General features: G+C 60.9%; 61 protein-coding genes and 1 pseudogene (2 of these 62 cut by a window edge). 23 read left to right on the forward strand and 39 right to left on the reverse strand.

The features are described from left to right. From AC1DTN_RS03830 to AC1DTN_RS03840, 3 genes are all read left to right on the forward strand, one after another. Positions 1-41: the end of an urease accessory protein UreF gene (locus AC1DTN_RS03830; protein WP_442206884.1), read on the forward strand. Its footprint begins 631 nt before the window's first position; 41 of the gene's 672 nt are visible here — the last part of the coding sequence; the start codon falls outside the window, past its left edge; the stop codon is at positions 39-41. 87 nt (positions 42-128) lie between these two features. Beyond that, a complete protein-coding gene (ureG, locus tag AC1DTN_RS03835) occupies positions 129-740 on the forward strand; it encodes an urease accessory protein UreG (protein WP_113299755.1) in 612 nt (203 codons plus the stop codon). A 75-nt stretch (positions 741-815) separates the two neighbouring features. Next, positions 816-2,249 (forward strand): DUF6880 family protein, encoded by a 1,434-nt coding sequence (locus AC1DTN_RS03840; protein ID WP_113321652.1) that lies wholly within the window; start codon positions 816-818, stop codon positions 2,247-2,249. Between the two features lie 2 nt (positions 2,250-2,251). Here AC1DTN_RS03840 and AC1DTN_RS03845 read toward each other — a convergent pair whose 3' ends face one another. Next, entirely contained in the window at positions 2,252-2,938 is a 687-nt protein-coding gene (locus AC1DTN_RS03845) for a Crp/Fnr family transcriptional regulator (RefSeq protein WP_113321653.1), read from the reverse strand. Between the two features lie 111 nt (positions 2,939-3,049). Beyond that, a complete protein-coding gene (locus tag AC1DTN_RS03850; protein ID WP_113321654.1) occupies positions 3,050-3,247 on the reverse strand; it encodes a hypothetical protein in 198 nt (65 codons plus the stop codon). 159 nt (positions 3,248-3,406) lie between these two features. Between AC1DTN_RS03850 and AC1DTN_RS03855 the strand changes: the two genes are divergently transcribed. Further along, complete coding sequence (locus tag AC1DTN_RS03855) at positions 3,407-4,468, forward strand: LacI family DNA-binding transcriptional regulator (RefSeq protein WP_113321655.1); 1,062 nt, start codon at positions 3,407-3,409, stop codon at positions 4,466-4,468. A 57-nt stretch (positions 4,469-4,525) separates the two neighbouring features. Here AC1DTN_RS03855 and AC1DTN_RS03860 read toward each other — a convergent pair whose 3' ends face one another. The 6 genes from AC1DTN_RS03860 to AC1DTN_RS03885 form a co-directional block, all read right to left on the reverse strand. Beyond that, positions 4,526-7,846: an efflux RND transporter permease subunit gene (locus AC1DTN_RS03860; protein WP_113321656.1), complete on the reverse strand. Its 3,321-nt coding sequence runs from the start codon at positions 7,844-7,846 to the stop codon at positions 4,526-4,528. Between the two features lie 12 nt (positions 7,847-7,858). Then, entirely contained in the window at positions 7,859-9,061 is a 1,203-nt protein-coding gene (locus AC1DTN_RS03865; protein WP_113321657.1) for an efflux RND transporter periplasmic adaptor subunit, read from the reverse strand. Between the two features lie 411 nt (positions 9,062-9,472). After that, positions 9,473-10,444: an ABC transporter substrate-binding protein gene (locus tag AC1DTN_RS03870; protein ID WP_113321658.1), complete on the reverse strand. Its 972-nt coding sequence runs from the start codon at positions 10,442-10,444 to the stop codon at positions 9,473-9,475. 54 nt (positions 10,445-10,498) lie between these two features. Further along, positions 10,499-11,626: an ABC transporter permease gene (locus tag AC1DTN_RS03875; RefSeq protein WP_113321659.1), complete on the reverse strand. Its 1,128-nt coding sequence runs from the start codon at positions 11,624-11,626 to the stop codon at positions 10,499-10,501. Beyond that, positions 11,623-12,507 carry an ABC transporter permease gene (locus tag AC1DTN_RS03880; RefSeq protein WP_113321660.1) on the reverse strand — a complete coding sequence of 295 codons (885 nt, stop codon included), beginning with the start codon at positions 12,505-12,507 and terminating at the stop codon, positions 11,623-11,625. Before AC1DTN_RS03880 ends, AC1DTN_RS03875 begins: the two co-directional genes overlap by 4 nt. Positions 12,508-12,537: 30 nt before the next feature. Then, positions 12,538-13,320, reverse strand: a complete 783-nt coding sequence (locus tag AC1DTN_RS03885; RefSeq protein ID WP_113321661.1) for an ABC transporter ATP-binding protein — start codon at positions 13,318-13,320, stop codon at positions 12,538-12,540. Positions 13,321-13,414: 94 nt separating this feature from the next. Here AC1DTN_RS03885 and AC1DTN_RS03890 point away from each other — a divergent pair, with 94 nt between their 5' ends. Then, a complete protein-coding gene (locus AC1DTN_RS03890) occupies positions 13,415-13,828 on the forward strand; it encodes a cupin domain-containing protein (RefSeq protein ID WP_442206883.1) in 414 nt (137 codons plus the stop codon). 2 nt (positions 13,829-13,830) lie between these two features. Here the strand turns inward: AC1DTN_RS03890 and AC1DTN_RS03895 are convergent, their stop codons facing one another. The 4 genes from AC1DTN_RS03895 to AC1DTN_RS03910 are packed head-to-tail and all read right to left on the reverse strand — an operon-like array spanning position 13,831 to position 17,196. Next, complete coding sequence (locus tag AC1DTN_RS03895; RefSeq protein WP_310386177.1) at positions 13,831-14,208, reverse strand: hypothetical protein; 378 nt, start codon at positions 14,206-14,208, stop codon at positions 13,831-13,833. A 5-nt stretch (positions 14,209-14,213) separates the two neighbouring features. Next, positions 14,214-15,668 carry a dihydropyrimidinase gene (gene hydA, locus AC1DTN_RS03900; protein ID WP_310385622.1) on the reverse strand — a complete coding sequence of 485 codons (1,455 nt, stop codon included), beginning with the start codon at positions 15,666-15,668 and terminating at the stop codon, positions 14,214-14,216. Further along, on the reverse strand, positions 15,665-15,946 hold the full coding sequence (locus tag AC1DTN_RS03905; RefSeq protein WP_442206882.1) for a hypothetical protein: 282 nt from the start codon (positions 15,944-15,946) through the stop codon (positions 15,665-15,667). Before AC1DTN_RS03905 ends, hydA begins: the two co-directional genes overlap by 4 nt. Continuing rightward, positions 15,943-17,196: a Zn-dependent hydrolase gene (locus tag AC1DTN_RS03910; protein ID WP_442206881.1), complete on the reverse strand. Its 1,254-nt coding sequence runs from the start codon at positions 17,194-17,196 to the stop codon at positions 15,943-15,945. Before AC1DTN_RS03910 ends, AC1DTN_RS03905 begins: the two co-directional genes overlap by 4 nt. A gap of 299 nt (positions 17,197-17,495) precedes the next feature. Here AC1DTN_RS03910 and AC1DTN_RS03915 point away from each other — a divergent pair, with 299 nt between their 5' ends. After that, positions 17,496-18,146 carry a TetR family transcriptional regulator C-terminal domain-containing protein gene (locus AC1DTN_RS03915; protein WP_439016199.1) on the forward strand — a complete coding sequence of 217 codons (651 nt, stop codon included), beginning with the start codon at positions 17,496-17,498 and terminating at the stop codon, positions 18,144-18,146. Between the two features lie 106 nt (positions 18,147-18,252). Here the strand turns inward: AC1DTN_RS03915 and AC1DTN_RS03920 are convergent, their stop codons facing one another. Beyond that, the gene (locus AC1DTN_RS03920) at positions 18,253-19,152 is read right to left on the reverse strand and encodes a LysR family transcriptional regulator (RefSeq protein WP_442206880.1); all 900 of its coding nucleotides are present in this window, start codon (positions 19,150-19,152) and stop codon (positions 18,253-18,255) included. Between the two features lie 102 nt (positions 19,153-19,254). Here AC1DTN_RS03920 and AC1DTN_RS03925 point away from each other — a divergent pair, with 102 nt between their 5' ends. Further along, positions 19,255-20,277, forward strand: coding sequence for a zinc-dependent alcohol dehydrogenase family protein (locus tag AC1DTN_RS03925; protein WP_442206879.1), 1,023 nt, complete (start codon positions 19,255-19,257; stop codon positions 20,275-20,277). Positions 20,278-20,320: 43 nt separating this feature from the next. Here the strand turns inward: AC1DTN_RS03925 and AC1DTN_RS03930 are convergent, their stop codons facing one another. Beyond that, complete coding sequence (locus AC1DTN_RS03930) at positions 20,321-20,731, reverse strand: rhodanese-like domain-containing protein (RefSeq protein ID WP_442206878.1); 411 nt, start codon at positions 20,729-20,731, stop codon at positions 20,321-20,323. Positions 20,732-20,802: 71 nt separating this feature from the next. On the opposite strand from AC1DTN_RS03930, the gene ftrA reads away from it, so the two are divergent. Next, entirely contained in the window at positions 20,803-21,804 is a 1,002-nt protein-coding gene (gene ftrA, locus AC1DTN_RS03935; RefSeq protein ID WP_442206877.1) for a transcriptional regulator FtrA, read from the forward strand. Positions 21,805-21,865: 61 nt separating this feature from the next. Here the strand turns inward: ftrA and preA are convergent, their stop codons facing one another. The 4 genes from preA to AC1DTN_RS03955 all read right to left on the reverse strand — a co-directional run bounded on the left by preA (position 21,866) and on the right by AC1DTN_RS03955 (position 26,995). Continuing rightward, positions 21,866-23,179 carry an NAD-dependent dihydropyrimidine dehydrogenase subunit PreA gene (gene preA, locus AC1DTN_RS03940; RefSeq protein ID WP_310385609.1) on the reverse strand — a complete coding sequence of 438 codons (1,314 nt, stop codon included), beginning with the start codon at positions 23,177-23,179 and terminating at the stop codon, positions 21,866-21,868. A 15-nt stretch (positions 23,180-23,194) separates the two neighbouring features. Next, positions 23,195-24,556, reverse strand: coding sequence for an NAD(P)-dependent oxidoreductase (locus AC1DTN_RS03945; RefSeq protein WP_310385606.1), 1,362 nt, complete (start codon positions 24,554-24,556; stop codon positions 23,195-23,197). 455 nt (positions 24,557-25,011) lie between these two features. Then, positions 25,012-26,007 (reverse strand): sensor histidine kinase, encoded by a 996-nt coding sequence (locus tag AC1DTN_RS03950; protein WP_439017265.1) that lies wholly within the window; start codon positions 26,005-26,007, stop codon positions 25,012-25,014. Between the two features lie 193 nt (positions 26,008-26,200). After that, positions 26,201-26,995: a response regulator gene (locus AC1DTN_RS03955; RefSeq protein WP_113185377.1), complete on the reverse strand. Its 795-nt coding sequence runs from the start codon at positions 26,993-26,995 to the stop codon at positions 26,201-26,203. 274 nt (positions 26,996-27,269) lie between these two features. Here AC1DTN_RS03955 and AC1DTN_RS03960 point away from each other — a divergent pair, with 274 nt between their 5' ends. After that, on the forward strand, positions 27,270-27,476 hold the full coding sequence (locus tag AC1DTN_RS03960) for a NepR family anti-sigma factor (protein WP_007815242.1): 207 nt from the start codon (positions 27,270-27,272) through the stop codon (positions 27,474-27,476). A gap of 10 nt (positions 27,477-27,486) precedes the next feature. Then, on the forward strand, positions 27,487-28,041 hold the full coding sequence (locus AC1DTN_RS03965) for an RNA polymerase sigma factor (protein ID WP_113321671.1): 555 nt from the start codon (positions 27,487-27,489) through the stop codon (positions 28,039-28,041). Positions 28,042-28,267: 226 nt separating this feature from the next. Here AC1DTN_RS03965 and AC1DTN_RS03970 read toward each other — a convergent pair whose 3' ends face one another. From AC1DTN_RS03970 to hemP, 7 genes are all read right to left on the reverse strand, one after another. Further along, positions 28,268-28,669, reverse strand: a complete 402-nt coding sequence (locus tag AC1DTN_RS03970; RefSeq protein WP_442206876.1) for a hypothetical protein — start codon at positions 28,667-28,669, stop codon at positions 28,268-28,270. Positions 28,670-28,677: 8 nt separating this feature from the next. Further along, positions 28,678-29,022, reverse strand: coding sequence for an ElaB/YgaM/YqjD family protein (locus AC1DTN_RS03975; protein WP_439016191.1), 345 nt, complete (start codon positions 29,020-29,022; stop codon positions 28,678-28,680). A gap of 134 nt (positions 29,023-29,156) precedes the next feature. Further along, the gene (locus AC1DTN_RS03980; RefSeq protein WP_442206875.1) at positions 29,157-29,951 is read right to left on the reverse strand and encodes a heme ABC transporter ATP-binding protein; all 795 of its coding nucleotides are present in this window, start codon (positions 29,949-29,951) and stop codon (positions 29,157-29,159) included. Positions 29,952-29,961: 10 nt separating this feature from the next. Continuing rightward, positions 29,962-31,071 carry a FecCD family ABC transporter permease gene (locus AC1DTN_RS03985; protein WP_442206874.1) on the reverse strand — a complete coding sequence of 370 codons (1,110 nt, stop codon included), beginning with the start codon at positions 31,069-31,071 and terminating at the stop codon, positions 29,962-29,964. 2 nt (positions 31,072-31,073) lie between these two features. Further along, positions 31,074-32,003 carry a heme/hemin ABC transporter substrate-binding protein gene (locus AC1DTN_RS03990; protein ID WP_442206873.1) on the reverse strand — a complete coding sequence of 310 codons (930 nt, stop codon included), beginning with the start codon at positions 32,001-32,003 and terminating at the stop codon, positions 31,074-31,076. An 11-nt stretch (positions 32,004-32,014) separates the two neighbouring features. After that, entirely contained in the window at positions 32,015-33,064 is a 1,050-nt protein-coding gene (locus tag AC1DTN_RS03995) for a hemin-degrading factor (protein ID WP_442206872.1), read from the reverse strand. Between the two features lie 20 nt (positions 33,065-33,084). Beyond that, positions 33,085-33,270, reverse strand: coding sequence for a hemin uptake protein HemP (hemP, locus tag AC1DTN_RS04000; RefSeq protein WP_007815260.1), 186 nt, complete (start codon positions 33,268-33,270; stop codon positions 33,085-33,087). Positions 33,271-33,450: 180 nt separating this feature from the next. Here hemP and AC1DTN_RS04005 point away from each other — a divergent pair. From AC1DTN_RS04005 to AC1DTN_RS04030, 6 genes and pseudogenes are all read left to right on the forward strand, one after another. Then, positions 33,451-33,883: pseudogene (locus AC1DTN_RS04005) on the forward strand (hypothetical protein). Between the two features lie 55 nt (positions 33,884-33,938). After that, on the forward strand, positions 33,939-35,315 hold the full coding sequence (locus AC1DTN_RS04010) for an energy transducer TonB (protein ID WP_442206871.1): 1,377 nt from the start codon (positions 33,939-33,941) through the stop codon (positions 35,313-35,315). Between the two features lie 108 nt (positions 35,316-35,423). Continuing rightward, positions 35,424-35,831 (forward strand): DUF2325 domain-containing protein, encoded by a 408-nt coding sequence (locus AC1DTN_RS04015; RefSeq protein WP_007815267.1) that lies wholly within the window; start codon positions 35,424-35,426, stop codon positions 35,829-35,831. After that, on the forward strand, positions 35,828-36,100 hold the full coding sequence (locus AC1DTN_RS04020; protein WP_113321675.1) for a hypothetical protein: 273 nt from the start codon (positions 35,828-35,830) through the stop codon (positions 36,098-36,100). The genes AC1DTN_RS04015 and AC1DTN_RS04020 overlap by 4 nt, the downstream gene beginning before the upstream one ends. A gap of 10 nt (positions 36,101-36,110) precedes the next feature. After that, a complete protein-coding gene (hmuQ, locus tag AC1DTN_RS04025; RefSeq protein ID WP_442206870.1) occupies positions 36,111-36,425 on the forward strand; it encodes a heme-degrading protein HmuQ in 315 nt (104 codons plus the stop codon). Further along, positions 36,422-36,787, forward strand: coding sequence for a bleomycin resistance protein (locus tag AC1DTN_RS04030; RefSeq protein ID WP_442206869.1), 366 nt, complete (start codon positions 36,422-36,424; stop codon positions 36,785-36,787). Before hmuQ ends, AC1DTN_RS04030 begins: the two co-directional genes overlap by 4 nt. Positions 36,788-36,790: 3 nt before the next feature. On the opposite strand, the gene AC1DTN_RS04035 is transcribed toward AC1DTN_RS04030, so the two are convergent. Both AC1DTN_RS04035 and AC1DTN_RS04040 read right to left on the reverse strand, forming a co-directional pair. After that, complete coding sequence (locus tag AC1DTN_RS04035; RefSeq protein ID WP_439016180.1) at positions 36,791-37,162, reverse strand: DUF423 domain-containing protein; 372 nt, start codon at positions 37,160-37,162, stop codon at positions 36,791-36,793. A 2-nt stretch (positions 37,163-37,164) separates the two neighbouring features. Next, positions 37,165-37,566 (reverse strand): group II truncated hemoglobin, encoded by a 402-nt coding sequence (locus AC1DTN_RS04040; RefSeq protein WP_442206868.1) that lies wholly within the window; start codon positions 37,564-37,566, stop codon positions 37,165-37,167. 246 nt (positions 37,567-37,812) lie between these two features. Between AC1DTN_RS04040 and AC1DTN_RS04045 the strand changes: the two genes are divergently transcribed. From AC1DTN_RS04045 to olsC, 5 genes are all read left to right on the forward strand, one after another. Continuing rightward, on the forward strand, positions 37,813-38,376 hold the full coding sequence (locus AC1DTN_RS04045; RefSeq protein ID WP_007815280.1) for a TetR/AcrR family transcriptional regulator: 564 nt from the start codon (positions 37,813-37,815) through the stop codon (positions 38,374-38,376). Between the two features lie 19 nt (positions 38,377-38,395). Continuing rightward, a complete protein-coding gene (locus AC1DTN_RS04050; protein WP_007815282.1) occupies positions 38,396-38,737 on the forward strand; it encodes a DMT family transporter in 342 nt (113 codons plus the stop codon). 183 nt (positions 38,738-38,920) lie between these two features. Then, entirely contained in the window at positions 38,921-39,706 is a 786-nt protein-coding gene (locus AC1DTN_RS04055) for a ThuA domain-containing protein (RefSeq protein ID WP_442206867.1), read from the forward strand. Between the two features lie 9 nt (positions 39,707-39,715). Next, the gene (locus AC1DTN_RS04060) at positions 39,716-40,759 is read left to right on the forward strand and encodes a Gfo/Idh/MocA family protein (protein WP_439016177.1); all 1,044 of its coding nucleotides are present in this window, start codon (positions 39,716-39,718) and stop codon (positions 40,757-40,759) included. Positions 40,760-40,939: 180 nt separating this feature from the next. Further along, positions 40,940-41,779 (forward strand): ornithine lipid ester-linked acyl 2-hydroxylase OlsC, encoded by an 840-nt coding sequence (olsC, locus tag AC1DTN_RS04065; RefSeq protein ID WP_113322542.1) that lies wholly within the window; start codon positions 40,940-40,942, stop codon positions 41,777-41,779. Positions 41,780-41,952: 173 nt separating this feature from the next. Here olsC and AC1DTN_RS04070 read toward each other — a convergent pair whose 3' ends face one another. The 6 genes from AC1DTN_RS04070 to AC1DTN_RS04095 form a co-directional block, all read right to left on the reverse strand. Next, positions 41,953-42,348: a DUF1236 domain-containing protein gene (locus tag AC1DTN_RS04070; protein ID WP_113322509.1), complete on the reverse strand. Its 396-nt coding sequence runs from the start codon at positions 42,346-42,348 to the stop codon at positions 41,953-41,955. 239 nt (positions 42,349-42,587) lie between these two features. After that, positions 42,588-43,700 carry an ABC transporter permease gene (locus tag AC1DTN_RS04075; protein WP_477920014.1) on the reverse strand — a complete coding sequence of 371 codons (1,113 nt, stop codon included), beginning with the start codon at positions 43,698-43,700 and terminating at the stop codon, positions 42,588-42,590. A gap of 1 nt (position 43,701) precedes the next feature. Then, on the reverse strand, positions 43,702-44,826 hold the full coding sequence (locus AC1DTN_RS04080) for an ABC transporter permease (protein ID WP_007815294.1): 1,125 nt from the start codon (positions 44,824-44,826) through the stop codon (positions 43,702-43,704). Then, positions 44,823-46,568, reverse strand: a complete 1,746-nt coding sequence (locus AC1DTN_RS04085; protein WP_007815295.1) for an ATP-binding cassette domain-containing protein — start codon at positions 46,566-46,568, stop codon at positions 44,823-44,825. Before AC1DTN_RS04085 ends, AC1DTN_RS04080 begins: the two co-directional genes overlap by 4 nt. Further along, the gene (gene hlyD, locus AC1DTN_RS04090; protein ID WP_442206866.1) at positions 46,565-47,572 is read right to left on the reverse strand and encodes a secretion protein HlyD; all 1,008 of its coding nucleotides are present in this window, start codon (positions 47,570-47,572) and stop codon (positions 46,565-46,567) included. The genes AC1DTN_RS04085 and hlyD overlap by 4 nt, the downstream gene beginning before the upstream one ends. Further along, complete coding sequence (locus AC1DTN_RS04095; protein WP_442206865.1) at positions 47,569-48,258, reverse strand: CerR family C-terminal domain-containing protein; 690 nt, start codon at positions 48,256-48,258, stop codon at positions 47,569-47,571. The genes hlyD and AC1DTN_RS04095 overlap by 4 nt, the downstream gene beginning before the upstream one ends. A gap of 177 nt (positions 48,259-48,435) precedes the next feature. Between AC1DTN_RS04095 and AC1DTN_RS04100 the strand changes: the two genes are divergently transcribed. Next, positions 48,436-48,723 carry a hypothetical protein gene (locus tag AC1DTN_RS04100; RefSeq protein WP_442206864.1) on the forward strand — a complete coding sequence of 96 codons (288 nt, stop codon included), beginning with the start codon at positions 48,436-48,438 and terminating at the stop codon, positions 48,721-48,723. Between the two features lie 64 nt (positions 48,724-48,787). Here AC1DTN_RS04100 and AC1DTN_RS04105 read toward each other — a convergent pair whose 3' ends face one another. The 6 genes from AC1DTN_RS04105 to AC1DTN_RS04130 all read right to left on the reverse strand — a co-directional run bounded on the left by AC1DTN_RS04105 (position 48,788) and on the right by AC1DTN_RS04130 (position 52,939). Beyond that, the gene (locus tag AC1DTN_RS04105; protein ID WP_442206863.1) at positions 48,788-49,666 is read right to left on the reverse strand and encodes an SDR family NAD(P)-dependent oxidoreductase; all 879 of its coding nucleotides are present in this window, start codon (positions 49,664-49,666) and stop codon (positions 48,788-48,790) included. Further along, positions 49,663-50,448, reverse strand: a complete 786-nt coding sequence (locus AC1DTN_RS04110) for a hypothetical protein (RefSeq protein ID WP_442206862.1) — start codon at positions 50,446-50,448, stop codon at positions 49,663-49,665. Before AC1DTN_RS04110 ends, AC1DTN_RS04105 begins: the two co-directional genes overlap by 4 nt. 113 nt (positions 50,449-50,561) lie before the next feature. Continuing rightward, positions 50,562-51,149 carry a protein-S-isoprenylcysteine O-methyltransferase gene (locus AC1DTN_RS04115; RefSeq protein WP_439016167.1) on the reverse strand — a complete coding sequence of 196 codons (588 nt, stop codon included), beginning with the start codon at positions 51,147-51,149 and terminating at the stop codon, positions 50,562-50,564. A 60-nt stretch (positions 51,150-51,209) separates the two neighbouring features. Continuing rightward, positions 51,210-51,794 carry a hypothetical protein gene (locus AC1DTN_RS04120; protein WP_442206861.1) on the reverse strand — a complete coding sequence of 195 codons (585 nt, stop codon included), beginning with the start codon at positions 51,792-51,794 and terminating at the stop codon, positions 51,210-51,212. Between the two features lie 159 nt (positions 51,795-51,953). Beyond that, positions 51,954-52,076 (reverse strand): hypothetical protein, encoded by a 123-nt coding sequence (locus AC1DTN_RS04125; protein ID WP_007815309.1) that lies wholly within the window; start codon positions 52,074-52,076, stop codon positions 51,954-51,956. A gap of 266 nt (positions 52,077-52,342) precedes the next feature. Then, entirely contained in the window at positions 52,343-52,939 is a 597-nt protein-coding gene (locus AC1DTN_RS04130; RefSeq protein ID WP_113322500.1) for a L,D-transpeptidase, read from the reverse strand. Between the two features lie 201 nt (positions 52,940-53,140). On the opposite strand from AC1DTN_RS04130, the gene AC1DTN_RS04135 reads away from it, so the two are divergent. Continuing rightward, on the forward strand, positions 53,141-53,851 hold the 5' portion of the coding sequence (locus tag AC1DTN_RS04135) for an SDR family NAD(P)-dependent oxidoreductase (RefSeq protein ID WP_477920018.1). Its footprint extends 45 nt past the window's final position; only the first 711 of its 756 coding nucleotides appear in the window; it begins with the start codon at positions 53,141-53,143; its stop codon lies off the right edge, out of view.

The raw sequence follows: 53,851 nt of genomic DNA on the forward strand, positions 1-53,851 counted from the left end.
TTCGTCACGAGACACAGCAGACGCGGTTGTTCCGCTCATGAACGAGACTTATCCTGATACCTGCGTCATTTGACGGTGGCGGGAAAGCAGCGCTTCGTTATCATCTGACTTCGATAGGAGTAAGAGACATGAAATCAAGAAACGGACCATTGCGCGTCGGYATCGGCGGGCCGGTCGGCTCGGGCAAGACGGCGCTGACCGAAAAGCTCTGCAAGGCGATGCGCGACGACTATTCCGTCGCCGTCGTGACCAACGACATCTACACGACTGAGGATGCCGAGGCGCTGGTGCGCATGCAGGCACTGCCGTCCGAGCGCATCGTCGGCGTTGAGACCGGCGGCTGCCCGCATACGGCCATCCGCGAGGATGCGACGATCAACCTGCAGGCTATCGCAGGTCTCAACGAGCGCATCCCCGATCTCGACGTTGTTTTCATCGAATCCGGTGGTGACAATCTGGCGGCGACGTTCTCGCCTGATCTCGCCGACATAACCATCTATGTGATCTCCGTCTGCCAGGGTGAGGAAATTCCGCGCAAAGGTGGGCCGGGCATTACAAGGTCAGATCTTCTCGTCATCAACAAGAAGGATCTGGCGCCTTATGTCGGGGCTGACCTTGATGTGATGGACCGGGATGCGACACGCATGCGCGCAACGCGCCCCTTCGTCTTCTCCGACATGAAGCGTGGCGACGGCATCAGTTCGATCGTCGACTTCCTGCGGGTGCAGGGTGGTCTCTAGATTATTTCGTCGTCCCGATCTTGGACCGGAATGCTCTGCACGGTAACGTTGACGCAAATCAGCTAGCGAAGAGCAATGGCGGCGAAGACGACTCTCAATGCGAAGAACCTGGAAGCGCTCGGCACGCAACGGCTTGCCGAGCTGCTGATCGAAATCAGCACCGGCAGCGCCGCTCACAAGCAACGGCTTCGCATGGAGCTCGCCGGCAACGAGAGCAGCGCCGAGATGGCGCGTCAAATACGCAAACGGCTCGTCAGTATCGCTCGCGCTCGCACCTACATAGACTGGCACAAGGTAAGGAAGCTCAAGGCCGATCTTGAAACGCAACGCAAGGCGATCGTCGATATCGTTGCCGCAGACGATCCGAAAGAAGGCTTCGAACTGATCTGGCAATTTCTGGCGCTTGGCGATTCGATCTTCGAGCGATCCGACGATGGCAGCGGTTCGCTCATGGAGAGTTTTCACCAAGCTCGCACGGATGCCGGTGTTATCGCCAAGATGGCAGGTATCGATACCAAGACCCTTGCCGACAAGATCTTCGCAGCCGCCCAAGGGAATGCTTATGGCCAGTACGACGAATTGATCACGGCAATGGTCGCGGCGCTCGGCAACGATGGTCTCGAACATCTGAAAGCCTTGTTCGTGGAGTGGTCGAACGAGCCTCTCGCAAAGCCCGCAGCCGCTGACCGTCGGCTCATCGGCTTGGGTTCCCATGGCCCGATCTATGAGGACGAAGTCTACAGGCAGCGCCGCGAACTAACCGTGCATATCGCTCTGCAAGAGATCGCCGACGCTCAGGGCGATGTCGATGCGTATATCGCCCAGCAGCCTGAAAAGACCCGCAGGTTCCCTCAGGTGGCTGCAGACATTGCCGACCGTCTGCTTTTGGCAGGACGTGCTGACGAGGCACTCGAGACGCTGGACCGAGCAGATATCGGAGGCCGGGCTGAAAATCCCGTCGAGTGGCAATTGGCCCGTATCGCGACGCTCGAAGCTTTGGGGCGCGCTGACGAGGCTCAGGCCGATCGATGGACGTGGTTCGAGCAATCGCTGAACGACGTGCACCTACGCGCGTTCCTGAAGCGATTGCCAGATTTCGATGACATCGAGGCCGAGGAAAAGGCGTTCGCCTATGCCCAGGCTTTCCCTGACGTCCACACGTCGCTCGTTTTTTTCCTGGGCTGGCCGGCACTTGCCGAGGCCGCAAAACTTATCGTCAGGCGGAAGGCGGAGCTCGACGGTGACCTCTATGAATTGATGACGCCGGCTGCTGAAGCACTGGCCGACAAACATCCGATCGCGGCCACGATCGTCTTGCGTTCAATGATCGATTTTACGCTCGATAGCGGGCGATCCAGTCGCTACAAGCATGCGGCACGGCATCTGGCGGAATGCGCGTCTCTCGCCCCCCATATCGTCGATTTCAGCAGCGCTGGCTCCCACGATGCCTATGTCGCGCAGTTGAAGCGACAACATGGCAAGAGACATGGCTTCTGGGGTCTGACCTAGCTTCATATCCTTCTCAGTGAATTGATGTCGTTGATGGCGATGAAACGTCCGCGCACGGTCACGCCTGCGGATTTGAGCGTCGAGAAGGCGCGGGACAGCGCCTCCGGCGCCAGGCCGAGCTTGCGGGCAAGCAGGTTCTTCGGGAAGGGCAGTCGCAGCGATGCCGTTGTCGGGCCTTCCTCGACGCAATGCGAGAGCAGGTAGTGCGCCACGCGCTGCGGCGCCGTCTGCATGCGGTCGTTGGCGAGGCATTCCATCGTCGACAGCAGATGCAGCGACAGGCTGCGCATGATCGCGGTGCCGATCCGCGGGTGTTCAGCCAGCAGGGCGCGCACCTTGCCGATATGGAAGCGGGCAAGAACCGTATTGTCCATCGACTGGGCGCCGTAGCGATAGGTGCCACCCGCCTGGATCAGGCATTCGGCGAAACTGTCGCCGGGTTCGCAGATGCGGATGTCAGCTTCTCGGCCTTCACCATTCAGACGAAAGAGCCGGACGTAGCCCTCTAGCACGCTGTAGAAATGAGCGGCAGGTTCGCCTTCCTGAAAGAGAATATCGTGCGGACCGGAAGCGACTATGGTGGAGCAGGCGCGTAGTGCCTCGGTTTCTGCGCTGTCCAGCTCTGCAAATATTCCGGCTCTGGAAAGCAGCGCCCGCTCGCGGCTGCTCAGCATCAGCATCCTGTTCATGTTCCGGCCTCCGGCAGCGGTCGATGCTGCCAATGTTCCCTTGATGATGCGAGAATAAGGGAAGGGAAGCGCGCGGGAATTGATTTTGGTCAAACGCCGCTGTTGAGATGCCTATCGAAGCCGGCGATCGACCGGGATGGTGAAGGACCAGGCGTCCGGGCGTTTGCGATTGCTGATGAACCGACGCGTGAAAGGCAGCAGGACAAACAGGCGCTTGCCGCGTTCGGCCTCCTCGGCAGGCTGGCTGTTGCGCGGGTTACCCCAGCGGTCTTCATAAAGATCCTTGAATAGCGAACTGATCGGGATCATCACTCCGTTCTCCATAATAATATTGAATCGATTCAAAATCTCGATGGATTTATTGAACCGATTCAATCTTCCTCTCATCTTAGTCGGATGTCAAGTTTATTTTGAACCGATACAATTTTTTGCTAGAGTGAACCAAATTCGGACCTGCAAGGAGTAGCTTTGGGCAAAGGGCATGTGAGACTGGCTGATGTCGCCAAGGCGGCAGGCGTATCGCAGGGCACGGCATCGAACGTATTCAGCCGTCCAGACGTGGTTCGGGAGGAGGTTCGCGAGCGGGTGCTCAATGTCGCACGCGAGCTCGGTTATGGTGGGCCTGATGTCAAGGGCAGGCTGCTCAGGGCAGGGCGGGTGAACGCGATCGGCGTCGCCGCCGTCGAACCGCTTACCTATTTCTTCGACGATCCCTGGGCGCGTTCGCTGATGACCGCGATCGGTGAAGTTTGCGATGCCAGCGGCACAGGCATTGCCGTCGTATCGGCGATGAACGAGGAGCGGCTTGCCTGGAACATCAACAGCGCGCTCGTCGACGGCTTCATCCTGCTGTGCGTGGAAGGCGGAGAGAGGCTCGTGGAACTCACCCGTCAGCGCCAGCTGCCGTTCATCGCGCTGGCGCTCGGTATCGAGGATGAGACGATCCCGGCGATCGGCATCGACAATGTCGCGGGCGGAGCTGCGGCTGCGCGGCATCTGCTGGAGCTCGGGCACCGGAATATCGCGATCCTATCGATCGGCGATGTCGATGGCCTTGTCGGGCTGGTGGCGCCCGCGCGTGTCGATCCTGAAATGGAAGCGACCCCGCGTGACCGCATGCATGGCTACTGGCAGGCGTTAGCGGAATACGGCATTCCGCGCGACGCCGTTCCGATCCAGGGAACGTTGCATGACAGACCGAGCACCATCACGGCCATGGAAGCCCTGTTCTCCTCTGCCAATCCACCGACGGCCATTCTGGCGATGTCGGACAAGGTTGCGCTGTTTGCCATGCAGTGGCTCGCCGAGCGCGGGCTAAAAGTGCCGGAGGACGTATCCATTATCGGCTTCGACGGTGTGCCGGAAGCCGCAACCTCGCTGCCGCGCCTGACCACTGTCGCGCAGCCCTTTGCCGAAATCGCACGGCGCTCGGTGACGGCGATCCTCGAAAATGCGCTGCCGGAAGATCATGAGGCGCTCGATCTCGAACTTGTCGTAAGAGACAGTACGGCGGCGCCAAGGCTGCGGTAAGCTCGATAAATAAAAAGGCCGGGTCGATGCCCGGCCTTTTCCTTCATGGCGTTAGGCTTATTCAGCCGCGAAGGGCGGCAGGCGCAGCACGTTGGTGTCGTTGCCAACCTTGCGTTTGCTTTCCGGTCTTTCGATCGCGGTCAGGCGTTCCTCCAGCGAGTCGATGTCGCTGCGGTTCTCGCGGGCGACGCGGGTGAGATCTTCGCTCGACATCGGCAGATCCTCCTTGTCCTTCTTGCCGACCAAGCGGCCGAAGATCCAGCCGAGCAGGCGGGAAAGATCGTCCATGATCAGGAAGAAGGAGGGCACGACGACGAGCGAGAGCACCGTCGAGACGATAATGCCGCCGATCACCGCGATCGCCATCGGCGCGCGGAACGAGCCGCCTTCGCCGACGCCGAGCGCGGAAGGCAGCATGCCGGCCGACATGGCGATCGAGGTCATGATGATCGGCCGGGCGCGCTTGCGGCCGGCTTCGACCATGGCCTCGACACGAGCCATGCCCTGGTGGCGCATCTCGATCGCGAAATCGACGAGCAGGATGGCGTTCTTCGTGACGATACCCATCAGCATCAGAATGCCGATCATGACGGGCATCGACAGCGGATTGCTGGTGACGATCAGGCCCGCCGCCACGCCACCGATGGCGAGCGGCAGCGAGAACAGGATGGTGAAGGGCTGGATTACGTCCTTGAAGAGCAGGATCAGCACCGTCAGCACCAAGAGGAGGCCCATCAGCATGGCGTTAACGAAGCTCTGCTGCATCTCCGTCTGCACCTTGGTATCGCCGCTTTCGGCAAGATGCACCGTGGCCGGGATCTTGGCCTCGTTGACGATCTGGCGGAAGCGGGCCGAAGCCGTGTCGAGCGCCACGCCCTGTGGCAGGTCGGAGCCGATCGAGACGACGCGGTAGCGGTTGTTGCGCTTGATCGAGCTGACGCCTTCCGAATAGTCGATATTGGCGACGCTTGCGAGCGGAACGGTGCCGCCGCGGGCGGTCTGGATCTTCAATGCCCGGATGGCCGCGAGATCACGGCGCATGTCGAGTGCGGCCTGAACCCGGATCGGGATCTGGCGATCGTCGAGCGAGATCTTGGCAAGGGCTGCGTCCACATCGCCGATGGTGGCGACACGGATCGTCTCGGAGATCTGCTGCGGCGTGATGCCGAGGCGGGCGGCTTCGTCCTTGCGCGGGTAGACCTGCAATTCCGGACGGGGCAGCGCGCCGTCGGCGCTGACATTCGCCAGCAGCGGATCGGCACGCAGCTTGGATTCCAGAATGCCGACCGCATCATTCAGGTCCTTCTCGTTCTTGGAGAGGAAGTTGAAGGACAGGTCGCGTTCGCCGCGGTCGTTGAGCTTGAGGATATGGACGTCGGGAATGTCGCGCAGCTTGGCGAAGACTTCCTTTTCGATATCCCATTGCGGACGTTCGCGGCCGTGGACTTCCACCTTCGGCAGCATCGGGCCGATGACGGGAATATGGCCGAGCACATCGTTGACCACCTTCTTGACCAGCGACTGGTCGAGCTTGTGGAGCGCAAGCGTGATCGTCGCACGGCGCAGTTCGAGATCGCCCTTCGGCGATGCGCCGCCGAGAACGAAGACGCTTTCGACGCCGTTGATGTCCTTGACCCTGTCATAGATCGCATCGGTCGTCTTCTCGGTGTCGTCGAGCCGGGCATTGGGCGGCAGTTCGACGGAGAGAACGATGCGCGAGGCGTCTTCCGGCGGCAGGAAGCTGCCGGGAACCTGCATCAGCAGGAAGACAGAACCGATCAGGAAACCGATCGCCGCAAGCAGCGTCGCGTAACGCGTGTACCAGTGCCCGGTCGTGCCCCGCACCAGGCGCGTATAGCCCTTCATCAGCAGGCCGTCATTGTCGTGATGGTCTTCCATGCCGTCTTCGGCACGCATCAAATAGGCGGCCATCATCGGGGTGATGAGGCGCGCCACCATCAGTGAGAAGAAAACAGAGAAGGCGACGGTCAGGCCGAACTGGATGAAGTACTGGCCCGGAATGCCCGGCATGAAGGAAACCGGCACGAAGACCGCGATGATGGTGAAGGTGGTGGCGATGACGGCAAGGCCGATTTCATCAGCCGCCTCGATCGCCGCCCGATAGGGCGTCTTGCCCATCTTGATATGGCGGGCGATGTTTTCGATTTCTACGATCGCATCGTCGACGAGAATACCCGTCGCAAGCGTCAAGGCCAGGAAGCTGACAAGGTTCAGCGAGAAGCCCATCATGTCCATGACCCAGAAGGTCGGGATGGCGGAGAGCGGTAGCGCGATTGCAGAGATCAGGGTCGCACGCCAGTTCCTGAGAAACAGAAGGACGACGATGATGGCGAGGAGAGCACCTTCGAGCAGCGTATGGATGGCGGCTTCGTAGTTGCCGTAGGTGAAATAGACCGAATCGTCGATCAGCTCGATCTTTACGTTCGGGTTTTCGCCCCGCACCTTGTCGAGGCTCTGCGCCACGGTTTCGGCGACGCTGACTTCGCTGGCGCCCTTCGAGCGGAAGACGCCGAAGGTAACGACAGGCGTATCATTGAAGCGCGAGAAGGATTTCGGCTCCTCGTAGGTGTCCTTGATGACGCCGAGATCGGACAGCTTGACGAAGCGACCGTTCGGCAGAGCAATCGTCGTGTCGGCAAGCTCGGCGACGTTGCGGGCATCGCCGAGAACGCGGATCGCCTGCTCGCTGCCGGCCACCTGGCCGCGGCCGGAGCCGAGATCGACATTGGTGCCGCGCAGCTGCTGATTCACGCTCGCGGCAGTGATGCCATATGCATCGAGCTTGCCGGGGGTGAGTTCGATGCGCACTTCGCGCTCTGCGCCACCGTAGCGGTCGACGCGGCCGATGCCGGACTGGCCCTGCAGTGAACGCTTGATCGTGTCGTCAACGAACCAGGAGAGTTCCTCCAGCGACAGGTCTGGCGAGGATACGGCGAAAGTCTGGATCGCCTGGCCTTCAACATCGACCTTGGAGACAATCGGTTCTTCGATGTTTGCCGGCAGATCGCTGCGGATACGGTCGATCGCGTCCTTGGTGTCCTGCACGGCCTGTTCGGTCGGCACTTCCATACGGAACATGACGTTGGTCTGCGAGCTGCCGTCGGTCACCGTCGACTGGATCTCGTCGATGCCGGTGATCGAGGCGACCGCGTCTTCGATCTCCTTCGTCACCTGCATTTCGAGTTCGGCAGGCGAGGCGCCACTCTGCGTCACGCTGATCGAAACCAGCGGCACGTCGATGTTGGGAAAGCGGGTGATCGGCAGCGAGTTGAAGGACTGCATGCCGATGAACACCAGCAGGCAGAAGGCCAGGAGCGGCGCGATCGGATTTCGAATGGACCAGGCTGAAAAATTCATCGGATGGTCTCTTTAGTTGGAAGCCGGAGGCTGTTCACGCACCGGAGTGATATGGTCACCGTCGCGGACATAAGCGCCCGCCTTGGCCACGACCTCGTCGCCGGTCTTCAATCCATTGACGATCTCGACATAGGCACCGTCCTGGATGCCGGTCTCGACCTTGGCGTATTTCACCACGCCATCCTCGACCCTGCGGGCGGAGGAGCCTTCGTTGCTGGTGAGCACTGCCGTCAGGGGAAGCGATACGCCCTCCGTCTCGCGAACGATGATCTCGGCGCTGCCATACATGCCGGAACGCGCCTTGCTGTCATCGTCGATAGAGATATGGACGAGGCCGAGGCGGGTGACCGGATCGACGGTCGGCGACACCAGGCGCACGGCGCCGGAAAGCTTCTCGCGGCTGCCGGAAAGCGAAATCGTCGCCTTCTGGCCGGCCATGATCCTGACGATGTCGCTTTCGGCGACTTCGGCGACAAGTTCGACGTCGCCGTCGCGGATGACGGTGAATAGCGGATCGCCGTTGCCGGCGGCAATAGCGCCGACCTTGGCGTTCTTGGCTGAAATGATGCCCGCGACCGGTGTCTTCACATCGGTGCGCGCCAGTTTCAGGTCCGCGTCGGCGATCTGGCTGTCGAAGACCTTGAGATCGGCTTCGGCGACCTCGATCGCCTGCTCGGCGGAGGAGACGCGGGCATTGGCGGCGGCGGCAGTTGCATCGGCCTGCTCGACCTGGGCGGTCGAAACCGTACCCTTCTTGACCATTTCCTGGGCGCGGACCTGCTGCTGCCTTGCCTGCTCGGCATTGGCCTGAGCCTCGACGAGCTGGGCGCGTAGCTGGGCAAGGCTTGCCTCGCCCTTGGCTTTCGTCGCCATCATCTGGCTCTTCGTCAAGACCAGAGCGTCATCGTTCAGCGTCGCCAGCGTGCTTTCCGCCTGGACCTTGTCGCCGACATCGGCCTTCAGGGTGCGGATGGAGAGGCCTTCGACCTGCGGCTGGATATAGACTTCCTCGACGGGCTTGACCGTTCCCGTGCCGATGACACGGTCGACGAGGGTGCGGTTTACGGCCTTGGTGACAACGATTGCCGGCAGGTTCTGCAGAGCCTGGGCCTGCGGCTGGGTGGCCTTGGGTTCCTGCGCAAATACAGCCGAGGCCGCAAATGCAGCAACAAGAAAAGTGGAGGCGCGTAGTAATGCGTGCGGCTTCAGTGCCATGCGTCTTCGTCCAATCTCTTGACAGGATCGGCCGGACTCGCGTGTCGTCATGCAACTCGCGAACCGGGCAAATGCCGTCTTCCAAATCTCAGAGGTATTTACCCGCATCTCATCTGCCGGAACGCGTCATCCCTCTCCGGCAAATCCAGCTAGAACGTGGTATCGATTTGCTCCACGTGCAAGCCTGGCAGAAAATAATTCCCCATGAGATAATATTAATTACCATTGCGGGGCTCATCAATCACCTCAGGGTTATGTGAACATGACGATGATTGATCGGCTCTCATATGCTTCGACGTTTGACGCCTGATAAATGCGACAGTTGCAAGGCGATTTTTTTCATTGAGTGCAAAAAATAGAAACGCGCGGGAGATTCTCCCGCGCGCGTTGCATTTTGGTATCGCTATGCCGTTACTTGGCGGCGGCGTCAGTGATGTCGTGGGTCCAGGCGCCCGATGGCTCCTTGTTGATGATCTTCTGGTCGAGCAGGGCCTTCGCCGTACGATCATAGAGCGTGGTGTCGAGTTTGCCGGTGCCGTCACCGATCAGCTTGGCGACTTCGCCCATCATGCGCTTCTGGTGGTTTTCGTCCTGGCCGCCGGCGTCGACGACGATTCCGGCTGCTTCATCCGGGTTCTCCATGGCGTATTTCCAGCCCTTCATCGAAGCGCGGACGAACTTGACCATCTTTTCCTTGAAGGCCGGATCCTTCAGCTTTTCTTCCGAAGCATAGAGACCGTCTTCCAACAGGTCGTTGCCCATGGCGGTGTAGTTGAAGACGGTGAGATCTTCCGGCTTCAGGCCGGCATCGATTGCCTGCCAGTATTCATTATAGGTCATGACGGAAATGCAGTCGGCCTGCTTCTGCAGCAGCGGCTGAACGTCGAAGCTCTGCTTGAGTACCGTCACACCGTCAGGGCCGCCATCGGTCTTGAGGCCGAGCTTGCTCATCCAGGCGAAGAAAGGATATTCGTTGCCGAAGAACCAGACGCCGAGGGTATGGCCCTTGAAATCGGCTTCGGTCTTGACCGGGCCGTCCTTGCGGCAGATCATTTCCATGCCCGACTTCTGATAGGGCTGGGCGATGTTGACCAGCGGAACGCCCTTTTCGCGAGCAACCAGCGCACCACCCATCCAGTCGACGATCACATCGGCGCCGCCGCCGGCGATCACCTGCTCGGGAGCGATATCGGGGCCGCCTGGCTTGATATCGACGTCGAGGCCTTCTTCTTCATAGTAGCCCTTGTCCTTGGCGACGTAGTAGCCGGCGAATTGCGACTGGGTGACCCACTTCAACTGGAGCGCCACCTTGTCGGCCGCCATCGCGTGGGCGGCGGCAAGCGACATAGCGCTCGCCATCATTGCAACCATTAATTTTTTCATTTTCTTGTTCCCTCTGAAGTTATGCCCAGGCCCTGGTGCGGGGCCGGGGCACGTCTAACCACCACGGATAGACGGATGCCAGAACGTCACCGCCCTCTCGGCAAGGGCGACGACACCATAGAAGATCGAGCCTGCAAGCGCCGCGACGGCGATCTCGGCCCAGACCATGTCGACATTCATGCGGCCGATCTCCGTGGAGATGCGGAAGCCCATGCCGACGATCGGCGTTCCGAAGAATTCCGCAACGATGGCACCAATCAGAGCCAGCGTCGAGTTGATCTTCAGTGCATTGAAAATGAAGGGCATTGCGGCGGGAAGCCTGAGCTTGACCAGCGTCTGCCAGTAGTTCGATGCATAGGTGCGCATCAGGTCGCGCTCCATGTTGCCGGAGGCGGCTAGCCCTGCAACGGTGTTCACCAGCATCGGGAAGAAGGTCATGATGATGACGACGGCCGCCTTCGACGGCCAGTCGAAGCCGAACCACATGACCATGATCGGTGCCACGCCGATCATCGGCAGGGCCGAAACCAAATTGCCGATCGGCAGCAAGCCGCGGCGCAGAAAGGCGAAACGGTCGGCAAGGATGGCGACGACGAAGCCGCTGACGCAGCCGATGGTGTAACCGATCAGAACGGCCTTGAAGATCGTTTGCCTGATATCTTCGCCGAGGATCGGCAGGGAGCCTATGATGCGTGCGCCAATCGCGGACGGCGGTGGCAGCAGCACGAAAGGGACACCCGCGCCGCGCGTGATTGTTTCCCAGATGATGAGGATCCAGGTGCCGAAGATTGCCGGGATCAGCAGCCGCAGCAGCCACTGGCCGGACGGTGTTGTCGGCTTGAGTTCCGAAAGCTCCGTCACGCAGCGCCAGGCAAGCAACCAGCAGGCGGCCAGCAGCAGGAAGAAGGAGGTGCCGGCGAAGCCTTCATTGCCCGAAAGTGTACCGAGCAGAAGCCATGCCGCACCATGAGCGCCGATGAAGAGGGCGGTTGCGACAAGCGATGTGGATAGGGGCGCGAAGGAGATCAGTGCTGCGACGATCGCAAGCAGTGCGATCAGGATGACAGTTCCTGCGGACGGAGGCTGTGTGGCACCGGCCCCAAAGACAGGCAGCATGACCATTGCGCCTGCCACGCAGAGGAGAGCGATCAGGCCCTGCCAGGAAAGCACGATTTGCTTCATACCGGCCTCCCGCCCATGGCGCGGTCGACGATCTTCGCGACGAGGCCAACGATGGCGACAAGGATTGCGGCAAGGACCGAGCCGGCGACCAGTGCTGCCCAGATATCGATCGTCTGGCTGTAATAGGAGCCGGCAAGCAGCTTGGAGCCAATGCCGGCGACCGCGCCGGTCGGCAGTTCGCCGACGATAGCGCCAACGAGGCTTGCGGCGATTGCCACCTTCATCGAGGTGAAGAGGAAGGGGATGGAGGCAGGCACGCGCAGCTTCCAGAAGGTTTGTGCGGCCGTGGCATTGTAGGTGCGCATCAGATCGAGATGCATGACCTCGGGCGAGCGCAGCCCCTTCACCATGCCGACCGTGACCGGGAAGAAGGAGAGGTAGGTGGAGATCAGCGCCTTCGGGATGAGGCCGGTAATATTGATCGAGCCGAGCACGACGATGACCATCGGTGCGATTGCCAGGATCGGCACGGTTTGGGATGCGATGATCCACGGCATCAGGCTGCGATCGAGCGCCTTGATATGGATGATGCCGACAGCGATCACGATGCCAAGCAGCGTACCGAGCGCAAAGCCGAGCGCGGTGGAAGAGAGGGTGACGCCTGCGTGGTAGACGAGGCTGCGATTGCTGGAGAGCTTTCGCAGGAAGGTGTTTTCGAAGACGTTCTGCGCCACCTGATGCGGCGCCGGCAGGATGGGCTTCGGCTGGGAGAGTGCCCTGCCGATGAATTCCGTCGTCGTCGAGGTGACGTTATTGCGCGCGTCCATATCGCGCTGGAACGGCGCGTTGAGGAAGACCGCGGCGACATACCAGACGGCGATCAGCACCAGCAGGATCGTGAGGACGGGGATGATCTTGTCCTTGAGGGTGTCGGGTTTCATGCGGCCTCCCTCGAAATTCCGCGTATGCGCTTACTCATAACTGTGCCCCGCCCTCAGCCCTTCGCGGACGCGGTGGGCGATTTCCAGGAATTCCGGTGTCTCGCGGATGTCGAGCGGTCGTTCCTTCGGCAGTGTCGAGTCGATAATATCGGTCACGCGGCCCGGGCGTGGCGACATGACGACGATCTTGGTGGAGAGGTAGACGGCTTCCGGAATGGAATGGGTGACGAAGCAGATCGTCTTGTTGGTGCGCGACCACAGTTTCAGAAGCGCCGCATTCAGGTGATCGCGGACGATTTCATCGAGGGCGCCGAAGGGTTCGTCCATCAAGAGCAGATCGGCGTCGAAGGCGAGCGCGCGGGCGATCGAGGCACGCTGCTGCATGCCGCCTGAGAGCTGCCAGGGAAATTTTTTCTCGAAGCCGGAGAGTTCGACGAGGTCGAGCGCCCCATCAATGCGCTTCTTCTGTTCGGGTTTCGAATAACCCATGATCTCCAGTGGCAGGGCGATGTTCTTCTCGATTGTGCGCCACGGATAAAGTGCCGGCGCCTGGAAGACATAGCCATAGGCACGGGCCTTGCGGGCCTCATCCGGTGTCATGCCGTTGATGGCGATGTCGCCGGAGGTCTTGCGCTCGAGATCGGCGATGACGCGCAGGAAAGTCGTCTTGCCGCAGCCGGAAGGGCCGATGAAGGAGACAAACTCGCCCCTGCGGATATCGAGATTGACATCAGCAAGCGCGTGCACCGCGCCGTCATTCGTCTGGTAGCTGAGACAGAGATCCTTGGCGGATACGACGGAGGGTGCTTGCATCAATAAACCAGTCTTGTTTTCGCCGCGCCGGCGCGATTTTCCATGATATCATTGCCGCCGGTCTTACCGACAGCACAGTCCTTGGAGGATGAGGATGGACGCAAAATCAAAGCCCACCTGCCACATTGTTCGCCCCAACCACACCTATGACGGCAAGCAGGGGCTCAGCTATTTCGAGGGTATTGCGGCCGAGACCGTGGGCGCGAAGGGCATCTGCATGCATCTTCTGACGATCCCGCCCGGTGTGCGCGCCAAGGCGCATCTGCATGAGGCGCATGAAACGGCGATCTACATGCTCTCCGGTGAGGCGCATACCTGGTATGGCGACCAGCTCGAGAACCACATTGTCGTGCATGCCGGCGAGCTTTTCTACATCCCGGCGGGCGTCCCGCATTTGCCGGCCAACTTGAGCAGCACGCCATGCACGGCGATCATTGCCCGCACCGATCCGAACGAGCAGGAAAGCGTGATCCTGCTGCCGGAGCTGGATGCGCTGGTGCCGGCGTGAGGCTATTTGCATAGCGGCAGCGGCCCCCACTTGATTGCGGCATCAGCCACGAACCCGATCGTATAGCCTTTAGGCCCTGATGTGATCTTGACGGTGTCGTCGTTGCTGCTCTCTTCGCCCTCCGCCTGGCAAGCGACCGTGGCGGTGAAGTCCTTGCCTTCGGTCTTCAGGACTTTCTTGATTTCGCAGTAAGAGGCCGCCGTGGTGATGCCCTCGGAAGTCAGCAGAAAGAAGTTGTCGGAACCTGTGCTTTCGCCGCTCTTGGCGTAGGCGCAGCCATCCTTGTTGCCGTAGCTKCCCTTGATGGGCAGCGTGTCGGCATTCGCCGCGGTGGAAAGCGCGGCCAGGGAAACGATCGTCAGAAGCAGATGGCCGCGCATGTGTGTCACACGCCGCTCGCCGGGATGCCCGTGCGTTCGACCTTGCGCGGCGCGGTGATCTCCTTCCAGGTCGACAGCGCCTTGCTGACGGCGGTGACCGGCTCGCGCTTGACGAATTCGCCATGGCCGGAGCGGGTTTTGACAGTCCCTTCCTCGATCGCCACGACGCCACGTGTCAGGGTATAGCGCGGCAGGCCGGTGACTTCCTTGCCTTCGAAGACGTTGTAATCGATCGCCGACTGCTGGCTCTTCGACGTAATGGTCTTGGAGCGCTTCGGATCCCAGACGACGAGATCGGCATCGGCGCCGACGAGGATCGCGCCCTTCTTCGGGTAGATGTTGAGGATCTTGGCAATGTTGGTCGAGGTGACGGCGACGAATTCGTTCATCGTCAGGCGACCCGTATTGACGCCATAGGTCCAGAGCATCGGCATGCGGTCTTCGAGGCCGCCGGTGCCGTTCGGGATCTTGGTGAAATCGCCAACGCCGAATCGCTTCTGCGCCGTGGTGAAGGCGCAATGGTCGGTCGCCACGACCTGCAGCGAACCGGAGGCAAGGCCGGCCCAGAGGCTGTCCTGATGCTGCTTGTTGCGGAAGGGCGGGGACATGACGCGGCGGGCGGCATGATCCCAATCCTTGTCGAAATATTCTGACTCGTCGAGGGTCAGGTGCTGGATCAGCGGCTCGCCATAGGCGCGGATGCCCTTCTGACGGGCGCGGCGGATCGCTTCATGCGCCTGTTCGCAAGAGGTGTGGACGATATAGACAGGGCAGCCGGCCATGTCGGCGATCATGATGGCGCGGTTGGTTGCCTCGCCCTCGACTTCGGCCGGGCGCGAATAGGCATGCGCCTCGGGGCCGTTATTGCCTTCGGACAGCAGCTTGGCGGAAAGGGAGGCGACGACATCGCCGTTTTCGGCATGGACGAGCGGCAGAGCGCCAAGCTCGGCGCAACGCTGGAAGGAGGCGAACATCTCGTCGTCATTCACCATCAGCGCGCCCTTGTAGGCCATGAAGTGCTTGAAGGTGTTGATGCCCTTGTCCTCAACGATCGTCTTCATTTCGTTGAAGACCTGCTCGCCCCACCAGGTGATTGCCATGTGGAAGGAATAGTCGCAATTGGCGCGGGTCGACTTGTTGTCCCACATGGTCAGCGCCTCGAGCAGCGACTGGCCGGGCGAGGGAAGGGCGAAATCGACGACCATGGTCGTGCCGCCGGAAAGGGCAGCGCGCGTGCCGCTCTCGAAATCGTCGGAGGAATAGGTGCCCATGAAGGGCATTTCCAGATGGGTATGCGGATCGATGCCGCCGGGCATGATGTAGCAGCCTGTCGCGTCGAGCGTTTCGGTGCCCGAAAGGTTCTGCCCAATCTCGACGATCTTGCCGCCGTCGATCTTGACGTCAGCCTTATAGGTGAGGTCGGCGGTGACGATGGTGCCGTTCTTGATGACTGTGCTCATTCTCCGAACTCCCTGTCGCTGCGCGGTGCCTGCGCAAGCTGGTTATCCAATGACTGGCGGTAGCGGATGCAGCCGCGCATAAATTGAGGCCAATCGGGCACGATCTGACCGCCGGTCGGCGTATCAGGCAGAAGCGTCCACAGATCGGGATGATGCCAACAGAGTTCATGGCCGGACGTATCGCGGTGAATGCGGATCGCGCGGCGCATGGATCGTGCCGCCAACAACAGATCACCGTGGCTCATGCCGTCCAGATCTGCGTCCGGATCCGTGATCACGACACTATCTCCGCCGTCTCGACCACCGCATGGAACAGCACATCGGCGCCCGCCGTTGCCCATTCCTTGGAAATGTCTTCCGCTTCGTTGTGCGAGAGACCACCGACGCAGGGGCACATGACCATGGTGGCAGGGGCGACCTTGGCGGCCCAGCAGGCGTCATGGCCGGCGCCGGAGATGATGTTCATGTGGCTGTAGCCGAGGCGGTCGGCGGCGGAGCGGACCGAGGTGACGAGTTTCTCGTCGAAGGTGACGGGCTCGAAATGGCCAATCGCCTCGATGGAACAGCCCACACCCAGTGCATCGCAGATCTTGGGCGCTTCGACCTCGATCTTTGCCCGCATGCGGTCGAGCTTGGCCTTGTCGGGCGAGCGGATGTCGACGGTGAAGACGACCTTGCCCGGCAGCACGTTGCGGGAATTAGGCGAGAAGAAGACCTGGCCGACGCCGCCGACGGCGCCTGGCTGTTCGCCCATGGCGACACCCTGGACCATTTCCAGAATGCGCGACATCGCAAGGCCGGCATTGACGCGCATGTTCATCGGAGTTGAGCCGGTATGGGCTTCCTTGCCGGTCAGCGTGAATTCCAGCCACCACAGGCCCTGACAGTGGGTAACGACGCCGATCTGCTTGTTTTCGGCTTCGAGGATCGGGCCCTGCTCGATGTGATATTCGAAATAGGCGTGCATCTTGCGGGCGCCGACTTCCTCGTCGCCGACCCAGCCGATGCGCTTCAGCTCGTCACCGAAGAGATTGCCTTCGGGATCCTTGCGATTGTAGGCGAAGTCCAGGCTGTGCGCGCCGGCGAAGACGCCGGAGGCCAGCATGGCAGGCGCGAAGCGGGCGCCTTCCTCGTTGGTCCAGTTGGTGACGACAATGGGGTGCTTGGTCTTGATGCCGAGGTCGTTCATGGTTCTGACGACTTCGAGGGCGCCGAGCACGCCGAGCACGCCGTCATATTTGCCGCCGGTCGGCTGGGTATCGAGATGCGAGCCGACATAGACGGGAAGGGCGTTCGGATCGGTGCCGGGGCGGGTCGCGAACATCGTGCCCATCTTGTCGACGCCGAGCGTCATGCCGGCGTCTTCGCACCATGTCTTGAAGAGGTTGCGGCCCTCGGCATCGGAATCCGTCAGCGTCTGGCGGTTGTTGCCGCCGGCAATTCCCGGGCCGATCTTCGCCATGTCCATGAGACTGTCCCAGAGACGGTCCCCATTGACGCGCATATTTTCGCCTGGCGCTGCCACCATACTGAAAGTCCTCACCTGTTTTGCGGCAGTCATGCAATGTACATGCCCGCCTTGTTCCCGTGGTCAAATTCCGCTGCCGCTTCTTGTTCTGTCAGCGCCGGAAAATCGCCAGTTGCCTTTGTTTTTTATCTGGCGGATAATTTGACCGATTGGTAAACATTACAACTTCCATCGCTGCGCTCAAGACGAAAATCACGAAAAATACAGACAAAAATGCGGGCAATTGCGCATTAAAGCGGCAGGAGGGCCGTTCTTCAAATCTTGAGCGAAGGAGTTGAATTTCAAGGGGAAAAGAGCGAATGGCCATACCGAGAGCGGCGAAGACACTTCGGCGGACACGCATCCAGGAGGAGAAGGAAGAGCAGATCCTGGAAGCGGCTCTGGATGTGTTTTCGGTCAGCGGCTTCCGCGGCTCGACCATCGACCAGATCGCCGAAGTGGCCGGCATGTCGAAGCCGAACCTGCTCTATTATTTCCGCACCAAGGAAGCCATGCACCGGGCGCTGATCGACCGGGTGCTCTTCAACTGGCTGGAGCCGCTGAGGGCCTTCGATGCGGAAGGCGATCCGGAAGCGGAGATCCGCAGCTATATCCGCCGCAAGCTGGAGATGGCGCGCGATTTCCCCCGCGAGAGCCGGCTATTCGCCAACGAGATGTTGCAAGGCGCGCCGCACGTTCTCGACATGCTGAAAGGACCGCTGAAAGAGCTGGTCGACGAAAAGGCGGCCGTGATCCGCACCTGGATCAAAAGCGGCAAGATCGCCCGCTGCGACCCCTATCACCTCATCTTCTCGATCTGGTCGACGACGCAGCACTATGCCGATTTCGACGTGCAGGTTCGCGCCGTGCTTGGCGAAGAGCATTCCGGCGACGGGCGCTTCGAGGACGCGGCGCGCTTCCTGGAGCAGCTTTTCATCGGCGGGTTGCGGCCGGATCGGTCGGGCGCCTGAGGCGTCGCTTCAAAGAGTTAGAGCGTCCTGCACGGACGTGCCAAGCGGGCAAGAATGTCCGTTACCCTCCTCGGTCGGGCGCGCTTCTCAATCCGGTTTCTTCTGTCTAGCCCATCATTGCTGGAAGCCGGGCGGCGAGCGTGTCGATCGCCAGTCTGACCTTCGGCACCATGACCGGCGAGCGCAGCCAGATAGCGTGAGCATCGAAGATATTGGCTTCCTCGTGTTTCAGGACTTGGACGAGACGGGCTGCAGCAACGTTCTCGCGTACCAGCCAGCAAGGCAGCCAGGCAAGGCCGCGGCCGGCAAGCGCTGCGTCCGAGATCGCCGCGAGGTCATCGAGCCGCAGCCGCGAGCGTGGCAGGATCTGCCGCCATGGATCATCTGGCGCGGGGAAGATCCAGCTCCTTTCATAGTCGCCTCGTCTGTAGACGATGCCTTGATGCTGCGGAATATCCGCGATCGTCTGCGGTACGCCGTGCCTTTCGAGATAGGCGGGAGATGCACAGACGGTCATCCGCTGACGAGCGACGGCGCGGGCCATCAGGTCGGGATGGTCTTTCAGTTGCCCGTTGCGGATGGCAAGATCGAAACCATCCTCCAGGAGGTCGACGATACGATCGTTGAACGAGAGATCGAGTTCGAGTTCGGGATGCTCATCGAGCAGATTTTCCAGGATTGGTGCGATGCAGAGGCGACCGAAGAGCACGGGCATGGAGATACGCAGCCGGCCACGCACGCTATGCCGGCCTGACTCCAGCATGGCCTCGCCGAGGCGGATTTCTTCGACCGCACGCAAGCAGCGCTCGTAGAAAAAGCGACCTTCCTCTGTCAGGCTTTGCATGCGCGTGGTGCGGTTGAAGAGGCGTACGCCGAGGCGCTGCTCCAGCCGCGCGATGGTCTTGCCGACGGCGGAACGCGTCAGATGCAGCCGCACGGCGGCGGCCGAAAAACCGCCTGCCTCAACAGTCTCGACAAAGATCGAGATGCCTTTCAGTTGCTCCATATTGTTTCCTCAGTGGAACCAGTCTGGCGAATTAATATCACAACTGGTGCAGAATTTTCAACGATATGGTCTCGCTCCCTACAATGAATAAGGAGCGAGACGATGCAGACGACACGGCAATGGCAGATCGACAGGGTCGGTCCGGACCAGAAACTGACGATCGGCGAAGGCAGGCTGGAGCCGGTTTCCAGCAACAAGATGCTGGTGCGGACACAGGCGGTTTCGCTGAATTTTCGCGACAGGCTGGTGATGGAAAACGGCATGGGATTGCCACTGCATTTTCCCTTCGTGCCGGCCTCCGACATGGCGGGTGTCGTGGAAGCGGTCGGTCCCGAGGTCACTCGTTTCAAACCGGGCGACCGGGTTATCTCGACCTTCTCGCCCGACTGGATCGATAGTCGCAGCCTGGGCGATGCGCGCACGCCGCCTTACAAGACGCGCGGCGGCTTCTATCCCGGCGTTCTCTCGGATTATACCGTCCTGTCCGAGGAGTGGTATGCGCATTCACCGAAGACGCTCGATCCGGCCGAAGCAAGCACCTTGCCCTGCGCCGGACTGACCGCCTGGTTCGCGCTGATCGAATGCGGCAGATTGAAAGCAGGCGACAAGGTGCTGGTGCAAGGTACAGGCGGCGTGGCGCTCTTCGGCCTGCAGATCGCCAAGGCCCATGGCGCGGAGGTCTTCATCACCTCAGGCAGTGTAGATAAGCTGGAGCGCGCCGCCGCCCTGGGTGCCGATCATGCCATCAATCGCAATGAAGGAGATTGGGTGGAGCAGCTCTATTTGCTAACTGGCGATTATGGCGTCGACCATGTGTTGGAAATTGTCGGCGGTGCCCATCTCGGTCAGGCCCTGAAGGCTGTGGCGGTCAATGGCCGAATCTCCGTCATTGGGGTTCTCGACGGTTTCGAAGTGTCCGGCCCGGCCGGTCCTCTGCTGCTCAAGGCGCCCGTCGTACAAGGCATTGCCGTCGGCCATCGGCGCGCGCTGGAGGATCTGGTGCGGGCGGTCGATCAGACGGTGCTGAAACCCGTGATCGACAAGCGCTATGCCTTCGAGGAATTCCCTGCGGCGCTCGAGCATCTCTATCGCGGGCCATTCGGCAAAGTCGTGGTCGAGTTCTGAGTGAAGGACTTCCCTTCTCCCTTCTAGGGAGAAGGGGTTCGGATCAGGCGGCGGCGCTCGCATCGCTTTCGAAAGCAAGACCTTCATCGGCCCAGCCGGTGAGCCCGCCGATCATCAGCTTGACGGAGAGGCCGAGGCGGGAGAGGCGGAGGGCTGCCTTGTCGGCACCGTTGCAATGCGGGCCGGCGCAATAGACCACGAACAGCGTATCGGAAGGCCATTCCGACATGCGGTGCGCAGTCATCTTGCCGTGCGGCAGGTTGAGGGCGCCCGGCACATGCGACAGCGCAAAGAGTGCTGGCGAGCGGACGTCGAGCAGGACGAAATCGACCTTGCCCGATGTGAAGGCGGCGTTCACATCCGAGCAATCGGTCTCGAAGGTGAGCTTGCGGGCGAAGTGTTCGGCGGCGGTTTCGGGTGCTGCGGCGGGGATTTCGGAAACGGGACTAGGCATGATCTCTTCCTTTCTTGCCTTTGATTGCAGCCGATCATTGCCGATGATAGTGATGGACGAAATTGGCCATCATGACGGATAGCGTAAAGATCATGCCAAAATCGGATGCTCGCAAGACACGGGGACCGCACGTCGTAGCGCTTGCCTATGATGGGCTCTGCACTTTCGAATTCGGCATTGCCTACGAGGTCTTCGGCCTGTCGCGGCCGGAGATGGGCGAGGGCTGGTATCGCTTCTCGGTCGCCGGCATCGAGGCCGGTCCGCTGCGGGCGGCCGGCGGGTTGACGGTTGCGGTCGACAGAGGGCTGGAACTGCTTGACGAGGCGGATCTCATCATCGCGCCGGGATGGCGGACGATCGATGCGCCGGTGCCGGAAGCTTTGATTGCTGCCTTGCGTGCTGCCCATGAACGGGGAGCGCGGGTGATGTCGCTATGCTCGGGGGTCGCCGTGCTTGCCGCGGCAGGACTGCTCGCCGGGCGGCGGGCAACGACCCATTGGCGCTATGTCGCCTCGATTGCCGAACGTTACCCCGACATCGCGCTCGATGCCGACGTGCTCTACATGGACGAGGGCAGCATCCTGACGGCGGCGGGCAGTGCCGCAGGCATCGATCTCTGCCTGCATGTGGTGCGCGGTGACTTCGGCCCGGATGCGGCCAACAGCGTGGCGCGTCGTCTCGTCGTTCCGCCGCATCGCGAAGGCGGACAGGCGCAGTTCATTGCGGCCCCCGTGCCGGAGGAACGCGAGGGCATTCGTCTCGGACCATTGATCGAATGGATGCGGGAGCGTCTGGCTGAGGAGCAGCCGATCAGCCTGCTTGCCGGCAAGGCCGGCATGAGCATGCGCACCTTCCAGCGTCGCTTCGAGGCGACGACAGGCGACAGTGTCGGCGAATGGCTGCTGAAGGAACGGTTGCGGCAGGCGCGCGATCTTCTGGAGAAGGAGCTTGCCGTGTCGCTCGACGATATCGCCATCGCCAGCGGGTTTGGCACGTTGGCGACCATGCGCCATCATTTCCGCCGGCGGCTCGGAACGAGTCCGAGCGCGTATCGGAAATCATTCGGGCTTTGAGAATAAACGGATAAAGAAAAAGCCGCCTTGGGCGGCTTTTTTATCAGGCTTTTCGGAGATTTTACTCCGCAGCCTGGCGCGCCATCGGGTTGTTCGGGTGGGTCGTCCAGTTGGCGTAGTTCGGATCGACCACCTTGCCGGTGCGCTTATCGAGGGCGCCAGCTGGAAGCTGCTCCATGGTGATGCAGTTTTCGACCGGGCAGACGCTGACGCAGAGATTGCAGCCGACACATTCCTCGTCCATCACCTCGAAATGGCGAACGCCGTCGACGAAGTTGGTGATTGCCTGGTGCGAGGTGTCCTCGCAGGCGATGTAGCAGCGGCCGCATTTGATGCAGGCGTCCTGATCGATCTTGGCCTTCGCTATGTAGTTGAGGTTGAGGTACTGCCAGTCGGTGACGTTGGGCACGGCGCGGCCGGTGATGTCGTCGAGGGTCTTGTGGCCCTTTTCGTCCATCCAGTCGGAAAGGCCCGTGATCATTTCCTGCACGATCTTGAAGCCGTAGGTCATGGCCGCCGTGCAGACCTGGACGTTGCCGGCGCCGAGGACGAGGAATTCGGCAGCGTCCCGCCAGGTGGTGATGCCGCCGATGCCCGAGATCGGCAGGCCGTAGGTTTCCGGGTCGCGAGCGATTTCGGCGACCATGTTGAGCGCGATCGGTTTCACCGCAGGGCCGCAATAGCCGCCGTGACTGCCCTTGCCCCCAACGGTCGGGTTTGGCGCGAAATTGTCGAGATCGACCGAGACGATCGAGTTGATCGTGTTGATCAGCGAGACGGCGTCCGTGCCGCCGGCTTTAGCCGCTCGGGCAGGGCGGCGGATATCGGTGATGTTGGGCGTCAGCTTGGTGATGACGGGCATGCGCGTGTACTGCTTGCACCAGCGCACGACCATTTCGATATATTCCGGCACCTGGCCGACAGCCGAACCCATGCCGCGTTCGGACATGCCGTGCGGACAGCCGAAGTTCAGTTCGATACCGTCTGCTTCGGTCTCTTCCACCAGCGGCAGGATCGCCTTCCAGGCCTGTTCCTCGCAGGGCACCATGATCGAGGCGATGAGCGCCCGGTCGGGCCAATTCATCTTGACCTGCTTCATTTCGCGCAGGTTGGTCTGCAGGTCGCGGTCGGTGATGAGCTCGATATTGTTGAGGCCGAGCAGGCGACGGTCGGCACCCCAGATCGCGCCGTAGCGCGGACCATTGACGTTGACGACAGGCGGGCCTTCTTCACCTAGCGTCTTCCAGACGACGCCGCCCCAGCCGGCCTTGAAGGCGCGCTCGACATTGTAGGCCTTGTCGGTCGGCGGTGCGGAGGCGAGCCAGAAGGGGTTCGGGGACTTGATGCCGACGAAATTATTGCGGAGATCAGCCATTGTTCATTCTCCCCTTCAGGCGACGGCGACAGCCGGAGCGGCTGCGGCGGACAGGGTACGGTGAATGGATTCGGCCGCATCGCGGCCATGGGCGACGGCAGAGACGGTGAGGTCTTCACCACCGAAGACGCAGTCGCCGCCAGCCCAGACGCCATCAACCGATGTGCGGCCTTCGGCATCAACTGCGATGCGGCCGGATTCCATCCGCAGCGCGCCGAGACCTGAGGTCTCGAATGTCTGGCCGATTGCCTTGAAGATCTGGTCGGTGGCGATCACGCCGGTCTCACCGGTGCCCGAAAGGCGGCCATCGATGATAGCGGTATATTCCACCTCGATTGCCGCCACCTTGCCATCCTGCGAGAGGATGGATTTCGGCGCTAGCCAGTGGCGAATGATGACGCCCTTTGATGTCGCGAGATCCTGCTCGAATTCCGAGGCGTTCATATGTTCCTTGCCGCGGCGGTAGCAGATGGTCACTTCCTCGGCGCCGAGAAGCTTTGCCTGCACGGCGGCATCGATTGCCGTCATGCCGCCGCCGAGAACGACGACGCGGCGGCCAATGGCGATCTCGCCCTTGTCGCCGGCCTGGCGCAGGGCGGCAATGAAATCGACTGCATCATCGACACCAGGCAGGTTTTCATTGTCGACGCGCAATGCGTTGACGCCGGCAAGGCCGAGGCCGAGGAAGACGGCATCGTACTGGCCCTGCAGGTCGGAGAGCGAGAAATCGCGGCCGAGCTGCTGGTCGTGCTTCACCTCGATGCCGCCGATCGAGAGGACGTAGTCGACCTCTTTCTGCGCGAAGTCATCGACCGTCTTGTAGGTGGCGATGCCATATTCGTTGAGGCCACCGGATTTCGGCTTGGTGTCGTAGATCACCACATCATGGCCTTTGACGGCGAGGCGGTGGGCTGCCGCAAGGCCAGCGGGACCGGCGCCGACGACGGCGATCTTCTTGCCGGTCGGTTCCGCACGCCGATAGAACTGCTTGTCGGCGGCCATTGCCGCATCCGTCGCATAGCGCTGCAGGCGGCCGATCTCGACAGGGCGCTCTTCGGCCGTGTTGCGCACACAGGCCTGTTCGCAGAGCTCTTCGGTGGGACAGACGCGGGCGCACATGCCGCCAAGGATGTTCTGGTCGAAGATCGTCTTCGCCGAGCCGATCGGATTGCCGGTCGAAATCTGGCGGATGAAGAGCGGAATATCGATGGAGGTGGGACAGGCCGTCATGCACGGCGCGTCATAGCAGAAATAACAGCGGTCGGCGGCGACCAGCGCTTCGTGGTTGTCGAGGCGCGGATGAAGATCGGAAAAATTAGCCTCGTACTCGGCGGACGAAAGCCGGCCAGCACGAATCCCAGTTTCCAGGCGTTCCATTGAAGTTCCCTCTTTATTGGTAACGACTAGTGAGGGAATCGTAACTCAGGTTCAAAAATTTATCAAACGGTAAAATTTTGGCAATTTTCTTTCGTCTGCGTCATGTAAGTAATTGATTTTGTTTGTCATGATAATTCTTTAGGCAGGCTCTGCCTTCCGATTGGGTGGATCTGAGTGGCAACCCAGTTCGGGTGTCCGAGAAAAAATTGACAAAAGGCCAAATTTTTTTCGAACCGGGGGAACCAAAGTTAATGAGCGTAGTTAATGCGATATCCGGATGATGACCGCATCGACCCAACATGCGCGCCCCCAACCCATCATTCGGACGAACTCACGGTCCCCTCCCGGTGAGTGGAGACAGCCGGTGCGCCGCCCTCGCACCGGCTGTTTTTCCGTTAGGTCCCAACAATTTCAGCAAGCAGGCATTCCGGCAAAACGTGCAGCGGTAAAACGTCTCAAGTGCGTTTCAGGATTTCGAATTCCGTTTCCGGAACGGTCAGGTGATATTCAATGCGGCCGGGTACGAGCGTCAATTCGGCCTTGCCGTTGACGGAGGAGGGCACGACACGCTCCAGCACCGTGCGGCCGAAGCTGTTTTCGCTGAATTCGTGCACATCGGCACTGTTCGGAAGCACTTCCACCCAGGCGAGTTCGATTGCCCGGCGGCCGGCGATCTTTGCCTCCCGGCAATTCAGCGTGACCGATGTCGCCCCGCTGGCGATTGCGCCATAGGAGGCGGAATTGACGATCAGTTCATGTAGCGCCAGACCGACATGCACGGCGGCGTTTGGTGTCAGATGGGCGTTGATGCCAAAGATCGGCATGGAGCCTGATGTTTCCGGCCAGTAGGGGGCGAACTGCTTTCCGGCGAGCTCGAACAGAAAGGCACCGCGCCAGCTGGAATCGGTGATCAGATCCTGCGAGTTGGAGAGCGACTGAAGACGGCCGCGGAATTTCATCAGGAAAGCATCGAGAGAAATGGTGTTGCGCGCGGTCTGCGTGGCGATACCCTGGATGATGGCAAGCAGGTTCTTGGAGCGGTGGGAAAGCTCGCGCAGCAGCGATTTCAGCACCTTTTCGCGATGCCGGCTTTCGGTAATCTCCGAGATGACGGAGAGCAGGCCGTAATTGCCGTGCGCGCCGGTGCGTTGAACGTTCAGTTCGAATGTCCTGACTTCGCCGTCGATTGCAACATCGACCTCGGCATTGCTGGAGGCGCCGGTCTCAAGCACCATCCGCTTCATCGCGGCAAGGGATTTGCCGTGTGCTTCGCCAAACAGCGAACCGTCATCACCACCGGCGACAAAACGCTTCTGGAAATAGGGGAGAAGGTTTTCGGCATAGATTATTGCAAGGCCCGCATCCTGATACAGGATAGAGATAGCGGCGCTGGCGAGCGCGCGCTCCATAATGGCCGCCTTGCCTTCGGTGGTGAAAGGCGTTCCGGACAGTGGTCCAGTCGTATTCACTCGGCCGCCTTTCCTCAGTCCCTTCGAAGATACGGAGGGATGTTACCCCTCCCGACAAAACTGCCGGTCATTCTAAAAGCAAGCGCTGCAAAAACCGTTAAAGCCGCCAATACGCTCCGGCAGAGCCGGAACGCATCGCTACCGGAATGGTTCCGGCGCGGCTGAAATTCATGTTTCAGGCCGCCACACGGGTCGTTTCATTGAAGAAAAGCGCCTGACTGATCAAAGCCTTGACCATGTCGGGGTTGAAGGGCTTGGTCACCAGGAAGGTGGGCTCCGGCCGCTCCCCAGTCAGCAATCTCTCGGGGAAGGCGGTGATGAAGATGACGGGCACACTCGATGTCTTCAGGATATCGTTGACGGCATCGATGCCCGAGCTGCCGTCGGCAAGCTGGATATCGGCCAGAACCATGCTTGGTTTGGTCTTGTTATAGAGTGCCACGGCTTCCGTATGGGTGCGGGCGATGCCGGTAACGCGGTGGCCGAGGCTCTCGACCATCTGCTCGATATCCATGGCGATCAGCGGTTCGTCCTCGATGATCATGATATCGGTGGCCACCTGGCGCGAGATCTCGTGCGAAGCCTTGTCGAGGAGCTCCATGGTTTCGTCATCGCTGATTTCGAGAATGTCGGCGATCTCGGAGACACGAAAATTCTCGACGGAGGCGAGCAGGAAAGCCTGCCGGGCGAGGGGCGAAACCTTCGAGAGGTTCAGCGTCGCGCGCTGTTCCCAGGCATAGGGAGAGGATGGTTCGGGAATCTCGACCGCAGTGGAACCAAACAGTTGCGTGAACAGTTTGTAGAGTGCGACGCGGTCATTCGCGGTATCCGGGAATATGGAGAGATCGGCGATGATCGCTTCCAGGACGGCGGCGACGTAAGCATCGCCAGAAGTCTGAGTGCCGGTAAGCGCGCGGGAATAGCGACGCAGATAAGGAAGGTGCGGCGCAATTCGAGTTGAAAGTGTCATTAAAAACTCCCGTCTACAGGCCATGAATAGCTGCAATGATCTGAAAACGCGGTCTTGATAAAAAAGTTCCTGATGGAAGGAACTTTTTTTGCAGCGCCGCATTATCCTAGCCGACAAATGAAGGGCGTCACGTTTTGACCCATGTGAGCGGAATGGATCTATTGCATCAAGGGTTTGAAAGAACCGGCTTGATCGATTGGATATACGTTCCATTTATCTTTCACAGCAGACTTTGCCTTTCATCCCGAGACAACAGGCAAGAAGTGATCAGTTGATGACGACAGCAAAGACAGAAGCACCGGACGAGCGCCAGCTGGAGTTGCGGGCGAGCGACATACTGGATCCGAACAATCAGATCGGCGTCAGGCTGCGGTCGCTCTATGCCGCCGCGCAGGAGGAAGCTATTCCCGACCGCTTTCTCGATCTGCTGGAAAAGCTCGACCAGGCCGAATTGATGGCTTCCGCCAAGATGGCCGAATAGGAATACCCGCATGGAAAAAGCGCAACCGAGCTTCAAGCGCGAACTCCTGGCGGCACTGCCAAGCCTTCGCGCTTTCGCCATATCCCTGATCGGCCGGCACGATCGCGCCGACGACCTGGTTCAAGACACCATCATGAAGGCCTGGGCCAAGCAGGACCATTTCGAGATGGGCACCAACATGAAGGCCTGGCTCTTCACGATCCTGCGCAACGAGCTCTACAGCCAGATGCGCAAGAGCGGGCGTGAGGTGCAGGACAGCGACGGTTTGTTTACCGAATCCATGGCGACACATCCGGCCCAATACGGCGCACTCGACCTGCAGGACTTCAAGAAGGCGCTGGACCAGCTGCCGCCGGACCAGCGCGAAGCGATCATCCTCGTCGGCGCATCGGGCTTCTCTTACGAGGAAGCGGCGGAAATCTGCGGCTGCGCCGTCGGTACCATCAAAAGCCGTGTGAACCGCGCACGCCAGCGTCTGCAGGATCTCCTGCAGATATCAGGCGAGGCGGATTTCGGCCCGGATGCCACGTCGGCGCCGCTGACATCGAAGGCCTTTGCCTTCTGATCAATTTGTTTCCGTGGGAGGAAGGAAGGCCGGTTGCCCTACGGGGCGCCGGCTTTTTATTTGGCGTCCCGGTCACCTGCCTGCCTGAGCTGGTCGCCGAAAAACCGGGCACCACAGCGTCGATGCGATCACTCGCTGGAATGCAGTATCCCGCGCCCAAGGATTTGGGCGCGGGATATATTTGCGACAAAAGCAATGTCGGGAAAGTGAAAGGTGCTGCGGAACGTCAGTCGTCCCGCTTCGAACCCACGAGATTGGCGGCGACAAGAGCGGCCACTATGCCTGCAGTCAATAGCGGCTGGGAGCGGACAAGGCCGAGGCCGACGGTTGCCAGGGATTCAAGTGCGGCGCGACGTTCGCGGGCGCGGCGGGCTTCCTGGCGATTCATGATTGCCATGACGACGAAGACGATGATCGCGATCAGCAATGCGCAGGCCGCCAGGAAAAGCGAAGCGCCGATCGGCCCATAGATGCCTGCCAGCCAGATCGCCCCAGCGGTCACGCCAAGCGCATAGGCGGTCAGCAGAAAAAGCAACGCAACGGCGATGAAGATGCCGTTGCGCTTGGTGCGTTCCACTGTGCGGTGAACGCTGGTGCCTATGAGCAGGCTCAGGATCGGGTAGAGCATCGAGCCTCCTAGCGGCGGGCGAGCATGGCGATAAGCAGGCCGAAGGCGGCAGCGGCACCGACTGTTGCCAGCGGGTGACGGCGGACCGTATTGCGCACTTCGCTTGCGCCGCGCAGGTAACTCTGCTGCAGTTCGTTCAGCAGATCCTCGCTGCGGCCGAGGATGTCCTCGTAGCTTGTGGATGCCTGCGAGCGCAGCTTTTCACCCTGATGGCGGGAGGTCTTGCCGAGAACATGCGTCAGTTCGGCGAGCTCTTCGCGCAGGGCTTCGATCTGATCCTCGATACTGGCTTCGAGATTGTGGAGCGCGCCGTTGCGGCGGCTGCGGCTGGATTGGAAGAGGGAATAGGCCATGACTGTCTCCATAGCTGGGCGCGGACAAGCACCGCCCGGTTTCACACAGGGTCAGCGCCATCAATGGCACGGAAGAGAGCGCCCGGCTTTGACCCAAATCATTGCGGACAACGCATTTGGGGTGGAAAGGTTCCTCAGTTGGCGGGGAGCGCGCTGTGCGCCAGCACGAAGGGCGTGCCGTCGACTGGCACCTGATTGACGCGCAACGGGCAGCCGAAGACGGATTGCATGGTTTCGTCCGTCAATACCTCACACACATTGCCAGCGGCTGCCAGCCGGCCGGATCTCATCAATACGATCCTGTCGGCGAAGAGGGCCGTCAGGTTGAGATCGTGCATGACAGCGATCACCCCGCCGCCGCGCTCGCAGAAATTACGCGCCAGCGTCATGATCGTCAGCTGGTGGCTGATGTCGAGACTGGAGACCGGCTCGTCGAGCAGCAGCCAGCAGGGTTTGCCGTCAACGACCGGCTCGGCGATCTGGCAGAGCACGCGGGCAAGCTGAACGCGCTGCTGCTCGCCGCCCGAGAGCTCCTGGTAGAAGCGCCCTTCGAAGCCGGTGAGATCGACGGCGGCTAGCGCCTTTGCGGCCGTCTCATCGGCCTGATCGGCGTGAAGGTTGAGGCCGGAGGTCAGACCCATGCGGACGATTTCACGCACGGTGAAGGGAAAGGAGATGCTGCTTGCCTGTGGCAGGACCCCGCGAATGGAGGCAAGCTGCCACGGCTTCTGTGTGTGCACTTCTTCGCCGTTGAGGCGCACGGAACCTTCATAGGCAAGCTCGCCGGAGACGGCTTTCATCGTCGTCGTCTTGCCGGAGCCGTTCGGGCCGGCAATGGCGGTCAGTTCGCCCGCCTTCGCAGTGAAGGCAACATCGCGCACGATGGTCTTGCCGGAGAGGCGCACGCTGACGCCGGAAACTTCGATCATCGAAACAAACTCAAAGGGCGAGGCGCGAGCGCTGCCGCAACAGGATCCAGAGGAAGAAGGGCCCGCCGACTGCCGCCGTGATGATGCCGATCGGCAGTTCGGCCGGTGCTACGATGGTGCGGGCGAGTACATCGGCAAAGATCAGCAGCGAGCCGCCAAGCAGGGCCGAGGCCGGCAGGAGGAAGCGATGGTCCGGGCCGATCACCATGCGCAATATATGCGGCACGACGATGCCGACGAAGCCGATGCCGCCGCTGACGGCGACGGAAGCGCCGGTTGCGGCCGCAACGGTGACGATGGCGATATTCTTCAGCTGCTGGACCGGCACGCCCATGTGAAAGGCCGCGGCCTCGCCGAGCGTGATGGCGTTCAAGCCACGCGCCATGAAGGGCAGGGCGACGAAGGAGAGAAGGATAATCGGGCCGGCTGCTAATATCTTGACCCAGGTGGCGCCGGCAAGCGAGCCCATGCCCCAGAAGGTGAGGTCACGCAGCTGCTGGTCGTTCGCCATGTAGATCAGCACGCCTGTCAGCGCCCCGGCCAAGGCTCCGAGCGCGATCCCGGCGAGCAGCATGGTGGCGACGGAAGTCTGGCCGTTGCTGGTGGCGACCCGGTAGAGCAGCACCGTGGTGGCAAGGCCACCGGCAAAGGCTGCAAGCGGCAGGGCATAGATGCCGAGCGCCAGATAAAATGGAGCGGCGATGGTGCCGCCGAGCACGATCATCACGACGGCGCCGAGGCCTGCGCCCGAGGAGACGCCGACAAGGCCGGGGTCGGCCAGCGGGTTGCGGAACAGGCCCTGCATGACGGCGCCGGAGACGGCGAGCGATCCGCCGATCAGGAAGCCAAGGATGGCACGGGGCAGGCGGATATCGAAGATGATGATCCGATCACGGGCGCTGAGCGCCGTTTCGGAGCCCGCCATGTTTCTGATGACATCGAGGATGGAGGCGTCCGACGCCCCCGTCGTGATGGAGAAGAGCAGGGCGAAGACGGAAGCCACGACAAGGAAGGCGATGCCCAGCAGAGCGAGCTCGGTCCTATCCCCCGTCTGCCGGGGTCTGCGGAATGCCGCCGAGAAGGATCGCCTGTTTTCCATCATGGCTTCCGAAACGGCCATCGTCAGCCCCCGTAGATCGCCGCGTTGAGTTCGCGAACAGCACTTGCCGTGCGCGGACCGAAGCCCAGGAGATGCAGGCCATCCATGCGGATGATCGCCTTGTTTTCACCGGCAGGCGTCAGCGCGATCGAGGGCTGTGCCAGCAGATCCTCGTTTTTGGTGCCGGCACCATCGCCGCGGTTCATCATCAGGATCACGTCCGGCTTGGCGCTGATGATCGCCTCGTCGGTGAGCGGCTTGTAGCCAGGGAATTCGCCGACCGCATTGATGGCGCCGGCAAGCTTGATGACGCCGTCTGCGGCGGTGCCGGTGCCCGACGCCATGATACGGCCGTTCTGGGCGCTGAGGATGAAGAGAACGCGCTTGCGCTCGGCCTCGGGGCGCTTTTCAGCATCGGCGACGGCGGCATCGATGTCGGCGCCGACCTTTTCCTTAAGCGCCTTCGCCTTGTCCGGCACGTTCAGCAGCGTACCGACGCGATCAATCTTGGCGATGATACCGTCGCGCGTATAGGCATTCGGAACGGTTTCGAAGGGCACGCTGGCATTCTTCAGGACGTTCAGCGCTTCCTGCGGTCCGGAGCCCTCGACGGCGATGATCGCCGTCGGGTTCATGGCAAGAATGCCTTCCGGCGAAAGGGCGCGCATGTAGCCGACATCAGGCAGCTTCAGGGCGGCTTCGGGAAACATGCTCGTGGTATCGCGGGCGATCAGCCTGTTTTCTTCTCCAAGCGCGTAGATGATCTCGGTGACGTCGCCGCCGACCGAAACCAGCCGCGAGGTGTCGAGCTTCTTTTCCTCAGCGTGCGCGGCGCGGACGAAAGCATAGTTCTCGCCGGCTGGTGCTGCCGGGATCAGCGGCAGGGCCATGACGGCCGCCGTCAGGGCCAGCTCCCAGAGGCGGATCCGGCGCAGGTTTCTAAGCATCTTCATCGTTGCGATCCTTATGCGGCGACGCTTGTGGCCCGCGGCAGGTTTTCCATGATGTCACGCCATCCGGCATTCTCGTCGGAGCCTTCCTTCCGCTTGCCGAAGAACTGGATGATCATGTTGCCGTTGGCGTCATAGGCTTCGAGCGAGGTAACGTGGCCGTCCTTGGTCGGCTTGCGTACGGCCCAGGTCTCGGCAATGTGGTCCTGGCGCAGATGCAGATGGAAGGTTTCGTCGAGGATGTTGATCCACGGACCCATCGGCTGGACGTTGAAGATCGGGCCGGAATGGATCTGCACGATGCCGTTATTGGCAACGAAGCACATGATCGGCAGGCCTGATTTGACGGAGGCATGCATCATCTCTGCCGTCGCCGTATTGTCGAGCTTCCAGGCATAGTCGTCGCCAACCGTGCGCACGGCGGCCTGGCGGCCGATCTTCAGGCGCTTCAGCATGCCGAAGAATTCATGCGTGTCGGTCATCTTGCTCCAGTTGTCGCGCAGCTCTTCGCGACTGACATCGCCGTCTTCGTCAACATCCGGGGAAGCCTCCGCTTCGACGAGTTCCTGGCCCTGGTCATCGAGCTTCAGCTCGGCGACGATGCGATGGTAGGCCTCGACATTGGATGCCGGGCGCAGGTGGATCTTGTGGACGGCGTTGCCCGTCTTGTCGAAATACTGGAGGCTGAGGCGCTCGGTGTCGCCGTCCTTCTTGGTGACGGCAAAGGCGTGGACCCAGCGGCTTGGAAAGACGCGCAGATCGATGTTTTCGCCGAGTACGATGGCGTTGTGCTCGCCGACCTTGATGTTTTCGTAGACACCGATCTTCTCGTGTACGGCGCTTTCGTTGCGCGACAGGGCCATGACTTCACCGAGATCGGCGACACGTTCGAGCAGCTTGACGGCGCTGGCATCGATTCTGATAGCACTGACGCCGACTTCGGCGGCGACGAGGGCCGCCTCGGAAATCTTGAGCTGCGCGGCAATATCGCGCTCGCGCATCTTCGGATTTTCAGCGCGGAATGCGCGGATTTCGGATGGTGCCGGTCTGGTCTGCTCGGTCATGTTCTACCCTGCTATTGAGCTTATTTGTTGAGAATGAGTTTGCCCTGACGGGTGATCTTCAGGCGGTAGATCACGCCGTCGTGCCGAATCATGATCTCGTTTGAGCCGGCAAAAAGATCGCCGCTTTCGAGAACGCGGATCTCGGCCACCGCAGGTCCGTTCCGCGGCGGTGCGAGCTTAAAGGTATCTGGCTTTTCAACCATCATTTCGGTTGGCTTATTCCGTGATTGCGGGGGTGAAGGCCCCGGTTCCGGTTACAATTAACTTGACTCTCATACTCATAGTTTTTTAAAGACGCAATAATTGAAGACAAAAGCAGTCAAGTTTTTGATCCTGCTGTTTTGAAGCCGCTGGACGGCGGTCAATTTGCTTATGGAGAGGCGATGATGACGGGTCGGTTTGCTGCGTTTGGGGCTAGTGTGCTGTTTTCGGTGTCGGGTATTGCACAGGCCTATGCGCAGGATGCAACTGCAGCCGCCAAACTTGACGTCGAGCTCAATGCGCTGGCGCCCTCGCAGAAGGGCTGCATGATGACCTTCGTTGCCGAGAACAATCTGCAGACACCGATCAACAAGATCTCCTTCGAACTCGCCTTCTTCAACGACAAGAATGCCGTCGACCGTATCACCGTGCTCGATTTCCGCGATCTGCCGCAGGGCAAGAAGCGCGTGCGCCAGTTCGATATGCCGAACGTCAAGTGCGAGACGGTCACGCGCATCCTCATCAACGACACGCCTGTTTGTGACGGGCCGGCGGCGGGGGGAATGCATGAAGGGTCTGGTGACCCGCTCGCAGATCTCAGTTCCTTTCGAAGGTTAAGACGAAAGCCGGGATGAAGCCCGGCGCGCATGTTCCAGGCTGTCCGAGGCGTCAAATGGCAATTTCAGCGAAGTCCAGATCGAGACAGGTGCTCATCGAGGAGGCGAGCGCTGACGAGAGCCTGAACGACAACACTCCTGGCATGCATCCTGGCCACGAGCTTTCCGATCTGCGCAATGCGCAGCGCCAGCCGGCCGGCGAACAGGTCATCCATTATGCGCGTTTCGCGCAGATCTCGTCTTTCCCGGATCATCCGGAAACCACAGCGGCATCTTCCGTCACACCGCCGCCGATGGATGCGACGGTGGAGAAGCAGGAGGACGAGAAGGCACCGGTACGGCGCCGGCTGACGGTCACCTGCATCTGCTCGCTGATCTTTCACGCGGCACTGGTGGTCGTGCTGATCGTTGCCTTTGCGAAGGCGCCCGAGGAGGCGATTGAAGAAGCCGGCCAGGCGATGAGCGTCGTCATGTATGGCGATTCCGACGTCGACCAGACGGCGGCCGGCGAAACGGAAACGACTGTGCAGCAGGAAATCATTCCGGAAGAGGTGCAGCCCGACACGATCCAGCCTACGGAGACGGCGGAGGTTCGACCGGAAGCCGTGCAGCCGACCGAGGTCGTGCCTGTCGAGACGCAGGATCCCATCCAGCAGGCGCCGGCGCCGGAAGTGACGCGTGTTTCGGCTGAGACGGCTGCGGCTGTCGAGCCCGAGATTCTGGTGTCCGAAGTGCCGGCGGAAGAGTCTGTCGCGCAACCGATGTCGACGGTCGTTCCCGAACAGCAGCAGGTGCCGGTCGATACGGTCCCGCCTGAGGTGCTGCCCACCGAAGTACAGCAGACTGCGGTCCAGCCGACCGAAGTGCAGCCTGCAGAGACTCGGCCGGAAGTCGCGGAGACGCCGCAAGAGGTCAAGCCCGTCGAAACCGCGGAAGTACAGCCGGAGCCGGAGCAGCCCGAGGAGGTTGTCACGCCGACGCCGAAGCCCAAAGCGGAAACGCAGGAAAAGCCTAAGCCGGTCGAGAAGAAGCGTCCGCCGCAGAAGGCGGCAGGCAGGGAAGGCGAGCAGCAGCAGAATTCTCAGCGCGGTGTTGCTGAAGGCGATCCGTCAGCCCAGTCCGACCGTAATTCGCAAGCTGCCAGCAACAATAACGGGGTCGGCACAGCCGCTCGCGCCAATTACGGGGGAAAGGTTCGCGCCCGCATCCGGCGTGCGCTTCGCGAGCCTCGCGGCGTCGATGGGACGGCGGGAGTGACGTTGACCATCGGCGGTAGCGGTAATCTTGTCTCTGCCGTCATTTATAGAAGTTCGGGCGTTCCGGAGATCGATCAGGCGGCTACCGAGGCTGTGCGGCGCGCATCGCCTTTCAGCCCGCCGCCGGGAGGGCAGTCCGTGAGTTTCAAGCAGGAAATTCAGGTCGGCAGGAATTAAATATGATAAAAATAATCAACTTTATACTTTACTCTAAAAATCAAGTTTAATAAGGTCCGTTCGCACACGCAGGAATCGTGTGACGATCAACGAGCGAACGGGTGGTAAATGGCTCGAAAGGCGAAGAAGGGGGCGAACCGGGAGATCCGTGTTCAGGCCGATCAGGAGACGAAAGAGATCTCCTCGGGCCGCTCCAAGCTGGATGGCCGCAGTTTCCTCTATGTCGGCGGTCGTGATTGCCAGGTGGCGCATCTTCGCCAGATCGCCAGCAATTTCGGCGCCGAGCTCATCCACCATGATGGCGGCCTTCGCGAAGCCGTTTCCCGCATCGATACGTTGCTTCCCTCGGTCGACTGTGTCTTCTGCCCCATCGACTGTATCAGCCACGATGCCTGCCTGCGTGTGAAGACCGGCTGCAAGAAGTTCAGCAAGGCCTTCATCCCGCTACGCAATGGCAGCAAGTCCAGCCTGGAGCGTGCGCTGCAGACGATGAACGAACGAGACAACTCCCGATGAATGATGGGCGCCCTGACGGGTTTACAATGATCGGCCTGCATAAGCTCGCCGCTCACGGTGGCGACGGCCTGGTGCCGGAGCTTTACGAGGTTTTCCTAGAAAATGCTGCGCGCCAGCGCAGCTATCCCAATGTGGTACTGTTTCCCGCCTGGGAGGCGCGCATGCCCGGCGAAGCTGCTACAAAACCCATTGGCGCGGACGCTGTTGATGGCAATAATATCGTCGCCTTTCCGCGTTATGCGGAGCGGGCGGACAAGAAAAAGGCGTGAGGAGTTTTCCATGTATATCGCGATGAACCGCTTCAAGGTGGCCGCCGGCGCCGAGGGCGATTTCGAGAGTGTCTGGCGCAATCGCGATTCCAGCCTTTCCGAAGTTCCGGGCTTCGTCGAGTTTCGGCTGCTGCGCGGCAAGGCCAATGCGGAGGAGGGCTATACGATGTTTTCCTCCCACACGCTCTGGCGTAGCGAAGAGGATTTTCTGAACTGGACGAAGTCGGAGAATTTCCGCGCCGCGCATCGCAATGCAGGCGACAACAAGGGCCTGTATAAGGGCCCGCCGGTATTCGAAGGCTTCAACGTCGTTGACGGCATATGAGCGGCGATCCCGATCGTATTGAAGTCCTGCCGGTCCTGCCGTCGCTCGATATCGCGGCGACGCTCGCCTTCTATCGCGATCAGCTCGGCTTTGCCAAAATCGTGCACCAGACGCCGGATTATCTGATCCTCAGGCGCGGCGAGATGGAGCTGCATTTCTGGCTGACGGATGATCGAAGCCTGCCGGAAAAGACATCCGTCTACCTGCGCGGCGGCGGCATTGCCGCCCTTCATGCGGAATACCGTACGAAGGGCGTTTCACGCCTGTCGGATATGGAAGTGCGGCCTTGGAACATGGAGGAATTCTATATCCATGATCCGCACGGCAATCTCCTGCGCTTTGGCCGCATACCGCAGCCATAGAGTTTAACTCTTGACGCGGAAGAAGGCGCTCGCCGAAACTGCCAGCCAGCCCAGCATCATCGCCCAGCCGCCTGTCGGCGCGGCATAGGGAAAGAGGCTGGAGCCGGTAAAGCGCAGGGTGACAAGATCGCCCGCAAAGAGCAACGTCCCCACAATCATCAGCAAACCGGCCAGCCAGGCGCTTTTGATTTTGCCGGCACCCAGCGCCAGTGCCAGCAGGGCAGGGGCGTGAGCGAGACACATGGCAGAGGCCGAGGCGGCGAGATTGGCCTCACCGCCGCCGTGAGCAGCAAGGGCGGCAAGGGCCACGCCCGCAAGGCCAAACAGGCCGGCGAAAAGATAGAGCACCGGTTCCAGACGCGCGTTCAGGCTCATGACTATTCCTTGTTCTGCATGTGATGGGCGAGGCGCTCGACCGGCGCCCAGATGAGGTCGCGCAATGCCTGGCTGGCGATGGTCTCGTCCATCGCCTGGCGGAAGCAGATCAGCCATTCGTCGCGTTCGACGGGCCCGATCTCGGCGACGAAATGACGGCTGCGCAGACGGGGATGGCCGCGCTTGTCGGTATAGAGCGGCGGACCGCCCAGATAGCCGGTCATGTATTCGTAGAATTTCTCTTCGCTACCTTCGAGGCTTGGCGGATGCACGGCGCGCACGTTTTTCGCCTCCGGCAGTGTATCCATTAGTTCGTAGAAACGATGCGTCAGCGCCCGGACGACAGGATCACCGCCGATCGCCTCGTATAAAGTTGTCACCTGTGAAGTTGCCTGCTCCGGCACGAAACCATCCCTTAGTACCCGCCCCAGAGCGTCGGTGTCCCCTCCGCCACTCCGGATTTTTGTTCCAGCATCGGATTGTCCGAAAACCGTTTCACACCTTTCGGTCCGATGCTCTAGATGCACCCGATCAAAAAGGATCGCAACTGTCATCAAAACAGCGCGGCATTTCGCGCATAATCCCTGTGGGGCAGGGTTCCCAGCCGATTCTTCTTGACAAAACCGTCCGGACGGTATCTTTGTAAATCCATGTCAAACGCTCATCATCGCAAGAAACAACCCGTGCTCGTGCGCCAGCAGTTGCTGGAGGTCGCCGCGCGTCTTGCTGGTGAGAGTGGCATGAGCGCTGTCACGCTCGATGCGGTCTCGGCTGCATCAGGCGTCAGCAAGGGAGGACTGCTGCATCACTTCCCCACGAAGAATGCGCTCCTGGACGCCCTGTTCGAGAGCCTGCTGGAGAAGTTCGACGCCGATATAGACGAGCTGATGCGCGCCGATCCGCTGCCGCAGGGCCGTTTCTCGCGCGCCTATCTGCAGGCGGTGTCCGGGCTGAAGGATCGCCCCGACGATTCCAGAAGCTGGACGCAGGTGACGATCGCGCTTCTCGCCGAACCCCGGCTGCGCCTCCGATGGCGCCAATGGGTGGCGGCAAGAGCCGAGGAATATATCGGCACCGACTCGGCGCTCGACACTCTGATCGTGCGTTTTGCCGCCGACGGTCTGTGGTTCGCAGATACGTTGGAAAGCCATGATATCAGTGGCGCTCTGAGGCGAGAGCTGATCGCCCGCCTCATCGAGCTGACCCACAAGTAGATTAAGAAGGAATACCGCCATGAACCCGGCTGCCGTCTATGGGCTGCTCGTTGCAGCCATCGTGCTTGAAGTTATAGGCACGACAGCACTTCAGCTCTCCCAGCAGTTTACCCGCCTCGGGCCGACGGTGCTTGTCGTCGCCTGCTATGGGGCTGCCTTCTACTGCCTGTCGCTGACGCTGAAGCATATTCCTGTTGGAATCGCCTATGCGATTTGGAGCGCTTTGGGAATCGTGCTGATTTCCTCCGTCGGCCTCATCTTTTTCAAGCAGCGGCTGGATACGCCCGCCATCATCGGCCTCGGCCTGATCATCTCTGGCGTCGTCGTCGTCAACCTGTTTTCCAAGTCCATTTCCCATTGATGTGACAAGGGATTTTTCCCGGTCGTGAAACCGGGAAAAATCCTCTTTGTCAAAATACCGACAAAGGTCTATGTCTTCCTCTGACGCGGAGGAGGGACTGCTTTGGCTGGCCATCTTTCCAAAGCGCTTTGAATCCCACCTTCCTGCTTGCCAAAAATCCAAAGGTTCTAGAGGAGCATAGCCATGGCCATTCGCACCGTCGTATGGGGAGAGAACATCCATGAGACAACCAATGAGATCGTCCGGGGCATTTACCCCGAGGGCATGCACACCACGATCGCCAAGGCGCTGAACACCGATCCGGCTATTTCCGCGACCACGGCAACGCTGCAGGAGCCGGAACATGGCCTCAGCGAAGCCCGGCTTGCCGAGACCGACGTTCTGACCTGGTGGGGCCACAAGGACCATGGTGCCGTCTCCGATGCCGTCGTCGAGCGCGTCGCCAAGCGGGTTTGGGAAGGCATGGGCCTGCTCGTGCTGCATTCCGGCCATTTCTCGAAGATCTTCAAGCGCCTGATGGGCACGCCCTGTGCGCTGAAATGGCGCGAGGCGGGCGAGCGCGAGCGTCTGTGGACGATCAATCAGCGCCATCCGATCGCTGCTGGTCTCGGCGAGCATTTCGAGCTGGAAAACGAAGAAATGTACGGCGAGCAGTTCTCCGTGCCGGAGCCACTGGAAACGGTCTTCATCTCCTGGTTCCAGGGCGGCGAAGTCTTCCGGTCTGGCCTGACCTGGCGCCGTGGTGCCGGTAATATCTTCTATTTCCGTCCCGGCCACGAAACCTACCCGACCTATCACGATGCGAACGTGCAGAAGGTGCTGATCAACGGCGTGAAATGGGCCTATAACCCCGAGGGTGCGTTGACTGGTATCACCGACGCCCCAAATGTGCCGGTAGAGAAGGCACTGGAGCCGATCGTCGAACGCGGCCCGAGACTGCACCAGGCCGGCGAAGCCGGTTACCGCTGAGGAGCATTCATGCGACTACTCGTTCTTGGTACGGGCGTGATGGCGAAAAACCAGCTCGCCCATTTCGCGAATATGGACGGCGTGACCGTGGTCGGCGCCGTTGATACGGATTCCGACCGCCTTGCCGCATTCGCCGATAAGTTCAATATCGAGAAGCGGTTTCTGACGCTGGAGGAGGCGATCGCCTGGGGCGAGTTCGATGCGGCGACGAATATCACGCCTGACCGAATCCATTACCCGACCACCATGGCGCTGATCGCGGCCGGCAAGCATGTGCTGTGTGAGAAGCCGCTGGCGGAAAACTATCCCAAGGCGCTGGAGATGACGGAAGCGGCTGAGACCGCCGGCGTCATCAACATGGTCAATCTCACCTATCGCAACGTCGCACCGCTGCAGCGCGCCCGCGAGATGGTGCTGTCAGGCGAGCTCGGAACAATCAAGCATGTGGAGGCCTCCTATCTGCAGAGCTGGCTGGTGTCGCGGGCCTGGGGCGATTGGCGTACGGAATCGACCTGGCTGTGGAGGCTTTCCACCGGCCACGGTTCGAACGGCGTGCTCGGCGATGTCGGCATTCATATCCTCGACTTCGCGGCCTATGGCGCTGCGACCGATATCGATCATGTCTTCGCCCGGCTGAAGACCTTCAACAAAGTGCCGGGCGGCCAGATCGGCGAATATATGCTCGATGCCAATGACAGCTTCACCATGTCGGTTGATTTCGCCAATGGTGCCCTCGGCGTCATCCATGCCAGCCGCTGGGCGACCGGTCATCTGAACGAGCTGAAGCTGCGCATCTATGGCGAGAAGGGCAGCCTCGAGGTCATCCACCGTCCAAGCGGCTCCGAGCTGCATGGCTGCCTTGGCGAGGATGTGGAAACGGCGACCTGGAAGCCGGTCGACGTGCCGCCGGTTCCAACCAACTACCAGCGCTTTGCCGAGGCCGTGGCAACGGGCGTCCAGCACGACCCGAACTTCCGTCATGCGGCCAACCTGCAGAAGGTGCTCGACCTTGCCATGGTCACCGAGCGCGAACGCCGCGAGCTGAAAGTCTGATATTTATCAAACGGAACCGCCGTCACAATGTGCGGCGGTTCCTGCGGCATTTGATCGCAAAACCTGTACTTGAGCGGCGCGCGTGACTATCCATATCTAGGAAATGGTCAACGCGGTGATGTCGTGTCGGCTCCTGCGCGGAAGGCCATGCAATCTCCCAAGGCCCGCAATGGAACGCCCATGACAGACGGTATCGCCAACACCTCCCTTCCCGAACAATCAGTATCCACTCCCGAAACGCAGGGCTTCGCCACTGCCGGGATCGCTCCCATGGATCGCCCCAGCGCCATCACGCGCTTCTTCATGGGCATCGTCGCCTGGGCCGAAGGCCTGAATTTCAAACATGCCAAGCTCGGCAATCCGCCTGTTTATGACAACGCGGTGTTCCCGTGGGCGAAGGAGGTCGAGAAGGCCTGGCCTGAGATCCGCGCCGAGCTCGACCGCGTGCTGGTGCGCCAGAGCGAGCTGCCGAGCTTCCAGGAAATCTCCACTGATGTGCAGACCATTTCCAAGGACAATCGCTGGAAGACCTTCTTCCTCGTCGGTTTCGGCGTGAAGTCGGAGCAGAATATCCAAGCCTGCCCGGAAACCTGGAAGGCGGTGCAGAATATCCCGGGTCTGAAGACGGCGATGTTTTCGATCTTCGAGCCCGGCAAACATCTGCCGGCCCATCGCGGCCCCTATAATGGCGTGCTGCGCCTGCATCTCGGTATGATCGTGCCTGATGCGACCGATAAGCTCGCCATCCGCGTCAAGGACCAGATCTGCCACTGGCAGGAAGGCAAGGCGCTGATCTTCGACGACGCCTATGAGCATGAAGCCTGGAACCACACGGACAAGACGCGTGTCGTCCTGTTCATCGATTTCGTGAAGCCGCTGAAATTCCCGGCGCGGCTGATCAACTGGGCTCTGCTCAATCTTGCGATTTTCACGCCGTTCATCCGCGAAGGGCTCGATAATCACAAGGAGTGGGAAAAGAAGTTCTATGCCCAGGCGGAAGCGCTCAGGAATCGGGGGTAAGCGAGGGCCTCACTACTTGCTCTACGTCATCCTCGGCCTTGTGCCGAGGATCTGCCCACGTTGATGATAAAGGCTACGGCTTAGATCCTCGGGACAAGCCCTGACATGACGGAAGAGAGGGTCCGTAGCCGCGTCAAAAAAGCGAAGGCCCCGCTTTTGCGGGGCCTTTTTGCTTATTCAATGACCTGAACCACACGATGGGTCTGCGGCTCGACAATCACATGGCGGTCGTTGATGACGGTATAGGCATAGCGCGGATTATCCGGCACCGGGATCACCTGAACATCTGCGGGCAGCGGCTTGCCGACCACGATCGGCTGCTGCACCACCACTGCTGACGGGGGTGCCGGCTGCTGCTGGACGTAGGTTACGACCTCGCGCGGCGGCGGATCGACGACAGCACCGGCTACACCGCCTGCCACGCCGCCAATTGCAGCGCCCACGGGACCGCCGACAATGGCGCCGGTGATTGCGCCGCCGGCGGCACCCGTCACGGCTCCATCGGCCATCGCGTTCGTGGCCAGAGACGAGAGCGCAAGCGCGCTCGAGACAAGAATGATCTTGTACATTTTGCTTCTCCTTAGCTCTATGTCTTTGTTTTCACGCAATTCCGGACGCAAAACCGCTTCGCACTTTTGCTGGAATTGCTCGGTGTTTTCACGCAACACCGGACGCAAACCAATTCACATTTCTGCTGGAATTGCTTTGGTCTGCACTGGGGTAACGAGCCCATCAATGTCGATGTTCCGGCCGGAGAAGCGTTTCGGAGTCACGGTTTGGAAGCGCAGTTCACATAGTGTGAGGCGCGCTATTCCAGCCTACGGCGGAATAGCCAGGCGGCAGCACCAAGTGTCGCGCAGGCGATCAGCGCCAGCGGAATGGTCTGGTTCAGCACCTCGGCGGCCGGAATATCCTTCAGGAAGACGCCTTTGACGATGATGAGGAAATAGCGTAGCGGATTGACAATCGTCACGGGCTGCAGCCAGTCCGGCATGTTCTCGATCGGGGTTGCGAAACCCGAAAGCAGCATGGCCGGCACCATGAACAGGAAGGCTCCGAGGATCGCCTGCTGCTGCGTCATCGAGAGCGCCGAGATGAAGAGGCCGAGGCCTGCCACCGAACCCAGATAGAAGATCGAGCTGCCATAGAGCAGGAAGAGCGAGCCGCGTAAGGGCACGCCGAAGATGAAGATCGCCGCCAGCACATAAAGCGTCATGTGGAAGAGGCCGATCATCATTGGCGGAATGAGCTTGCCGATCAGGATTTCATGGACGCGCAGCGGCGAGACCATCAGCTGGTCGAAAGTGCCGAGTTCCCGTTCGCGGGCAATGGAGAGGGCTGTGACGATGAGGCCGATGAGCAAGGCGATGCTGGCGATCAGGTTCGGCACCATGAACCATTGATAGGTGAGGTTGGCGTTGAACCAGTTGCGCGGCACGGTCGCGACCGTCTTCGCCATGGCGCGCCGGCCTGCCGGCGTCTCAGTCGAAAGCGTCATGCCGATTTGGGTGAGATAGCCGGAGACGATCTGGGAAGCGTTGGAGCGGCGCCCGTCGAGGATGATCTGCAGATCAGCGGGGATACCGGCCTCGATGTTGCGGGAGAAATCCGGGCCGATCTCGATTGCGGCAATCACGGACTGGCCGTCGATCGCCTCGCGGATATCGGTCTGGTTATCGGTGGTCTTTATGCGCCGGAAGGTCGGGGAGCCCTGGATGCGCTGGATCAGTTCCTGCCCCCAATGACCGCTGTCGCGGTTCAGCACCATGACATCGACATTGCGCACTTCAAGCGTCGCCGCATAGGAAAAGACGAGGAGCTGCATGAGGGGCGGCACGATCAGCACGAAGCGTCCCTTGGGATCGCGCATCACGGCGAGCAGTTCCTTGACGATGAGGGCCTTCAGCCGGGTCCACCACATCTCAGCCGATCCTCTTTCTGGTGCTGCGGGCGGCGAGCACAAACATGATGCCGCCGATCGTGAGCATGACGGCGATGGAGCGGGCGAACATTGGCCAGATATCGCCTGCCAGGAACACCGTCTGCAGGCTGGGGATCAGATAGCGGGCCGGCACGATGATGGTGATCCACTGGATGATTGCGGGCATGGAATTGATCTCGAAGAGAAAGCCCGACAGCAGGAAGGCCGGCAGAAAGGCCGTGATCAGCGCGATCTGCGAGGCGAGGAACTGGTTCTTGGTTGCCGTGGAGATCAACAGGCCCTGGCCGAGCGCGGGGATCAGGAAGGCGGCTGACAGGGCATAGAGCGCTGCGACCGAGCCGCGGAACGGCACGCCGAAGAGGAATACGGCGAGCAGCACGCAGAGCGTCATCGAGGCGAGGCCGAGCAGGAAATAGGGAAGGATCTTGCCGGCAAGCAGCTCGGCAGATGTTACAGGTGTCGCCATCACCGCCTCCATCGTGCCGCGCTCCCATTCGCGGGCGACGACGAGAGAGGTGAGCAGCGTGCCGACCAGCGTCATGACGATGGCGATAGAGCCGGGGACGAGGAAGTTGCGGCTCGTGAGCTCCGGATTGAACCAGAAGCGCTGCTCGATGGAGATCGGCGGACCGGCGGCCACCGTCTCGGATTGCCGCTGCCGCTCCCAATTGGCGACGGTCCCTTGCGCATAGTTCTGCACGAAATTGGCGGTATTCGGGTCCGAACCGTCGACGAGAACCTGGATCTGCGGGTGGTTGCCGGCGGCATAGTCTGTCGTGAAATCGGCGGGGATGACGACGATGCCGCGCACATTGCCGAGAACGAGATCCTCTTCGAACATGCGCCGGTCGCGGCCAACAGTGACGGAGAAATAGCGGGAGGCCTGGAAGCTTGCCGCGAGGTCCTGCGTCAAGGGTGTGGCCTGTTCCAGCACGAGGCCGATGCGGGTGCGGGTCGTATCCAGCGACACGCCATAGCCGAAGAGGAAGAGCAGGATCAGCGGCAACACGAAGGCGATGAGAATGGTGCTGGGATCACGGATCGCCTGATAGCTTTCCTTGCGCACGAGGGCGACGAAGCGGCGGATGCGGGAAGAGGTGCTCACGCGGCTTCCCCTTCCGTTTCCGACTCCTGAACAAGGGCGATGAAGGCGTCCTCCATCGTCGGGTCCGGCTGCTCCCTGGTGGCGACACGCGCCTTCAGCTCATCGGGCGAGCCGAGCGCGATCGAGCGGCCGCGATAGATCAGCGAGATGCGGTCGCAATATTCGGCCTCGTCCATGAAATGCGTCGTCACGAGCACCGTGACGCCCTTTTCGACGAGTGCATTGATATGGGTCCAGAATTCGCGCCGCGTGATCGGATCGACGCCTGATGTGGGTTCGTCGAGGAAGAGGGCGCGCGGTTCATGCATAACGGCGCAGGCGAGCGCCAGCCGCTGTTTCAGGCCGAGCGGCAGGTCCTTGGCCGAATGGCGCGCGTGGCGGCCGAAATCGAATATATCGGTCATCAACTCGATGCGCTCGCGCCGGCGATTGCCGGAGAGGCCGTAGACGCCGGCGAAGAATTCGAGATTCTGCATGACGGTGAGATCGCCATAGAGCGAGAATTTCTGCGCCATGTAGCCGAGCTGGTTGCGCGCTTCGGCGGCATCCTTGCGCAGGTCGAAGCCGGCAACACGGCCTTCGCCCTCCGTCGGCTTCAACAGGCCGCAGAGCATCTTGAAAGTGGTGGACTTGCCCGCACCATTCGGGCCGAGCAGGCCGAAGATCTCGCCGCGGCTTATATCGAAGGTGATCTTGTCGGCAGCGGTGAAATCTCCGAAGCGCTTGGTCAGGCCATGCGCCTCGATGACGGGACGATCACCCATCTCGCTTGGCGCCGCTTGCGCTTCGGCGAGTTTCGAGCGCCCGCCGGGGCCACCGCCGAGCATATCGATGAAGGCATCCTCGAAGCGGGGAGGGGTGGGCGCGAGCTTTGCTTCACCGCCGGCACCGCCGATATCAGGCGTCTCATCCTTGCCGGTGACGAGGCGGATGGCATCGCCTTGGATGACGCCATCGATGACACCCTTTGTCTGCAGCAGTTCGGCCAGCACCTGCCGCCTGCGGCCCGTCACGCCCGATACCTTGAAGACGCGGTCTTCCACGCGGCCGGTCAGGTCATGCGGCTTGCCGGAAAAGAGCAGCTTGCCCTGATTGAGCAGCAGAACGTGATCACAGGCCTCTGCCTCATCCAGATAGGCGGTCGACCAGAGCACGCCGATGCCTTCCTGCGTCAGGTTCTCGACCATCTTCCAGAGGTCGCGCCGCGAGATCGGATCGACGCCGACGCCCGGTTCATCGAGCAGCAGCAGGCGCGGCTTCTTCAGCAGTGCGCAGGCAAGGCCGAGCTTCTGTTTCATGCCGCCCGAGAGCTTACCGGCAAGCCGCGTCGTGAAGCGCTTGAGATCGGTGAAGGTCAGCAGTTCCTCGAAGGAGGCTGCGCGTTCGGCCTTTGGGAGGCCGCGCAGATCGGCGTAGAGATCGAGATTTTCCTGAACCGACAGATCCTCATAGAGGCCGAAGCGCTGCGGCATGTAGCCGATCGAGGCCTGGATGGCGGCCGGGTTCTTCTGCGTATCGAAGCCCAGCACCTCCACCGTGCCGCTATCGGGCATCATCAGGCCGGTCATCAGTCGGATCAGCGTCGTCTTGCCGGCGCCGTCGGGGCCGACGAGGCCGGTGATCGCGCCGCCCTTCACCTCGCCGGAGACGGCATCGAGTGCCGGCGGGCCATCGCTGAAGCGCTTGGTTACATCGGCAAGCCGCACCAGCGCTTCATCCTTTGGGGCGGGAGACGCGCTCATTGTGCGGCCAGCGAGGGAAAGCGCACGGTGACCGGCATGCCCTGGCGCAGGTCCGGGCCGGGCTTGTCGATGACGATGCGCAGGCGATAGACGAGATCGGTGCGAAGCTCCGGCGTCTCGACCGATTTCGGCGTGAATTCGGCGACCGGCGAAATGAAGCCGATCGTGCCTTCATAGGGCTTGTCGGCTCGAGTATCGGAGGTGACCTCGACCTTCATGCCGGGATGCAGGCGGCCGAGATCGCCTTCCGCCACATAGCTGCGCACCCAGACCGGCTGCGTGAGGGAGAGGACATAGACCGTATCAGCCGGCGAAACGATGGCGCCGGGTTCCCGCACGCGCGACAGGATGACACCGTCATTCGGCGCGCGCAGTTCGGTATCAGCAAGCGAGATGCGGGCGGAGACCAGTGCAGATTGCGCGGCCTTCAATTGCGCCTCGGCATTGGCAATGTCTTCCACGCGGCTGCCCTCCTGCAGGAGTTTCAGCGCTTCATTGGCGGAATCCGCACGTGCTGCCGCCATCGAACGATTGGCGGTCGCCTGATCGAGGTTCGCCTCCGATATCGTGCCCTGAGGGCGGAGCTGGCGGGCGCGGTCATAGGCGATATTGGCATTGCGCAGCGCAGCCAGGCTTTCATCATAGGAGGCTTGCGCCTGGGCGATCTCCGTCGGGCGCGGACCGGCCTTCAGCTTGTCGAGCGTCGCCTGCAGGGCGGCGACATTGGCTTGCGCCGAGGCGACAGCCGCTTCGAAAGGTGCGACGTCGAGCTTGCCGAGCACATCGCCGCTCTTGATCATGTCGCCCTCATCGACGGCGAGCGAGGCAAGCCGGCCATCGACGCGGAAACCGAGAGAGACCTGGCGGATATCGACATTGCCATAGAGCGCGAATTCCTTGGTGCGTTCCGGCAGCCAGCCGAGCTTCTGGGGCAGGCCGTACCACCAGGCGGCAGCGCCCGCCGCAACGAGAATGAGGATGGCAAGGGGGAGGATCCGTCTCATCTTGTATTTCCTTTCGCCTGACGCAGCTGGCCGACAAGCTCCGCAACGAGGTTACGCAGGGTCTGGAGTTGTTCTGACCCGACCGACTGCCACTCCATCTGGGCGAGAACGGCCGCATGGGCGACGCGGAAGACCATGATGTTGCCGACGAAGGCGAGGGTGCGCAGCCGCACATGCTCGCTGGCCGGGTCTTCCTGCAGGATGGTGCCGATCATGCGGCGCGCCATTTCGATCATCGGGCGCATGAGGCCCTGATAGACACGGGCGAAGGCCTCGGTCGGCTCCATCTGCTCGCGGATGATGAAGCGCGCCCAGGGCTCGGACTCCTTGCTGACGAAAAGGCTGACCATGGTCGCGCCCATCTCCGTCAGCAGGCGTCGCGCATCCTCTTCGCTCAGTGTCCGACCCGCAGCCTCGAGCGCCATGAAATGGGCGCCGATCTGCTGGCGCAGGGAGCCGACATGGCGGTCGATGCGCGAGACCAGATATTCTGCCGTCGCGACATAGAGGCCTTCCTTGCCGCCGAAATAATAGGGAATGGCCTGAAGGTTGACGCCGGCGGCTTCGCTGAGCTGGCGCGTCGAGGTGCCGTCGAAGCCATAGCGGCCGAAGACATCGAGCGCCGCGGACAGGAGCTTTTCCCGGGTGATTTCGGCGCGGTTCGGTTGGTTTTGTTCATCAGTCATGTCTCATGTATAGCCCCAACGAAAGTTTCAGTCAATCGAATGAATGTTTATCTTGCTCGGCCCGTCCTGATATGTATGAGGGTTGCGGGCGCGAACCGTCAGTATATTTACGTTTACTGCCGGCGCATTTACCGTTTCGTACTTCCGTAAAGGCTAATATTCTGGCTGAATGGGCTGATGAGAAACCGGCCCGTCATGCCAAGCGCTGCAAGACATGCCTGGAGAGCGCTCCTCGCGAGCGCGGCTCTTGCTCTTCCTGTGACCATGGCTTGCGCTGACGATATTGCACCCGGAAAAGGCGATCGCATTCAGAACGAGGTCGTGAAACCATCGCCGCATGACGGACAACTGACGGCGCCGCATATGAGCGCGGTCTGGTGGCTGCGGATCAGCCGAGAGCCACCGCAGGCCGATCAGCCTGATCATTCAAAGCAGGTTTTCGTGCGCAGCGACGACCAGCCCTAATCCCGGCCAACCTCGGCCGAAGCGCTGCGCGTCCATTCTCAGGCACGAAGGACGCCTTCTGAGCCTAGACATCGGGCTTTCCGAAGGCCGATTCCGGTTTACGGGCCGGTGCCGCAGGGCTCGTTTCCGGCCGATGGGGGCTCGGGTCTCTTTTGCGGCGTTGAGCCCGGCCGATGAGGCGCAGGGCCAGCGCTGTCGGCAAGATCCTCGCGATGAAGGCGGCGAGCTTCGAGGAGATGCCTGGAATGACGAGGCAGCGGCCGGACTTGAAGCCGCGCCATGCCTGCTCGGCCACATAATCGGCATCGAGCTTGGGTAGGACCTTGAAGAGGGCGGCCCGGTCGGCGCCGGATTTTTCCAGAAAGTCGGTCGAGACAGGGCCGGGGGCGACGCAGGTTACCGTCACACCGAAGCGGCGGACTTCCTCATGCAGGGCGGTCGAGAAGGCGCGCACGAAATTCTTGCTGGCGTAATAGAAGGCCATGTAGGGGCCTGGCGTGAAACCGGCGACGGAGCCGAGATTGATGACGCCGCCGCTGCGGCGCGCCACCATGCCCGGCAGGAAGCGAAGGGTCATGTCGGCGAGCGCGCGGATGTTGACGTCGATGATCCCAAGCTGATCCTCGGCGGGCAGGGAGGTTGCCGCGCCGCGCAGCCCATAACCGGCGCTGTTAACCAGAACGCTGCAGGTCAATCCATTTTCGGCGAGATAGGATTCCAGCCGGGCGGATGCATCCGCAGAGGCGAGGTCGAGTTCAATCGTGAAGGCTTCGCCGCCCGCCTGTTTGATCTCGGCTGCGGCGGCCGCAAGGCCTTCGGCGGAGCGCGCCACGAGCACGGTGATATTGCCCTCGCGCGCGGCGACTTTGGCAATGGCCCGCCCGATACCGCGGGATGCACCGAGAACGACGACAGCCAAGCGCTGCTCGGCGCTTTCGCTCATGGGGCAATTCCTGCAATCGATATGCCGGCGGGCTTTTCCGCCTGCGGCAACCCCCTGACCTCGTCGGTGACCTCGCCGTTCAGGATCTTTTCGAACCGCTCCAATGCCCGGGCGATGCTGGCGCCATCCATGACGCGGTGGTCGTAGTGGATGCGCACGGTGACAGAGCCGTCAGCATCGATCGGACCATAGTTCAGCAGCGTGGTGAGCGGCGTCAGGGGGTTCAAGGATTCGGCGCCGAGGCCGGAATAGACAGAGAACTGGAACGTGCCGAAATAGTGCCCACGCCGTTTTGCCAGGTTGAGCCCGAGCCACATCATGGACCAGCGGAGCAGGGCAGGCGCCCGGGCAAGTTTGAGCGAACGCCGGAAGTCCTTGATCTCGCCAATCGGCAGCGAGCGGGCGTCGCGGATCAGTTTTTCCAGCTCGGGAATGGGGCGCTGTTCCGGTCCCTTTATCTTGCTCAGGAGGACGATCCGCTCGCCCTCATGCTCGCGCTCATGGGCGATGGAGGCCACGCTTTCGGGATATTCGTAGAGCTGATGAATCGGGAATTTGATATAGGCGCGCCGGAGATCCGGGGTCTCCTTCGAAAGCAGCGCATAGCCTTTCAGGAACAGCACGGTCCATGACGGGCGCGGATCGCAGGCGCTTCGGGCATCCAGCAGCGGGCGGATATTCATCTGCCGCTGCACGGTGACGCGCGGGATGCCGATCGAAAATCGCATGAGATCTCCGACAAGCCGCCTTGCGGGCGAAAGCCTGATTGTCCGTCCCCTCATCGTGCCCTCCTCCTAGAGCCTTTCCGTTTTTCCTCGAAACACGGAAATGCTCTATCTCCTTGTTTTCACGCAATTGCGGACGCAAAACCGCTGCACACTTTGCTGGAATTGCTCTAATAGAGATAAGGGATGATCCGCTTCGTTCTGTCCATATAGGCGCGGTACTCGGGACCAAAAACCTCCATCATCATACGCTCTTCCTTGTCCACCCGCAGGAAGAACAGCACGGCAAAGCCGATAAGGCCTGCGAGACCCGCCACCCAGTTCGACAGGAGGAAAGCCTGGGCAAGGCCCATCAGCATGAAGGAAGTGTACATGGGGTGGCGCACCAGCGCGTAGGGACCTGATGATATCAGCTCGTGCTTCTGGCGGATTTCCAGCGTGATGGACCAGTTTCGTCCCAGCTGCTTGTGGGTTCTGCGAAAGACCCACATGGCGAGCGCGAAGATGGCGGCCCCAAGCACGACCGCCCACAGGTGGGCAGGGTAGTCGGCAGCTTTCGGGATGCCTGTCGCTACGTAAAATCCGGGCACGATCGCAAGCCCCGCGAGAGCCGCCGCAAGGGCTATCTTCTCCGAGACGCTCCGCTGGCTGCTGACGACGGGCACGCGTTTGCCGCGGCGCTCAAATGGATATCGAATGACGTACCATGCGATAATTCCGAGGACCCAGACGATCTCGCCAATGGTGTGAACTGACAAGTTCAAATCGGCACCAGAACCTTTCCACGATCCGTTTTCCGGGATCGCCCTGCTTTTCTATCAACCCGTATTCATCTCCCGCAGATTTGTAATGAATTGCTGCGGGCGAAGCCAGATGCCGGGCGTCTTATACCCCATATGCTTGGCGATATCGGCCACGAAGGCATTGCAATTGTAGACGGTCGCTTCCCAGAGACGGCTGCGTGCCTGGAGCTTGCGAATATAGGCGACCGTGTCGTCATATTCGGCATCCGTCAGCATCACGCGCCAGCTTGCCGAGCGGTACTGCTCTTCGAGGTCGCCATCCGTTGGGCCTGTCGTGGCGGGGACGGGAATGAAGTGGCCGATGACATAGGGCGCGGCATCTTCCGAAGCCGGGGCAAGTCCCGCAACATCGGGATTGATCATTCTTCCGTTTTTGTCGGCGCTGCCGAAGACGACATAGGTGTGACCGTAGGTCAGCGCATAACGCGAGCGGAATTCGATGAAACGCCGTCCTGCCTGGTCTTGAGTCGTGCCCGGTTTCTTCAGGTCACGGGCATCGGATGTAAAACGTGGCTGGGGGGCTTTGTCTTCTGACTGACACGATGATACCACAACCGCCAAAATGGCGATCAAGCACAAGCGGCTTTTTCCAAGCGCCATCAACACGCTCCATGTGCAGGCTCCTGCGAATGCAGGCCTGATGATGCCAGCTGATGCGCCGTTCCTGCGTCCTGAATGGCAGGCGGGATCAATCCTGGCCGTTTTAGGATGTTAGAGAGAGGAAGGGCCTATCGAGCCCTTCCTAAGTTCATGCGAATTTTACTTGTAGACGGCCGTTGCCGCAGGCGGTGGAGCTTTCCCCTTGCCTTTACCAATCGACCCGCAGGCACTCAGATTGGCCACCGCAAGCGTTGCTAGGATCACGAATAAAATTCTGCTCATTAAGTCCTCTCCTCATCCTGGTGCAGGCCTGAAAGAGCTGCACCTCAAAGTTTGACGATAATCGGCACCTTGGACAGTGCGGGAGTGATGCAATGTGCAACGAATCTACATTAGCAGATACTTACCGGTGTGGCCAACCCCGTAATTTCACATGGTAAACGGCACTGAAGCGCGCCGCGATCTTTCAGATCCGTTTGCCACGTTTCAGGCTTTTGTTTTCGCATGTCGTTATCGCAAAACCGCGGCACACTTTTGCGCGACATGCTTTAAATGACGACCACACGCGTTCCCACCCGGGTGCGGGAATAGAGGTCGACGATGTTTGCATTGGTCAGGCGAATGCAGCCGTTCGACACTGCATGACCGATCGACCAGGGCGCATTGGTTCCGTGCAGCCGGAAGAGCGTGTCCTGGCCGCCCTGGTAGAGGTAAAGGGCGGCAGCCCCCAGCGGGTTGTCCGGTCCTCCCGGCACGCCATCGGCATACTGGGCGAGCCGCGGCTTGCGCGCGATCATGTCGTCGGTGGGCTTCCACGAGGGCCACTCCGCCTTGCGGCCGATCGTGGCTTCGCCCTTGAAGCTTAAGCCTTCCTCGCCAACGGCGACGCCATAGCGCGTGGCAACGCCGCCGTCCTCGACGAAAAAGAGATAGCGTGCGCCCGTGTCGACGACGATGGTGCCGGGCGGCTCGCCTCCGTCATAGGCCACTTCCTGCCGGCGATAGCGGGGATCGGCATCCGGATCCCTTCCCAAAACCCGGTAGCCCAGCGGCGGGCCATCCGATGTCGTACTGCATCCATGAAGCATCAGTGCCAGGCTGCCCAATACGAGGCCCCGGCGCGTGACTGCTGCCCTTTCGTTCATTTCCACCTACCCTCGTCAGCTTCGATGTTTTCCGGTCAGCAGCGGGCTCATTTCCGGCCCATTCGCTTCTGTGGAATTGCGTATCTGGCAGGCGGACAAGCTTYGCAACTTGTAATAGTATGCATTTTGATCATTCACGAATCTCCTTGCCTTGGCCACTCGTTTTGCAAGAGTATTAGAATACGGGAATGGAAGGAAGCGATGAAACTTTGCCTGGAAGGAAAAGTCGCGATCGTGACGGGTGGGGGCTCCGGTATCGGGGCTGCCGTGTCCCGGCAGCTCGCCAACGAGGGTGCCGAGGTCGTCGTTGCCGATCTCAATGAGGATGCTGCACACAAGACTGCCGCGGAAATTACTTCGGACGGCGGGCGCGCCCGCGCCTTTGTCGTCGATGTGACCGATTTCGAGGCCGTGCAGAGGCTTGTCCATTTTGCCGTCGAGGAATGTGGCGGTCTCAATCTCGCCGTCAATAATGCCGGGGTCGATGGCGTGCGGGCAGCGGTCGCAGACTATCCGCTCGACGATTGGCACAGATTGATGAACGTCAATCTGAACAGCGTTTTCTACTGCATGAAATGCGAGATCGGCGCGATGCTGAAATCGGGCGGGGGGGCAATCGTGAACATGTCGTCGGCCCTTGGGGCCGTCGGCTTKCCGACCGCGGCCGCCTATACCACAGCCAAGCACGGCGTTGTCGGACTGACGAAGGTCGCCGCAATAGAATATGCACGATATGGAATCCGGGTAAACGCTGTCGGTCCCGGCTGGATCGACACGCCACTCCTGTCGGAGCATCTGGAAGCAGCGAGCACAAGGCGGATGGCGGCGCTGCAGCCAATGTGCCGGCGAGGGACACCGGACGAGGTCGCCAATCTCGTCAGCTTCCTGCTGTCCGAGCAGGCGAGCTTCATT

Source organism: Rhizobium sp. 01T444, assembly GCF_056398305.1.

Excerpts from the sequence above, each read along its gene's own strand:
- AC1DTN_RS03840 (WP_113321652.1), top strand. The coding sequence starts at position 816 with ATGGCGGCGAAGACGACTCTCAATGCGAAGAACCTGGAAGCGCTCGGC.
- AC1DTN_RS03845 (WP_113321653.1), bottom strand. The coding sequence starts at position 2,938 with ATGAACAGGATGCTGATGCTGAGCAGCCGCGAGCGGGCGCTGCTTTCC.
- AC1DTN_RS03850 (WP_113321654.1), bottom strand. The coding sequence starts at position 3,247 with ATGATCCCGATCAGTTCGCTATTCAAGGATCTTTATGAAGACCGCTGG.
- AC1DTN_RS03860 (WP_113321656.1), bottom strand. The coding sequence starts at position 7,846 with ATGAATTTTTCAGCCTGGTCCATTCGAAATCCGATCGCGCCGCTCCTG.
- AC1DTN_RS03865 (WP_113321657.1), bottom strand. The coding sequence starts at position 9,061 with ATGGCACTGAAGCCGCACGCATTACTACGCGCCTCCACTTTTCTTGTT.
- AC1DTN_RS03870 (WP_113321658.1), bottom strand. The coding sequence starts at position 10,444 with ATGAAAAAATTAATGGTTGCAATGATGGCGAGCGCTATGTCGCTTGCC.
- AC1DTN_RS03875 (WP_113321659.1), bottom strand. The coding sequence starts at position 11,626 with ATGAAGCAAATCGTGCTTTCCTGGCAGGGCCTGATCGCTCTCCTCTGC.
- AC1DTN_RS03880 (WP_113321660.1), bottom strand. The coding sequence starts at position 12,507 with ATGAAACCCGACACCCTCAAGGACAAGATCATCCCCGTCCTCACGATC.
- AC1DTN_RS03885 (WP_113321661.1), bottom strand. The coding sequence starts at position 13,320 with ATGCAAGCACCCTCCGTCGTATCCGCCAAGGATCTCTGTCTCAGCTAC.
- AC1DTN_RS03890 (WP_442206883.1), top strand. The coding sequence starts at position 13,415 with ATGGACGCAAAATCAAAGCCCACCTGCCACATTGTTCGCCCCAACCAC.
- hydA (WP_310385622.1), bottom strand. The coding sequence starts at position 15,668 with ATGAGCACAGTCATCAAGAACGGCACCATCGTCACCGCCGACCTCACC.
- AC1DTN_RS03910 (WP_442206881.1), bottom strand. The coding sequence starts at position 17,196 with ATGGTGGCAGCGCCAGGCGAAAATATGCGCGTCAATGGGGACCGTCTC.
- AC1DTN_RS03915 (WP_439016199.1), top strand. The coding sequence starts at position 17,496 with ATGGCCATACCGAGAGCGGCGAAGACACTTCGGCGGACACGCATCCAG.
- AC1DTN_RS03920 (WP_442206880.1), bottom strand. The coding sequence starts at position 19,152 with ATGGAGCAACTGAAAGGCATCTCGATCTTTGTCGAGACTGTTGAGGCA.
- AC1DTN_RS03925 (WP_442206879.1), top strand. The coding sequence starts at position 19,255 with ATGCAGACGACACGGCAATGGCAGATCGACAGGGTCGGTCCGGACCAG.
- AC1DTN_RS03930 (WP_442206878.1), bottom strand. The coding sequence starts at position 20,731 with ATGCCTAGTCCCGTTTCCGAAATCCCCGCCGCAGCACCCGAAACCGCC.
- ftrA (WP_442206877.1), top strand. The coding sequence starts at position 20,803 with ATGACGGATAGCGTAAAGATCATGCCAAAATCGGATGCTCGCAAGACA.
- preA (WP_310385609.1), bottom strand. The coding sequence starts at position 23,179 with ATGGCTGATCTCCGCAATAATTTCGTCGGCATCAAGTCCCCGAACCCC.
- AC1DTN_RS03945 (WP_310385606.1), bottom strand. The coding sequence starts at position 24,556 with ATGGAACGCCTGGAAACTGGGATTCGTGCTGGCCGGCTTTCGTCCGCC.
- AC1DTN_RS03955 (WP_113185377.1), bottom strand. The coding sequence starts at position 26,995 with ATGACACTTTCAACTCGAATTGCGCCGCACCTTCCTTATCTGCGTCGC.
- AC1DTN_RS03960 (WP_007815242.1), top strand. The coding sequence starts at position 27,270 with ATGACGACAGCAAAGACAGAAGCACCGGACGAGCGCCAGCTGGAGTTG.
- AC1DTN_RS03965 (WP_113321671.1), top strand. The coding sequence starts at position 27,487 with ATGGAAAAAGCGCAACCGAGCTTCAAGCGCGAACTCCTGGCGGCACTG.
- AC1DTN_RS03970 (WP_442206876.1), bottom strand. The coding sequence starts at position 28,669 with ATGCTCTACCCGATCCTGAGCCTGCTCATAGGCACCAGCGTTCACCGC.
- AC1DTN_RS03975 (WP_439016191.1), bottom strand. The coding sequence starts at position 29,022 with ATGGCCTATTCCCTCTTCCAATCCAGCCGCAGCCGCCGCAACGGCGCG.
- AC1DTN_RS03980 (WP_442206875.1), bottom strand. The coding sequence starts at position 29,951 with ATGATCGAAGTTTCCGGCGTCAGCGTGCGCCTCTCCGGCAAGACCATC.
- AC1DTN_RS03985 (WP_442206874.1), bottom strand. The coding sequence starts at position 31,071 with ATGGCCGTTTCGGAAGCCATGATGGAAAACAGGCGATCCTTCTCGGCG.
- AC1DTN_RS03990 (WP_442206873.1), bottom strand. The coding sequence starts at position 32,003 with ATGAAGATGCTTAGAAACCTGCGCCGGATCCGCCTCTGGGAGCTGGCC.
- AC1DTN_RS03995 (WP_442206872.1), bottom strand. The coding sequence starts at position 33,064 with ATGACCGAGCAGACCAGACCGGCACCATCCGAAATCCGCGCATTCCGC.
- hemP (WP_007815260.1), bottom strand. The coding sequence starts at position 33,270 with ATGATGGTTGAAAAGCCAGATACCTTTAAGCTCGCACCGCCGCGGAAC.
- AC1DTN_RS04010 (WP_442206871.1), top strand. The coding sequence starts at position 33,939 with ATGGCAATTTCAGCGAAGTCCAGATCGAGACAGGTGCTCATCGAGGAG.
- AC1DTN_RS04015 (WP_007815267.1), top strand. The coding sequence starts at position 35,424 with ATGGCTCGAAAGGCGAAGAAGGGGGCGAACCGGGAGATCCGTGTTCAG.
- AC1DTN_RS04020 (WP_113321675.1), top strand. The coding sequence starts at position 35,828 with ATGAATGATGGGCGCCCTGACGGGTTTACAATGATCGGCCTGCATAAG.
- hmuQ (WP_442206870.1), top strand. The coding sequence starts at position 36,111 with ATGTATATCGCGATGAACCGCTTCAAGGTGGCCGCCGGCGCCGAGGGC.
- AC1DTN_RS04030 (WP_442206869.1), top strand. The coding sequence starts at position 36,422 with ATGAGCGGCGATCCCGATCGTATTGAAGTCCTGCCGGTCCTGCCGTCG.
- AC1DTN_RS04035 (WP_439016180.1), bottom strand. The coding sequence starts at position 37,162 with ATGAGCCTGAACGCGCGTCTGGAACCGGTGCTCTATCTTTTCGCCGGC.
- AC1DTN_RS04045 (WP_007815280.1), top strand. The coding sequence starts at position 37,813 with ATGTCAAACGCTCATCATCGCAAGAAACAACCCGTGCTCGTGCGCCAG.
- AC1DTN_RS04050 (WP_007815282.1), top strand. The coding sequence starts at position 38,396 with ATGAACCCGGCTGCCGTCTATGGGCTGCTCGTTGCAGCCATCGTGCTT.
- AC1DTN_RS04055 (WP_442206867.1), top strand. The coding sequence starts at position 38,921 with ATGGCCATTCGCACCGTCGTATGGGGAGAGAACATCCATGAGACAACC.
- AC1DTN_RS04060 (WP_439016177.1), top strand. The coding sequence starts at position 39,716 with ATGCGACTACTCGTTCTTGGTACGGGCGTGATGGCGAAAAACCAGCTC.
- olsC (WP_113322542.1), top strand. The coding sequence starts at position 40,940 with ATGACAGACGGTATCGCCAACACCTCCCTTCCCGAACAATCAGTATCC.
- AC1DTN_RS04070 (WP_113322509.1), bottom strand. The coding sequence starts at position 42,348 with ATGTACAAGATCATTCTTGTCTCGAGCGCGCTTGCGCTCTCGTCTCTG.
- AC1DTN_RS04075 (WP_477920014.1), bottom strand. The coding sequence starts at position 43,700 with ATGTGGTGGACCCGGCTGAAGGCCCTCATCGTCAAGGAACTGCTCGCC.
- AC1DTN_RS04085 (WP_007815295.1), bottom strand. The coding sequence starts at position 46,568 with ATGAGCGCGTCTCCCGCCCCAAAGGATGAAGCGCTGGTGCGGCTTGCC.
- hlyD (WP_442206866.1), bottom strand. The coding sequence starts at position 47,572 with ATGAGACGGATCCTCCCCCTTGCCATCCTCATTCTCGTTGCGGCGGGC.
- AC1DTN_RS04095 (WP_442206865.1), bottom strand. The coding sequence starts at position 48,258 with ATGACTGATGAACAAAACCAACCGAACCGCGCCGAAATCACCCGGGAA.
- AC1DTN_RS04100 (WP_442206864.1), top strand. The coding sequence starts at position 48,436 with ATGAGAAACCGGCCCGTCATGCCAAGCGCTGCAAGACATGCCTGGAGA.
- AC1DTN_RS04105 (WP_442206863.1), bottom strand. The coding sequence starts at position 49,666 with ATGAGCGAAAGCGCCGAGCAGCGCTTGGCTGTCGTCGTTCTCGGTGCA.
- AC1DTN_RS04110 (WP_442206862.1), bottom strand. The coding sequence starts at position 50,448 with ATGAGGGGACGGACAATCAGGCTTTCGCCCGCAAGGCGGCTTGTCGGA.
- AC1DTN_RS04120 (WP_442206861.1), bottom strand. The coding sequence starts at position 51,794 with ATGGCGCTTGGAAAAAGCCGCTTGTGCTTGATCGCCATTTTGGCGGTT.
- AC1DTN_RS04125 (WP_007815309.1), bottom strand. The coding sequence starts at position 52,076 with ATGAGCAGAATTTTATTCGTGATCCTAGCAACGCTTGCGGTGGCCAAT.
- AC1DTN_RS04130 (WP_113322500.1), bottom strand. The coding sequence starts at position 52,939 with ATGAACGAAAGGGCAGCAGTCACGCGCCGGGGCCTCGTATTGGGCAGC.